This is a genomic window from Aliiruegeria lutimaris, from assembly GCF_900099935.1.
GTDB classification, from domain to species: domain Bacteria; phylum Pseudomonadota; class Alphaproteobacteria; order Rhodobacterales; family Rhodobacteraceae; genus Tropicimonas; species Tropicimonas lutimaris.
Genome location: NZ_FNEK01000008.1, coordinates 1 through 55035 on the forward strand (window position 1 = coordinate 1; position 55035 = coordinate 55035).

The window sequence follows — 55035 nt, forward strand, 5'->3', positions numbered from 1 at the left end:
ACCAACTGTAGCTGGCGCCGAGGACGAATTCGTTCTGGGACATCTGCAGTTCGATGTCCTGCTCGTTGAACGGGATGGTCTCGTTGCGGCCGGAGACGGAGTTGCTGAAGGCGTGGGTGTATGCGCCGTGGATCTTCCAGTTGTCGTTGACCGCGTAGGTGGCGCCCACGGAGGCGTGCCACTGGATCGTCGCCGGTGCGAGGGTGTTGAACAGGACTTCCTCGTCGTCGATGAACTGGGAGGCGTAGCTCACGCCACCGCGGAAGGTCCATTTCTCGTCGTGGCGATAGATGGCGCCGACGCGGAAGATATCCATGTCCTTCCAGCCGAATCCGGGGCCGTCATCCTCGCCGAGGCGCGCGTCGGTCGGGTCGATCACCGAGCCGCCATTGGCGATGGCCTTGATCTGGCTGTAGTAGATCCGCTGATATTCCGCGGTGAAAGTGAAGCGCGGGTCTGCGGCGGGTGTGTAGGCGGCGCCGATCAGGAGCGTCGCGGGGATGTCGAAATCGCCCTGTTCCGCGAAGAGCCCCGAATACCTGTCGAACTCACTCATCCAGATGCGTGAGCGATAGGAGATGCCGATATCCCATTCCTCGTTGGGCTCGTAGAGCAGGCCGACATTGAAGCCCCAACCGCGGGACCAGGAATCGTCGTTATTCGTCACGTTGGCGGGATCGCTGGACATGCTCTGGAAGAGTTCCAGCCCGGTGGCGGAGAAGCGCTGCACGGCATAGATCGGCGCGAAACCGAGCGAGAGTTGTTCATTCACCTGGTAGCTCACGTTCAGGCCGATGAAGACCTGTTCGAGGTTCACGCCAAGCGGCGAGGATGAGAACCCGGCGGGTGAACCATTGAATTGCAGCAGGCTGCTGTCGAAGATGTTGGTGTCGTACTCGGTGTTCATGCCGCCGTTTCCGTAAACGACGAACCCGAGCGACATGCGCTCGTTCAGGCGCCAGTTGGCGCCACCGCAGGGAATGAAGAAGTAGTCGTTTTCGCTGGTATGCTTGCCGGGGACCAACGCCTGCATGCCGCCGTAGCTGTCGGTCGAATCGATGTCGATGCTCCGGCTGGGGGCGAAGGTGGTGATGCAGAAGCCGGCAGAGTTGCCGATCTTGTTCCCGGCGGCCGGGTTCTGGGCGAGGCTGAGAACGCCGGACGGTACTGCAACCCCTGCACCTGCCATCCCCTTGGAGGCTGCGCCATAGCCGTTGGCGAAATAGCCGTTGGTTGCCTGCGCGGGGCCTGCGGCGGCTCCGAGAAGAACCAGCCCTGCCATGCCTGCGATGGCACGCTGATTCCGAACGGATTTTGTCATGGTGCGTTTCCTCCAGATCCGTGACACGGTGGAGATCGATCGCGAACTTGTTGGAAGCTGTCCGCACCGTTCTGCGCACCGTTTTCGTACATTTGAATGCCTGCATGTTTTATCTGATTCCGTCACAAAAACGTGACCCGAACGGAAATTTCTTCGCCGGGTGGGGCCAAACTGCGTCACTTATCTCGACCTGAGACAATCTGGACCGATCGGGTTGGCCGTGGGAGCGCTATGCCAGCGGGCCGATCCGCAGCGTCGTGAATGCCCCGGTATCCATACGAAGCGGTATCCCCTGCGGAGGGTCTCGACTTAGCACACCACCCCTGACTTGCCTCCATCTCGCCGCTGCACCATTCGTGTTTCGCGCTGTTTTCTTGGTTTCATTGGTAGGTAGGGCCCGGTGTTCTCTTCAACCGACAGCTCGGCCCTTGCAGCGCGTATGGCGTTGTTGGGGAGTGCCCAGACGGCAATCCGTAGCGTTCTTTCAGGCAGTGCCGTCCGGGTTTCCGGCACCCCTTTTGTCCTTCGCGAGACGGGTTGCCGCCGTTTGGACCTCCCCCTTGCGACGTTTTGCGCAGATACACATCCCGAAAAAAAACGATCCCAATTTGTCCGAGATCAAATCACAACATTCGAATGTGTGCTTGAAGGCGAGCACGGGACGCGCACTCCTTCCACGTTCGCCTAACGCACGAAGCTATCGCCTTCACGCGAGCGCCAAAGGTTACGGTACGCCCCGCTCTCAACTGTGCTGCGGAGGCCTTCATGAGCGATACGTTCGCATCTGCTAAACTCTTCGCCATCACGTTCCTGTTCTGGATGCTGCTCAATGGCGCGCTCGCGCTTGACGTGATCCTTGTCGGTGCGCTCGTTGCCGGCGCGATCACGTTCTTTCTGGGCGGCAGCCTGCATTTCCTGTCGGGATATCGGCTGACCGGCGCTTCCGCGCGCGCGACGGTCGGATATGTCGGCTACTTCTTCAAGGAACTGGTGAAGGCGAATATTTCTGTTGCCCGGGTCGTGCTCGATCCCGCCCTGCCGGTGGTGCCCGCAATCGTCAAGGTGCGCACGCGTCTGCGCAATCCTGTCGCGCGGCTGCTCCTGGCCAACTCCATCACCCTGACCCCCGGAACGCTGACCGTCGAGATGACCGACGAGTGGCTTTATGTCCACTGGGTGGTCGCCCGGACAACCGACCCGGAAGCCGCGACCGACGCCATCGTCGCCGGTTTCGAGAAGTATCTGGAGGTCATGTATGACTGATACACTCCTGTTCCCCGGCTGCATCGCCATGCTGGCCTTTGCCCTCGGGTTCTGGCGTTTCGTCGTCGGACCCCGCCCCGTGGACAGGATCGTCGCTTTCGACGGCCTGACCGTGATCGCCGTGACCGGGCTGGTGCTCGCCGCATTGGTGTCGGGCCGCGGCATCTACCTCGATGTTGCGCTGGTCTATGCACTTCTGTCTTTCCTGGGGGTCATCGTCGCGGCCCGTTACATTGAGGGAGGCGACCAATGATCGTCCTGACCGCTCTCGGTGTCGCCACAATGTCCATTGGCACGGTGTTCCTTGCGCTTGCCGGTCTCGGCCTGCGGCGGATGCCCGACACCTATACGCGTATTCAGGCCGGCACGAAGGCGACGACGCTCGGCACGATCCTGGCTCTCGTCGGGGCGGCGCTGATCATGCCTGAATGGACCGTGAAACTGGCGCTGATTGCACTGTTCTTGATGTTCACCAACCCGCTGTCTTCGCAAGTGCTGGCGCGAGCGGCGCATCGTGCAGGCGTTCCTGCAACCCGCGAGACCAGAACTGACGCTCTGGCCGAGGACAAGGAGGGATTGGCATGAGCACGTTGATGCTTGGTCTGGGGCTGGTGATCGCGTTGGCGATGGTCGGCGCGGCTGTGGTGGCGCTTGTCACCCGCTCGACGGTCACCGCCGTGTTGGCGGCGGGGCTGGTCAGCCTTTTCGCTTCGGTTTTCTTCGTCGTCCTGGCTGCACCGGATGTGGCGATGACCGAGGCCGCCATCGGCTCGGGCCTCACCACGTTCCTCTTCTTCTTTGTTATGGGCCGGATCCGGCGGGAGGGTGAGAAATGATCCGCAAAGTTGTGATCGGACTCATGGTCGCGTTGCTTGGCGTTGCCTTCTGGACGCTGACCTCTGGCTACGTCCCGGATGCGGAACTGAACCGCACCGCTGCCTACTACGCAGCCAATGCCGAGAGCGAGGTCGGGGCCCCGAATATCGTGACCGGCATCATCGTCACCTGGCGTGGTCTCGACACGCTGGGCGAGGTTACGGTTCTCTTCCTCACCTCCGCGATCATCGCGCTCGTGCTGTCGCAGTCGAAAACGCCCAAAGGGGCGTCCGGAGCGGGCCTTCTGCCTTCGGGCGAACTGCTTGTCACCGGGGCGCGAATGCTGGCGCCGCTGATCGCCCTCTTCGGTGCCTATGTCATCATGAATGGCCACCTGACGCCGGGTGGCGGCTTCCAGGGCGGTGCCATTCTCGCTTCCGGCGTGTTGCTGAGCTTGCTGGCAGAACCTTCCCGCCGTTTCGGTCACACGGTGATCGCGCGGATCGAGAGCTTCTCCGGAACCTTCTATGTTCTCGTCGGGCTTGCAGGCATGGCATACGCCGGAGGTTTTCTCGACAACGGGATCCTGCCGCTCGGCCGATTTGGCACCATGCTCTCGGCGGGAGCAATTCCGCTCATCTCGATCCTGATCGGGCTCAAGGTTGGTGCGGAATTCTCCTCGATCCTCGAATCCCTGCATGAAACGGAGGATGCATGATGGCCCAGATCGCCCTTGCAACAGGCTTTGTGCTGATCCTTGCCGGCCTCTACGGTGCGCTCACCAATCGTGACATCCTGCGCATGATCGTGGCCTTCACCATCGCCGATACCGGCGTGAATGTCGTGCTCGTCGCCGTGGGCTACATGCCGGGACGGACCGCGCCGATCCTCGACGCGGCGGTCCCCGTGGCCGTAGCGTCGCAGCGCATTATCGACCCGGTGCCGCAGGCGCTGGTCCTCACCGCCATCGTCATCGGCCTCGGCATCACAGCGCTGATGCTCGCCTATGCCTACCGGTTGTTCCGGCTGCGTCACAGCCTTGATATCTCGAACTTTACGGAGCTGAAATGGTAAGCCCGGTCCTTATAATTGCCATCGGCCTCGGCACGGCATTCGCCCTGGGGCTGCTGGGATCTACCCGCAAGACCCTCCTCTTCGGCGTAACGCTTGCTGCCCTGGCCGCCATGGCCACGATCAGCCTCATCTGGCTCGTGGCCCTCGCCACCGGCGCCACGGAGACGGCAGAGATTCATACAGCCGGTGTGGCCCCGCCCTTTGCGATCAACCTGCGCGTGGGTATCGCCGAAGCCGCGCTGCTTGCGACAGTCACCCTCACCGGGTTGCTCGCGGCGCTGTCGCTGCGTGCGCAGCTTCTCACCCTCGGACGCGGCGGCATGGCGGTACTGTTGGTGCTGGTCATGGCCATCTCGGGCCTCGTGATGACGCGCGACCTCTTCAACATCTTCGTCTTCATCGAACTGGTCGCCATTGCCACCGCCGGCCTCGTGCTGCTCTCCGAGGACACCCGCGCCGTTTGCGCCGGTTTCAAATTCCTCGTGGTCAGCCAGATCATCGCGATCCTGCTGCTGGTTGGTATCATCTTCACGTATCACGCGAACGGCTCGCTCAATATCGACGATATCGGCGCGACCCCTGTCGCCGCCCAGGGCGCGGCCCTGGCGATGTTCCTGCTGCTGATCGCGCTCGTGATCGAACTCAAGCCCTTCCCGGCGAATGGCTGGGCTCTCGACATATATACCAGCGCGCATCCCGGCTTCTCGGCGATCTTCTCGGCCGCCACCGGCAGCGCAGCGCTGTTCGTTGTCGACAAGGTCGTCGCACCAGCCGGTGCCGAGTGGCTGCCGCTTCTGACCGGTATCGGGTTGCTGAGCTTTGTCGGCTCCAATGTCGTGGCGCTTCGGCAAGACAATGACCGCCGCCTGCTCGGATATTCCTCGGTCGGTCAACTCGGTCTCGTGCTCGCCGTGATCGGCCAGCGCGATGTGCTGGGCGACGCCTATCTCTACGTCGCGGGCGGGCTTGTCCTGTCCCACGCCGTGGCCAAGGCAGGCCTGTTCTGGATGTCTGCCATCCTGCGCGGCCGCAAGCTTCAGGACTGGGCCGCCATCCGCGCCCGCGCGCCGATGGTGCTGGCCTTCGCCACGTTCATCGCCATGCTCGTCGGTCTTCCGCCCTTCCCGGGTTTCTACGCCAAGTGGGACCTTGCGCAGGCACTCGTGGCCGCGGGGCGGCTGCCGGTTCTCGGGCTGATCCTGCTCGGCGTGCTGATCGAAGCCGCCTATCTCTTCCGCTGGTTCGGCTTCGCCATCAAACGCGAAGCGCCGGAAAGCGGGCTCTCCGCCAACATGGTGGATTGTGGCATCACCTTCGCAGCCGTCGCCGGCGGATGGGCCCTTGGCTGGATCTGGGGCGCGATCCCGGGACAGCACAATGTTCTCGCAACACTTCCGGTGCTGGCTGTTGTGGCATTCATCGCCCTGGAGCCGCTCCCTGCGAAACTCAAGAACGTGCTCGCCATCGCGGCGCTGCTCGGCTGGTTCGCGCTGGTCTACGGTGACTATGACCCGATGCGCCTGATCTTCGCGGTCGTAATGATCCCCGGCGGGGCTGTCATTCTCCTCGCCTCCTTCTCGGAGACGGGACGGCGGATCGGTTTCTACCCGTCGGCCATGGCAATGTATGCCGGTCTCGCGCTGCTGCTCGAAGCGAACACTTTCTTCGAGTTCTTCGCAGCCTGGGAGGTAATGACCCTCGGCTCCTACTTCCTGATCCTGCGTGGTCGGATGTCGGAACCGCACGCGCTGAGCTACATGCTCTTCTCGCTCGGTGGCGCCTTTGCGTTGCTCGCGGGCTTCGCGCTTGCCTCCGGCGGGGTCCAGCCCTTCGCGCTTGACCAACTCGGTACGGTCACGGCGGAACTGGCGCCTTGGGTCTTCGTCCTTCTGGCGATCGGCTTCATGACCAAGACCGCGGCCATGGGCCTCCATATCTGGCTTCCCGGCGCACATGCCGAGGCCGAAACGGATGTTTCGCCCATGGTCTCCGGCATCCTGCTGAAGGCGGGGCTCTTCGGCCTCTTCGTGATGCTGATGCAACTTGGCCGGCAGAGCCTTTGGGGTGTCGACCTGACGGTCGTGCTCGCCTGGATCGGCGCAATCTCCGCCTTCCTGGGCGCGGTGCTTTCGATCTTCCAGGAAGACGCCAAGCGGCTGCTGGCCTACAGCTCGATCAGCCAGATGGGCTATGCGCTCTTCGGCGTCGCGCTGATGAACCACCTCGGCTGGCTGCTGGCGATGATGTTCGTCATCAACCACTACGTCTACAAGTCGATGCTCTTCCTTGCCGTGGGCGGCGTCTACAAGCGTACCCATACCAAGCTGATGTACCAGATGGGTGGGCTGATCACGCTGATGCCCTTCACCTTCGTCTCGGTACTGGTGGGGATCATCGCCATGTCCGGCGTTCCGCCGCTTTCGGGCTTCGGCGGCCGTTGGATCTTCTACAACGCGATCATGGATGCCGACCTGCGCCTGCCGCTGATCCTGATCTTCATGGCGGGTCCGATAGGCTTCCTCTACCTCTTCCGGCTGATCCACACGATCTTCCTGGGGCAACTGAAGGATCCGCACCGGCAGCTGAAGGAGGCACCGTTCTGGCTGGTGCTGCCGCAAATGATCTTCGCCGCGTTCCTCATCGCCTTTGCCGTTCTGCCCGGAATGGCGCTGCAACGGGTCGATGGCTATATCGGCTCGATCTTCGGCGACCAACCGCTTATCTGGCAGGGCCGCGCCATCACGTCCGAGTTCGGCTACTGGAACCCGGTCGCGATCATGGTGGTGATCGCGGTGGTCTTCGTCGCGGTCTTCCTGATCCTGATCGCCAAGAACCACGACGCCCAAAAGGTGAAGCAGTTCAACATCGTCTTCTCCGCCGAGCGGCCCTACCGCCCCGAGACGACGCATTTCGCGTGGAACTTCTTCGCCCCCTACCGCAAGGCAATGGGCATCCTTGAAACCCCGGTCGTCACCTCCTTCTGGGGCGGCGTGACGGACGGCGTCAACGGCGCGGCGGAGTTCACCCGCCGCTTCTACACCGGCAACGGACAGACCTACGCGGCGCATGTGCTGCTCTTCGTGGTTGCCGTTTACCTGATCGCCATGGGAGGCGTCGCATGACCTTCGAGTGGATCCAAGTTCCTTACGCGCTCGCCACGCTGTTCATCATCCTGAACTACGGGCTGCTGATGACGGCGGTGGTGCAAAAGCTTGCCGCCCGGGTCGGCGGACGGCCGGGCATCCCGGTCTGGCAGAACTATATCGACCTGGTGAAGAACTTCGCGCTCCGCTCGAAGATCAGCCATGGCGTGATGTACTATCTCGGCCCGGTCTTCCGGCTTTCGGGCGGGATCGGCCTCATCTTCTTCGTGCCGACAATCTACGGAAGCACCTGGGCGCAGAACTTCTCCTTCGCCGGAGACCTCATTCTGGCGCTTTACTTCATCTTCTTCGGCACCTTGGGGATGGCGCTTGGCGCTGGTGAAAGCGGACACCCGCACTCGGCCATCGGCGTCTCGCGCGGGCTCGCGCAGGTGACGGCGGCCGAACTGCCGATGGCGCTGGCGGTCTACGCAATCGCCATCCAGTACCAGACTCTCTCGATCACCGAGATCGTGGCGGCGCAGCAGGGTGGGCTGTTCAACTGGACGCTCTTCACCAACCCGATCGCCGTCGCGGCCGCGATGTTCGCCTATGTCGGCACGACGATGCGCTCGCCCTTCGACGTGGTGATCGCGCCGCAGGAGATCCCGATCGGCCCGCCGACGGAATACCACTCGGCCTACCTAGCGCTGATGCAGACCAACCGCGTGATCTTCCCCATCGCCAAGACGATCATCTACATGAACATCTTCTTCGGTGGGGCGACGAACTGGGCGGAATTCGCGATCAAGGTCTTCCTGCTCTACATGATCCCGGCCGTGATCGGCGTGGTTCACCCGCGCTTCCGGGTCGAGCAATCCATCCGCTTCTTCCTGAAATGGGGCCTGCCCGTGGGCGTGCTCGCAATCCTGATGGTGTGAGATATGAAAGACGTTGACGACAAGTTCCTGAAGAACATCGACAAGGAGTTCCCCCTGCGGGAGGAGCTGCGTCCCCGGACCGTGACGACACCCGATGGTCAGGAGATCGAGATCGAACCGCTCAAGGATTATTTCTGCGAGGCGGCGCCGAAGGTGCATCCCAAGGCCTATATCCCGATCGTCGAGAATTTCTACAACTGGGCGCGGGCCAACTCGCTCTGGATTCTCGGCTTCGGTACCGGATGCGGCGCCATCGAGATGCGCCCGCTGATGACCCCGCGCTTCGATGCGTACCGCTACGGCATCCAGTGGCGCCCGACGCCGCGGCAGGCGAACCTGCTGATGATCTCGGGCTATCTCTCGGTGAAAACGCTCAAGCGCGCGGTCCGCGCCTACGAGCAGATGCAGGGGCCGAAATACGTGGTCGGACTTGGGTCCTGCACCATCAATGGCGGCATGTACTGGGATAGCTACAATACGATCAAGAAGCTGGACCAGTACCTGCCCGTCGATCTTTACATTGCCGGTTGCATGCCGCGCCCCGAGGCGCTGCTCGCCGGCTTCATGGATCTCAAGAAACTGATCAAGGCCGGGAAATGCGAAGGGGCGAACAAGTACGCCGAGAACTTCGCGTTCTACAAAGAGAACCAGAAGTCCGTGATCAAGGACTGGGATATGCCGGATTACAACTGGTGACGGAAATGCGCGACATACATGCAAGACTGAAACAACGCCATCACCTGGGCCAGTTCGAAAGACAGCGCCCCGGCCTCGCCTTCTTCACGGTGCCGCGGGAATACCTGCGCGGCCTGCTGCTGGATTTGCGCGACAAGGAGGGGTTCAGCCACCTTGTCCTGCTGACGGCTGTGGACTGGATGGAAGAGGGGCTGTTCCAGCTCACCTACATGCTCAACAACCGTGCCGAGGACGTGACCTTCGGCATTCGCGTGATGCTCGACAGGGACGAGGCCGAGGGCGACAGCATCCACGATCTCTGGCCCACTGCGGAGACCTACCAGCGCGAGCTCAAGGAGATGTTCGGTATCAATTTCCCCGGTTCGCCGCGGATTGACGACGAGTTCATCCTCGAAGGCTGGACCGACCTGCCGCCCTACCGGCGCGACTTCGACAGCCTCGCCTACTCGCAGCAGACCTATGCCGAGCGTCCGGGCCGTGTGACCCACGATCCGCGAGAGCACATGAAACAGAAACTTTATCCGGACGGGGTGTGACATGTTCAGCTTCAAACCCGACCGCAGCCAGTATCCCGCCGCAGGCGAAGACGGAAAGCTCGAGATCGACCTAGAGACGGGCAAGTATCTCAAGCTCTGGCAAGGTCCGAACCACCCCGGCATCACGGGCAACATGTCGGTCGAACTGACCGTCTGCGGCGACGAGGTCGTGAAAGGTACGACCCATGTCGGCTACCTGCACCGCGGCTTCGAGAAGCTGATGGAACGGCGGACCTTCATCCAAGTCTTCCCCATCGTCTGCCGCGTCTGCGTGCCCGAGCCCGACTTCAACGAGTATTGCTACGCTGCGGCGGTCGAGGATCTCGCTGGCATCGAGGTGCCGGAATATGCCGACTGGATGCGGACGCTGATCCTCGAGATGGGCCGCTTCAACAGCTACATGATGTTCCTTGGCGGCATCGGCGGCGCGCTCGGTCTTGGCATCACCGGCCAGTGGATGACCTATCTGCGCGACATCATGCTCGACCGTTTCGAGGAACTGACCGGCGCCCGGATCTATCACATGTTCATCCTGCCGGGCGGCGTTCGCGGGCATCTGCCCGAGGGGTTCGAGGGGCGCATGGAGGAGGTGCTCGACACCGCCGAGCGTTACCTGGCCGATATCGACAGGGTCATGTTCTCCAACTCTGTCTTCAAGACCCGGACGCAAGGCGTGGGCTATATCGACCCTGCGCTCTTCGAACCTTATGGCGTCACCGGTCCCAATGCCCGCGCCGGCGGCGTGGCCAAGGACCTGCGCAAGGACAGCCCGTATCTCGTCTACGATCAGCTCGATTTCGACGTGGTAACGCATACTGACAGCGACATCTGGGCCCGTTCCAACGTGCGCCGGCAGGATGTGCAGGTCTCCATCGACCTGATCCGTCAGATCCTGCGCAAGATGCCGAAAACGGGCCCTGCCATGGCGAAGATCCCCAATGTCCTGCATTGGAAGATCCCGCGCGGCGAGACCTACATCAGGGGCGAATGCTCGCGCGGCGAGTACGGCTACTACCTCGTGTCGGACGGATCGGGCTACCCGCGCCGTATCAACGTGCGAGGGCCGAGCTACACCCACGCGATGGCGCTTCTGGAACATATGATTCCGGGAACGAACATCTCCGACGTCGCAGCGCTGATGGTGTCGCTGCACACCTATCCCCCCGAGATCGAGAGGTAAGCCATGGGCCTGCGCGAAGTCCTCACCCCGTTCACCGTCTGGAAACGCGTCTTCGACGAACCAGTCACGATCAAGGACCCTATCGGCCGTCCGGGCGCAGACCGCTATCGCGGTTTTCACCAGAACGACATGGACAAATGCATCGGCTGCGGCACCTGCGAGACGATCTGCCAGAATGCGGCAATCGACATGGTGCCGATTGAAGGAGTCGAGCCAGAAAAGGGCGATTCCGGTTTGCGCCCGCAGATCGACTATGGCCGCTGCTGCTGGTGCGCGCTCTGCGTCGATGTCTGCATGACCGGCTCGCTCACCATGTCGAACGAGTACACATGGGTGGATACCGACCCCGACAAGTTCCGCTTCATCCCCGGCATCGACGGCGACTGGAAGGACGACGTCGCGGGTTATGAACGCGAGGGCCAGCGGGTGCTCTCGGGTGTCGAGCGGATTCATATGGAGGAGATGGAGCCGGAGGCGCGGATCTGCAATTTCGACGAGATCGTCGCCGGGTACACGCGGGAAGAAGCGGTGCTCGAGGCAGACCGTTGCGTCGAGTGCGGTCTTTGCGTCGCGACCTGCCCGGCGCATATGTCCATCCCCGATTACATCGCCGCCGTGCGTGACCAGGATTACGACCGCGGGTTGCAGCTTCTCTACGAGACCAACCCGTTCTCCGAGGTCTGCGGTCGTGTCTGCACTCACAAATGCGAGTCCTCCTGTGCCGCGCTGCACGAGGGCGACCCGATCGCCATTCGTTGGCTCAAGCGCCACATCATCGACGAGGTGCCCTTTGATCGCCGCATCGAGCTGATCGGCCAGCCAGTCGAGCCCAACGGTCGCAAGGTGGCGATCATCGGCGCAGGTCCGGCCGGCCTGACGGCTGCCTTTGATCTGGCACGCGCCGGAACCAGCGTCGTGGTCTACGAGGCGCTGGAACATGCCGGCGGGATGATGCGCTATGGCATCCCCGAGTACCGGCTGCCCTACGACGCGCTCGACCGCGATATCGGCGTGATCCAGGCGATGGGCGTGGAGATAAAAACCAGCTGCCGCGTTGGCCGCGACGTCATGATGGAGGATCTCCAGCGCGAAAACGACGCCGTGGTCCTTGCAATCGGGCTGCACATGGGCCGCTCGACCCGCGTTCCCGGCACCGATGGCCCGGGGGTCGAGAAGGCGGTAGACCTGTTGCGCCGTATAACCGATGGCGAAGAGGTGCCGGTTCCGGAGCAACTGGTGGTGATCGGTGGCGGCAACGTCGCGATGGATATCGCCCGTTCCATGGCCCGGCTGCAGAAGGCCAAATACGGCGAGGTCGGGATCACCCTCACGGCACTCGAGGATATCGATCATTTCCTTGCCGATCCCGAGGAGGTCGTCGAGAGCCGGGAGGAAGGTGTCGAGATCTTCGATGCCCGCGGACCGCAAGAAGTGATGCGCGACGCGTCTGGCGCGGTGACGGGCCTGCGGACCTGGCGCGTCAAGTCGATCTTCGACGCCGAAGGCCGGTTTGCGCCCGCCTATGACGAGAGCGACGAGCGTGTTCATGCCGGCACCATGGTGATCGAGGCCATCGGCCAGGCGGCCGACACATCGCTGCTCGGCGAGGCCCTGACCGAGGCGCTGGAATGGAACCGTGGCCGCATCCGCATCGACGATGCTTTCCGGACATCGGAACCCTGGCTCTTCGCGGCCGGCGATGCGGTGAAAGGACCCGATGTGATCACTGCGGTGGCTGACGGCCATCGCGTTGCCCGCACGGTGATGGAAGAATTCTCAGCAAGGCAGGTGATGCAATGACCGAGGCGAGCAAGGAGCGACTGTCAGGAAAGGCAACGGTACGGGAGATTTTCGACGTTGCCACGGAGTTCGAAAGGGTCGCGCACCGTTTCTACTCCGAGCTGATTCCGAACGTGTCCAAGAACATTCGCTGGCTGGTGGAGGAACTGGCCGAGGAAGAACTGGAGCATGTGGAGCTGTTTTCCAACCTGGGGAAAAATCCCGAAGTCGAGTCGGTGATGGCAGCGGAAATTGCCCGCCCGGTGGCGGACAGCAAGTTTTCCGATTGCGTGCATACACCGGATCTCGGCGCCAACCCGGATGATCAGGCTGTGCTGCAATACGCGCTGATGCGGGAAAGCGCGGCCATGGATCAATATACCGAACTTGCCGAAAGCGCCCCGGAAGGTCCGCTGAAGGAAGCCTTTGTCTTCCTTGCCAACGAAGAAACCAAGCACAAGGCGGAACTGGAGAAGATCTACTACGAGATTGTCCATTCGGGCGGCGTTTGAATCGGCTGAACCGCACCTCCGCTTTGGCGGACGGTAAGGTTGCGATGGAGCGAGCGCGCGCCGTTTTCTGAAACGGCAGACCTGCGACAACTTTGAAGTTTCCGCAAGGTTCACGGCGGCGGCCCTTTTCGGTTGCCGCCGGTTTGCGTTGTCGTGTCGTCTTGCAACTTGCTACAAGGTCAAACCGATCCGGATCCTGCGTGGACACTGGCAGAGGTTGGCGAACGCGGACGCAACCGGAAGGCCGGCGCCACTGTTATTCCACGAGGCGACCGTAATCCGCCGGCTGGCGGTGCATTGCGAAGTCGAAGACATTCCTGCGGATCTCGCCACAGCGGTCGAGGTTGACCCGCGCCGTGATGACCTCGTCATCCGTGCCGGCAGCCCGTGCGAGGACCTCGCCCGTCGGCGCAACGATGACGCTGCCACCAATCAGATCGCAACCTTCCTCGCGCCCGGCCTTGGCCGTTGCAATCGCCCAGAGCCCGTTCTGATAGCACCCCGCCTGGATCGACAACTCGTTGTGGAAATATTGCAGGTGATCATGCTCTGGCGCGGGCGGGTAGTGCAGGGGCGTGTTGTAGCCCAGCACGACCAGTTCGGCGCCACCAAGCCCCAGCATCCGCCAGGTTTCCGGCCAGCGACGGTCATTGCAGATGCACATGCCCAGCTTGCCGCCCATGGCGTCGAAAACCGGGAAACCCAGATCGCCCTTTTCGAAATAACGTTTTTCGAGGTGCTGGAAGGGGCGCCAGTCTTCGTGCTCCCAATGCCCCGGCAGGTGGATCTTGTGATACTTGCCGACAATCTTGCCCGTCGCATCGACGAGGATCGCGGTGTTGAACCGCCGTCCCTCCGGGGTGAGTTCCGCGTAGCCGAGATGGAAGCCGATCCCCAGCTTCGCCGCGAGATCGAACAGCGGTTGCGTGCTCGCGGAGGGCATCTCCGTCTCGAACCAGGTGGCAATCTCTGCCTCGTCCTCGATATACCAACGCGGAAAAAACGTGGTCAGCGCCAGTTCGGGGAAGACCACCAGTTCGGCGCCGCGGGCATTGGCCTCGCGCATCATTTCCATCATCCGGGCGACCGCCGAGCTGCGCGGCTCGTCGCGGGCGATGGGGCCCAACTGGGCCGCGGCAGCGATGAAAGACCGGCTCATGCGGCACTTCCTTCCATGATCTCTCGGTACAGCACGGGGTCTGTCGCGCCCTCGGTGCCGAAGACCAGGACGCGGGTGTCCGGGCCGAGCCCGAACGCCTCGGCGGCTTCGGGTACCTTGAGCGCGTTGGCGAGGCCCGCGAGCCCGGCAACGGCGCTTTCACCGGCGACAATGGCCGGGTCGCCGTCCAAGGGAGCAGCCAGCATGCGCATCTCGCGGATGGCCGATGAATCGGGCAGCGCCATGACAGCATCCGAATGCGTCTTCAGGATCTCCCAGGCGAGCGACGAGACCTCGCCGCAGGCGAGACCGGCCATCATCGTGTCGAGATCGCCCTCGATGGCCGTCGGAGCGCCGGTCCGGATGCTCTCCAGCCAGCAGGCCGAGAGGTCCGGATCGGCCAGAACGACTGTCGGGCGCTCCGCGCCCCAGCGGCGTTTCGCCTGCGCCGCGACCGCCGCGGCCATGCCGCCGACGCCGGTTTGCAAAAATATATGGGTGGGCGGTTGCTCCAGCGCATCGAAAGCTTCTGCGGCCATCAGTTCATAGCCTTGCATCACGTCCTTGGGGACTTCCATGTAGCCCGGGTAGGAGGTGTCGGAGACAACGAACCAGCCCTCGCGGGTGGCGGTTTCCTGAGCTTCGCGCACGCTGTCGTCGTAATTTCCGGCGGTGCGGCGAACCTCGGCGCCATAGGCCTCGATCGCGGTCTTGCGGCCTTCGGAAACCGTGGCGTGGATGAAGATCACGCATTTGCAGCCGAAACTCTGCGCGCCCCAGGCGACGGAACGCCCGTGATTGCCGTCTGTTGCGCAGCAGACGGTGATGTCCTTGGTGATCTCTTCATGCGCGCCGCTGACGATCTCGGCCATCGGCACCGGGTGCCCGAGCGTGGTCTCGACCTGTTTCTGCAACAGGCGGATGACGGCATAGGCACCGCCGAGCGCCTTGAAGCTGCCGAGCCCGAAACGCCCGCCTTCGTCCTTGAAATGAAGCGCAGCGATACCGAGCGCGGCGGCGCGGGCGGGCAGGGCGCGGAGCGGCGTCTCGGCATAGCCGGGCCAGGAGGAAATGGTCTCGCGCGCGGTGGCAAACGCACCGTCGCTCAGGATCTCGTCCTGGCGCGCGGTCCAGGGCGCGGCGCGGTCCGCGGCGGCGTTGATCGTGAGGGTGAAATCGTCCGCCGAACCCTCGGCGCGGGTGAGTTCTCGGGTCATGTGATGTCCATGGAAATGCCCGGGCGACAGGGCGCCGCCCGGGGACGCCGCGCTCAGTAGGCGGCCTTTTCTTCCTCGATGCTGGCCAGCAGGGCGTCAAGCATCTCGATCCCTTCGGCGCCATATTGCTCCTCGATCAGGGTACGCACGGCGGGCTGGGCGGCTGCGGCGAACTTGGCCTGTTCTGCGGGCGGAACAACGTTCACTTCCATCTTTTCGGCCAGCAGTGGCAGGCCCTTCTCGGAGGCCTCGATCACCCGGCTCATGGCACGACCTGATTCCGTAGCGACCTCGGCGGCCCAGTTGACCAGCGTCTTGTGCTCGTCGGAGAGCCCTTCGTAGAAGTCCGGGTTCATGGTCCAGATATAGGGCGTGATGACGTGGTTGGTAATCGAGAGGTATTTCTGCACCTCGTCGAACTTGGCGAAGGCGATGATCGGCACCGGGTTCATCTGGCCATCCGCCACGCCGGTTTGCAGCGCGGTATAGACCTCGGCCCAGGGCAGCGGCGTCGGCTGGCCGCCGAGCGAGGAGATGATCGCCTCATGCGTTGGCAGGGTCATGGTGCGGATGCGCATGCCCTCCATGTCTTCGACGCTGGCGATGGGCTTTTTCGAGTTGGTGAAGGCAAAGAAGCCGCCGGAGTCGATCAGGCCCAGCACCTTGAGGCCGGTCTTGGCTTCCAGGTCACCCACGAATTTCTCGCCGAAGGAACTTTCCTTGGTCATCACCTGGGAGGCGACGCCGATATTCGGGAAGGCAAAGGGAATGTCGAACACGCCGACCAGCGGGTAATGTTGCGCCATGCCGCCGGAAGAGGAGATGGTGCTCTCGACGAGGCCGGAACGGACCTGGTCGATCACCTCGTTATCCTTGCCGAGCTGGCCATTGGGGAAGAGCTGCACCTCAATGGCGCCGTTGGAATTGCTCTCGACCAGCGACTTGAACACCGCGGCCATGGTGCCGGAATGGCTCTGGAACGGGTCCTCGGGGTTAAGATGCGCGAGCCGGATGGTGACATCGGCGGCGAAGGCCGACGTTGCCATCAGCGCCGATGCAAGCCCGATCGCGGCAACTTTCATGAAGGTCATTCTCGTTTCCTTTCCTGTTGGGGAGTTGACTGGGCCGCTCACAACCCGAGCAGCCGGGGGATAAAGAGGGTCAGGTCCGACCAGAAGGCGATGACGATCAGGATCGCGACCTCGGCCAGGATGAAAGGCCAGAGTTCCCTGGTGATCGCCTCGACCTTTTCGCCGGTGACGGAGGCCAGCACGAAGAGGCAGGCGCCCACCGGTGGTGTCATCAGCGAAATGTTGAGCGCGAGGATGATCATGATGCCGGCATGAACCGGGTCCATGCCGATCTTGACCGTCAGCGGCGCGAGCACGGGGGCGAGGATGATCAGCGTGGCGTTGATATCCATCACCAGCCCGATCACAAGCAGCAGGATCAGGATCAGCCCTATGATCACATTGGGGTTGTCGGACAGCGACAGGATCGTTTCGGCAACCGCCTGCGGTATGCGGTTGAAGGTCATCCACCAGCCGAGGATGGAGGCGGAAGCGATGATCAGGAAGATCACCCCGGTGATCCGGGTCGTGCGCACGGCGATCTGGTAGAGATCGGACCAGCTCAGCGCGCGGTAGATCACCCCGCCGACAAAGAGCGCGTAAGCCACGGCGATCGCGGCGGCCTCGGTCGGGGTAGCGAAACCGCCCAGGATAGAGCCGAGGATGAAGACGGGCAGGAGCGCGGCGAGGAACCCTTCGCGCAGGGCGAGCAATACACCCTTGAAACTCGGCCGCCCTTCGCCCTTGGGCAGGCCCTTGGCCTTGGCAGTGAGCGCGATCACGCCCATGCAGATGGCGCAGATCAGCAGGCCCGGCAGGATGCCGGCGGCAAAAAGCCCGGCGATGGAGACGCCCATGATCGAGCCATAGATGATGGCGAGCGTCGAGGGCGGGATGGTCGGACCGATGATGGAGCCCGCGGCTGTGACGGCGCAGGCATAGGGGCGGGAATAACCGGCCTTCTGCATCGCCGGCACCAGCGTATTGCCAAAGGCCGCGCTGTCGGCGGTGGCCGAGCCGGTCAGGCCCGCGAACATGACCGAGGCGACCATGTTCGAATGCGCCATGCCACCCCGCATCCAGCCCACCAACGCGTCGGCGAGCTTCACGAGGCCTTGGGTGATGCCGGAGCGGTTCATGATCTCGCCGGCGAGGATGAAGAAGGGCATGGCGAGGAAGGGAAACAGGTCCAGCCCGGCAAACAGCCGGTCCGGCGCCATGGTCATGAAGCGCGGCCCCATGTCGAAAATGCCGATCATCCCTGCCACGCCGATGGCAAAACCCACCGGCATGCCGAAGGCGAGGAAGCCGAAGAAAGCGAGCGGAACCAGCCAGAGACCCATCATTCCATTCCTCCGGCCAGGGTTTCGCCCGTGGATGTGGGCGGGGTGTCGTCAAACATGTCGTGGATGAAGACCAACGCCAGCTGAACACAGGCCAGCGCGGCCGCCAGTGGCACACCGATGAAGGGGTAGCCCTTGGGGATGGCGTAGATCATCGTCAGTCGCGAGAAGCCCCTCTCGACAAAGGCCAGCCCGTACCAGAAGAGCAGGAAGAAGAAGACGAAAGCGATAACGTCGAAAGTGATCGCGAGGATGCGGCGTGCGCGGGCGGGCATGCGGGAGAAGACGAACTCCACGCCGATATGCTCGCGATAGGCAATGCCGGAGGAGACCGCCAGCAGCGCCATCCAGATCATCAGGTAGCGCGCGAGTTCCTCGGTAAAGGTCAGCGGCAGCGGGATGACATAGCGGACCAGAACGCCGAGCCAGACATCGAGCACCAGCAACACCAGCAACACTACACAGGTGATTTCGACCACCTTGTTCAGTCGCAGGCTCCAAAAACGTGCCTGTGCTGCAATATCTGCCATATGCGACGCCCCCGGGTCCTGTCAGCCGCATCAGGGTGTCAGCACATAATGCGACGGCAAGAATCGCGGGGGCGCATCGTGGGCAAAAGCAGAGGTTCGCTGCAAATTTGAGCAGGTATTAAGGTCGCGGGGCGGATTTCGTGCGGAGCAGATTCTAAACGCTAAATCAAATGGTTAAGTGCTTCGTGTTCACGTGTTGAAACCGGCCGCGCGAACGGCCGGTTCGGGGGGGCTTGCCCCGGGTCGGAGACGATCGTCAGCCCAGTTCGAGCGTGGCGATCGTGTGAATATCTCCACCGGCTTCTGGCGGTGCGCCGCGATACATCCGGGCGGTGGAGAAGGAGCAGGTCATCCCCGCGTCACGGCAATGCGCCGCAAATGCGGGCATCTCGCGCGGGACATCGATGACGAAAGTTTCGCCGGGTGCCCTAGCGGCGATCCCGTGCAGGAGGGACGTCGCGCTCGCCAGCCTGTCCGCGACGAGCGGGCCGATCTTCACGCCCTGCCGGCAACGCCGCCAGGTGGCGAGTCCGGCAATCCCGTTGCCGGTGTCGAGCACCAGGCTCTCACGGTACTCGGTCGGTCGGAGCCAGGCGGACAGAAAGCGGTCCATGCTGTAGCCATTGGCGGCCGCGCAGCGCGCGATCATTCCGGGCATGTCCGCGGCGGTTGCGGGGCGCAGCGCGCCGTTCTGCCGGGCGATGAGCGGCCCTTCGAAACGCGCGGTCTCGGAGGACGCGACGAAGCCCGAACGCCGGTAGTTTTCTTGCTGATCGGGCACACCATCCAGCCCGACCGTCCGGCCACCGGCATGCTCCAGGGCGTGTTTCCATAGCGCGAGGCCGATGCCGCGACCGCGGAAATCCGGGTGGCAGATATAGAGGCCAAGAAAGGCGAAGCTGTCGGAGTGGTTGACCACCGAGATCGCCGCCGCCAATCGGCCGTCCACTTCCGCGACGAAGAACCCCTCCGGGTCGGCGGCAAGGAAGGCTTCGGGATCGTCCCGCCCCGGGTTCCAGCCTTCCGTGGCCGCCCATTCAAGGACGGTTTCGAGTTCCGACAAGGACAGGTTCCGCAAGATCATGGGAGTCTGAATGCCTCCTTGAGCGAGGCAGGTGCGTCCGTCGGCTCGGTAAGGTCGAGCAGCGAGAGCAGGTCCACCAGGTGACTCGTCATCAACTCCTTGGCGCGGTCGGCCTCATGCGCTTCCAGCGCCTTGAGCAAGGCATGATGCGCATGGCTTTCGCAGGTGGCCTGCCGGCGCCGCCAATAAAGCGCGATGATGAGCGAGGAGCGTGCCACGAGTTGGCGGACGAAGGCCGCGATGGTCGCCTGGTTGGCGATACGCGCGATCTCGATATGGAAATCGCCCGACAGGCGCAGCGCGCGGCCGGTTTCACCGGCATCGAACGCCCGATGCTCCTCGTCGATATGACGCTTCAGAAGCGCAATGTCCTCCGGCGTCGCGCGGGTCGCGGCGGAATGCGCGGTGCGTGTTTCGAGCAGGGCGCGGGCCTCGAAAACCTCGCGAGCCTCGCGGATGCTCGGGCGCGCGACGAAAGCGCCGCGATTTGGTTCGATCACCACGAGCTGCGCGTGGGACAGCGTCTGCAGGGCGCTGCGCACGATCGTGCGGCTGACCCCGAAAATCTCGCCGACCTCGTCCTCGTTGAGTTTCATGCCCGGCGACAGCCGGTGTTCGTGGATCGCCGTGGCGAGGCCTTCGGCAACATTCCGGCCACGTTGATTGCTGGTTATGCCGATGCCGGTCACGAGATACTCCCTTCGTCTCCGTTCTTGTTAGGGCGCCGATTCAGTTGAGTGCAAGATTCGCGATATGTGTGCGCAATCTATTCCCGGATTGTATACGATTTTCGCCTCAAAATTACACTTAGTGCCCGAAACCCCGCGCGGAACCCGGGCAGTTCCCGTTTGGCGCCGGCTCAGGGCCGAAACGCCTTTCCGCTTTTCGCGCGTGCCGGCGAAAGATCGGTTGACTGATAGCGGGAACAAACATGACCACCGGACAGGATCTCGAACTAGTTTCCCTGACCAAGCGTTACGGCGAAGCATTGGCGGTTGACAGCGTTGACCATCATTTCCGGAAGGGGCAGTACGCGTGTCTTCTCGGGCCCTCGGGGTGTGGGAAGTCGACGACGCTGCGGATGATCGCGGGGCACGAGGATCCGAGCGAGGGCTCGATCGTGTTGGGCGGGGCGGATGTCTCGTGGTTGCCGCCTGCCAGGCGGGGCACGGCGATGATGTTCCAGAGCTACGCGCTGTTTCCGCATCTGAGCGTGTCCGACAACGTGTCCTTCAGCCTGAAGATGAAGGGGGTGGACGCCCCGGAGCGGCGCAAGAAGGCCGGCGAGATGCTGGAGCTTGTGCACATGGACCAATATGCCGACCGGCTGCCGGACCAGCTCTCAGGCGGCCAGCAGCAGCGGGTGGCGCTCGCCCGCGCGCTGATCACCAATCCGCAGGTGCTGCTGCTGGACGAACCGCTCTCGGCGCTCGACCCGTTCCTGCGCATCCGCATGCGGACCGAGCTGAAGCGGCTGCAGCAGGAGCTGGGCATCACCTTCATCCACGTCACCCACAGTCAGGACGAGGCGCTCGCGCTGGCCGACGAGATCGTGGTGATGAACAACGCCGTGATCGAGCAGGCGGGCCCCGCGCGCGAGGTTTTCAACGCGCCGAAGACGGAATTCGTCGCCCGCTTCCTGGGTGGCCATAACGTGATCGCGCTGCCGCATGGCCATTTCGCGATCCGCAGCGACAAGGTTGCGCTGACCTCGACGGCCGAAGGGCGGCTGGGCGGGCAGGTGATCGGGATCGAGTACCAGGGCGCCTATGTGCTGCTGACGATCCGGGCGGCGGGCGATCAGGAGATCGCCGCCATCGTTCCCGAGGAGAAATATTTCGAGAATCCGATGCAGCAGGGCGTGGATGTGGGCCTGTCGTGGGACGACAGCGCATTGCACCCGGTCTCGGTCTGAAGTCGGGCACGCAAGCCAAACCGCAACAGGAGACGGACCATGAAAGATTTCACTACCCCCAAACTCAGCCGGCGCAGCGTTCTGAAAGGCGCCGCCGCCACCGTGACGGCCGCGGGCGCCTCGACGCTCGGCGCGCCAATGATCTGGGCGCAGAACATCAAGGACGTGACGCTGCGCCAGTTCGGCACCGGCGTGTCAAACCTCAATGAGGTGGCGCAGAAGGTGAAGGAAGATCTCGGCTTCACGCTGGAGATGACCGCGCTCGATTCCGACGCCGTGACGCAGCGCGCCGCCACCCAGCCCGACAGCTTCGACATTGCCGATATCGAGTACTGGATCTGCAAGAAGGTCTGGCCGACGGGCAACCTGCAGGCAATGGATGTCTCCAAGATCAAGAATTACGACAAGATCGTCGGCATCTTCCGCGATGGCAAGCTGACGCCCGAGAGCACCATCGCCCAGGGCACCGCGCCGCATAGCGTTGGCTTCACCACCGGGCCCGACGGCACCGAGTTCGTGGCCGAGGAATCCGGCTGGATGACGCTGATCCCGACCATCTACAACGCCGACACGCTGGGCATTCGCCCTGACCTGATCGGCCGCGAGATCTCGACCTGGGCCGAACTGTTGAACCCCGAGTTCAAGGGCAAGGCCTCGATCCTCGACATCTCCTCGATCGGCATCATGGACGCGGCGATGGTCTGCGAGGCAATGGGCGAGATCGCCTATGGCGACAAGGGCAACATGACCAAGGAGGAGATCGACAAGACGATGGCGATCTTCATCGAGGCCAAGAAGGCCGGCCAGTTCCGCGCCTTCTGGAAGACCTTCGACGAGTCGGTGAACCTGATGGCTTCCGGCGAGGTGGTGATCCAGTCCATGTGGTCGCCCGCCATCACCGCGGTGCGCAGCCAGGGCATTCCCTGCGTCTACCAGCCGCTGAAGGAAGGGTATCGTAGCTGGGGCGGCGGTATCGGCCTCTCGAAGTCGCTTTCCGGGCTCGAGCTGGACGCGGCCTATGAATACATCAACTGGTATCTCGACGGCTGGGTCGGCGGTTTCCTGATGCGCCAGGGCTATTACTCGGCCGTTCCGGAGACCTCCAAGAACTTCATGACCGAAGACGAGTGGGGTTTCTGGTTCGAAGGCAAGCCTGCCCAGAGCGACATCTCCAACCCCTTCGGCAAGGTCATGGAGAAGGCCGGCGCGGTGCGCGATGGCGGCTCCTTCTACGACCGCATGGGCGCGGTGGCCTGCTGGAACGCGGTGATGGACGAGAACCAGTACATGGTTCGCAAGTGGAACGAGTTCGTCGCGGCCTGACTCGGCCAAGCAAGACAACCGGGGCAGCGGGTGCTCTTCCCTTCCGCGCCGCCCCGCCTCGCCCCCTTCCCTCTCTCCGGGAAGGGGGTTCCCCCGCCCAAGCCGGAGCTGCAATGCGCAACTTGCTGAAAAACCCCCATCTGACGGGATGGCTGCTGGCCTCGCCGCTCGCGCTGGTGCTGCTGGCCTTCCTCGTGCTCCCGATCGCGATGATCGTGGTGGTGAGCTTCTGGGGGGCGACCGAGTTCTCCATCTACCCGGCCTTTCTGTTCGACAATTACGAGTTCCTCTTCGGCTCGCCGGTGACCTATTCGGTCTTCTTCAACACCTTCAAATACGCCGCGATCACCTGGGCCTTCACCCTGGTCATCGGCTTCACGGTGGCCTATTTCCTGGCGTTCCACGTCCGCACGCTCACATGGCAGGTCGCGCTCTTCCTGCTGTGCACCATTCCCTTCTGGACGTCGAACATCATCCGAATGATCAGCTGGATCCCGTTCCTGGGTCGCAACGGGCTGGCCAATTCGACGCTGATCTCCTGGGGGGTGATCGACGAGCCGCTGGAATGGCTGCTCTTCTCCGACTTCTCGGTGATCCTGGCCTTCGTGCATCTCTACACACTGTTCATGGTGGTGCCGATCTTCAACACGATGATGCGGATCGACCGCTCGCTGATCGAGGCGGCCTATGACAACGGCGCCTCCGGTTTCCAGACCCTGACCAACGTGATCATTCCGCTCACAAAGCCCGGCATCATGATCGGCTCGATCTTCGTCGTCACCCTGGTGATGGGTGATTTCATCACCGTGCGCTTCATGTCCGGCAGCCAGTCGGCCAATGTCGGCCGGCTGATCTCCAACGACATCGCGCTGCTGCAATACCCCTCCGCCGCCGCCACCGCGGTGGTGCTGCTGGCCACGGTGCTGTTGATCATCGCCGTGCTGCTGCGCTTCGTCGACATTCGCAAGGAGCTCTGAGATGTCCGGCAAACGCCCCCGCAGCTTCTACATCCTCGCCGGGTTCTTCACGCTCTTCCTGCTCTTCCTCTACGGGCCGACCATGACCATCGGCATCCTCTCCTTCCAGGGGCCGGAGGGTGGGTTGACCTTCCCGATGCGCGGCGTTTCCACCTACTGGTTCGCCGATCTCTTCCGCCAGCAGGCGGTGGGCGATATCTGGGGCAGCTTCTCGCGCTCGCTGGTGCTGGGGCTGATGGTCATGGTCACCTCCGTCGTCGTCTCGATCATGGGCGGGCTGGCCTTCCGCAAGCGCTTCGCCGGCTCCAGCGTGATTTTCTATCTCGTCATCACCTCGCTGGTGATCCCCTCGATCCTGATCTCGCTCGGCGTCGGCCTGATCTTCTCGCAATCGGGGCTGACTGTGCACTGGTCCACTTCCGGTTACGGCTCCCAGCTGACATGGACGCTGCCCTTCGGCCTGCTGATCATGTTCGCCGTCTTCAACCGCTTCGATCCCAGCTACGAGGAAGCCGCCCGCGATCAGGGCGCCAATGGGTGGCAGACCATCCGCCACGTCGTCCTGCCCATTATCGCCCCCTCCCTCATCGGCGTCGCCCTTTTCGGCTTCACCCTATCCTACGACGAGTTCGCCCGAACGCTGCTCACCTCCGGCAGCTACAACACCCTGCCGCTCGAGATCTACGGCATGACCACGAACGTCACCACGCCCGTCATCTTCGCCCTCGGAACCCTCACCACTGCCTTTTCCTTCGCAATCATCGCCATTTTTCTCGCCCTCGCATGGATCCAGGCAAAAAGACGCAAAAAGCAAGGATCAGACGCAGGCAAAGGGTTGGTCTGAGGCATGCGTGTCCTGATCATCAATCCCAACAGCACGGATTCCATGACGCAGTCCATGGTAGAAGCCGCGCGGGTTGCCGAACCGGATATCGATGTTCTCGGCTGGACATCCCATGATGGCCCGCCGGCGATCCAGGGGCCGGAAGATGGCGCGGCGGCCGTTCCGCCGCTTCTCGATCTGGTCGGGCGCGTCGGTGCTGAAATAGACTGTGTCATTATCGGATGTTTCGACGACACCGGTCTGGACGACGCGCGCCGAATTGCGCCCTGTCCTGTGATCGGCATCGGTCAGGCGGCTTTTCACATGTCGGCTCTCCGGGGCATGCGTTTCTCGGTCGTGACCACGCTTTCGGTGTCCGTTCCCGTGATCGAGGAAAATATCGAGCGCTACGGGATGGGTGGGTTCCTCGGCAGGGTTCATGCAAGCGAACTGCCCGTGCTCGAGACCGAGGATCAATCCGGCTCGGCGACGGGACGGATCGTCCAAACATCGCGGGACGCGATCGCCGAGGGCAATTGCGACTGCATCATCCTTGGATGTGGGGGGATGTCCCACCTCGCGCCCGGCATTCAGCGGGAGTTGGCGCAGCCGGTTATCGACGGAGTAACGGCGGCCGCCAGGCTGGCACGGGCGATCTCGCGCGACTGAGTTTCGACATTGCGGCCAGATTCTATTCCATTCCCCGTTCTCACGGGGGCTGTTCCGGCCAGCTAGGCCTCGCGGGAGTGTCGCGGCCAAAGGGTTTCGTTGCGTTCGCGGAATTTTCCCCGATATTACAATTATTACAGCAAACACCCCTCCTCACGAAATATACCGTTCATACGACAAAGCTGTTATACAGCATGTGCACTGGGAGGAAGAGGTGCACGGGGGGAAACACGACGATCCGAACGCTCTGGACATGTGTCTTGACGTGGCGGTAGCCTGATCTCTCCATCCAATGAAAATCACTCCTGGGAGGAGCCTGGGAGGGTCTGAAACCCAATCTGGAGGAAAGATTATGAAATCCATTTCCAAGTCGCTGCTCGGCGCAACCGCTCTCGGCCTGTTCGGTATGGTCGGTGCGGCGCAGGCCGCTGATTTCGGCGCCTGCCTGATTACCAAGACCGACACCAACCCGTTCTTCGTCAAGATGAAGGAAGGTGCCACCGCCAAGGCCGAGGAGCTTGGAATTACCCTGAAATCCTATGCCGGCAAGATCGACGGCGACCATGAAGCGCAAGTCACGGCCATCGAGACCTGCATCGCCGATGGCGCCAAGGGCATCCTGATCACCCCCGCCGATACGTCTTCCATCGTCTCGTCGGTACAGAAGGCCCGCGATGCTGGCCTCCTGGTGATTGCGCTCGACACCCCGCTCGAGCCGATCGACGCCGCCGACGCTACCTTCGCCACCGACAACTTCATTGCCGGCGAGCTGATCGGCAAATGGGCGGCTGCCTCGCTGGGCGATGAAGCGGCAAATGCCAAGATCGCTATGCTTGACCTCGCCGTCAGCCAGCCCACCGTCGGCGTGCTGCGCGACCAGGGCTTCATGCAGGGCTTCGGCATCGACCTCAAGGACCCGAAGAAATGGGGCGACGAGGACGATCCGCGGATTGTCGGCCATGACGTGACCGCCGGTAACGAGGAAGGCGGCCGCAAGGCGATGGAGAACCTGCTCGCCAAGGATCCGTTCATCAATGTCGTCTACACGATCAACGAGCCCGCCGCCGCTGGTGCCTACGAGGCGCTGAAGGCGCTTGGGCGTGAAAAAGAAGTGCTGATCGTTTCCGTCGACGGCGGCTGCCCCGGCGTGGCAAACGTGGCCGATGGCGTGATCGGCGCCACCTCGCAGCAATACCCGCTGCTGATGGCCTCCAAGGGCATCGAGGCGATCAAGGCCTGGGCCGACACCGGCGCCAAGCCGGAAGTGACCCCGGGCAAGGATTTCTTCGATACCGGTGTGAAACTGATCACCGATCAGCCGGTTGATGGCGTCGAGTCCATCGACTCCAAGGCTGGCGCGGAGCTCTGCTGGGGCTAACTCCCGGCCCGCAGGGATGATCAACCCGGCGAAGGGTGGCGCAATGCGCGCCACCCTTCGTCACACGACAGAACCGAATTGCGAAGCCGGGCACGGTTGTCCGCTCGCGTGAATTCAGGGAGGTTCGGATGTCCGACACTGGCACCGCAAACCAAAATTCATCGAATCAGAGCTATGAAGACGTCCTCAAGGACGCAGCGACGACCGTCGCGGAGTTCGAGGAAGACGAGTCCTTTTCCAGAAAGCTCCAGAACTGGTTGCACTCGACGCCCTCTGCCGTGCCGATGTTCGTGCTGCTGGCGGCAATCCTTGTCTTTGGCCTGATCCTGGGCAGCAAGTTCTTTTCGCCCTTCGCGATGACGCTGATCCTGCAACAGGTCATGATTGTCGGCATCACAGCTTCCGCCCAGACATTGGTCATCCTGACCGCGGGGATCGACCTCTCGGTCGGAGCGATCATGGTCTTCTCCTCCGTCATCATGGGGCAGTTCACCTTCCGCTACGGTATCCCGGCAGAGATCTCCGTCGCCATCGGGCTTGGGGCCGGCGCCCTCATGGGGTTCATCAACGGTGTGTTGGTGGCGTACGTCAAGCTGCCGCCTTTCATCGTCACGCTCGGCACCTGGCAGATCTTCCTGGCGGCAAACTTTCTGTATTCGGCCAACGAGACCATCCGGGCTCAGGAGATCGAGGAGCAGGCGCCCACGCTACAGCTCTTCGGCGAGAGTTTCCGAATCGGCGGCGCGGTGTTCACCTATGGCGCGGTGGCGATGATCGTTATCGTCGTATTGCTGGCCTATGTGCTGAGCAACACTGCCTGGGGGCGGCATGTCTATGCCGTGGGTGACGACCAGGAGGCTGCCGAGCTTTCCGGCGTCAAGGTCAAGAACACATTGATCCAGGTCTACACGCTCTCGGGCCTGATCTGCGCCTTTGCCGGCTGGGCCCTCATCGGTCGTATCGGATCGGTTTCGCCCACCTCCGGCCAGAACGCCAATATCGAGGCCATCACGGCGGTGGTGATCGGCGGCGTCTCGCTCTTTGGCGGGCGCGGATCGATCCTCGGCGCGCTGGCGGGCGGTCTTATCGTTGGCGTGTTCTCGCTCGGGCTGCGCATGATCGGGACGGATCCGCAATGGACCTACCTGCTGATCGGCGCGCTCATCATCTTCGCGGTTACCGTGGACCAGTGGATCAGAAAGGGAACGGCATGACACAGCAACCCGTCCTCCAAGGCCGTGGCCTGGTGAAGAAATTCGGCAAGGTCACCGCGCTGCAAGGCTGCGATTTCGAACTCTACCCCGGCGAAGTGCTTGCCGTGATCGGCGATAACGGGGCTGGCAAGTCGGTGATGATCAAGACGCTCTCGGGCGCGCTTCAACCCGACCACGGCGAAGTGTTGCTGGACGGCAAACCCGTCCACTTCAACACGCCGCTGGAAGCGCAATATGCCGGGATCGCGACCGTCTACCAGACGCTCGCCATGTCGCCCGCGCTCTCCATTGCCGACAACATGTTCATGGGGCGCGAGCTGCGCAAACCCGGCTGGCGCGGCAAGTACCTGCGCCAGCTCGACAAGCCGGCGATGGAGAAATTCTCCCGCGAGAAGCTGACCGAACTGGGCCTGATGACGATCCAGAACATCAAGCAGGCGGTCGAGACCCTCTCGGGCGGACAGCGCCAGGGCATCGCCGTGGCCCGGGCGGCGGCGTTCGGCTCCAAGGTCATCATCCTCGACGAGCCGACTGCCGCGCTCGGTGTGAAGGAGAGCCGCCGGGTTCTGGAGCTGATCAAGGATGTCCGCGCTCGCGGGATCCCGATCGTGCTGATCTCGCACAACATGCCCCATGTCTTCGAGGTCGCGGACCGTATCCACATCCATCGCCTCGGCCGGCGCCTCTGCGTGGTCAAGCCGGGCGAACACACGATGTCGGACGCCGTTGCGATGATGACCGGCGCGATGGAACCGCCGGGCGAAACGCAGGCTGCCTGAACGGTTCGCACCGCGGTTAGACACTCCTGTCAAACGCACAGGCCCGCTTTTCGCGGGCCTGTTGCCGTTCCTGCGCGGTCTTCCCGCGGTACGCGCGAAATGACGGAAAGGCGCTGGAGCCGCCGTGTCCAGGGCGCGTTCGTCGTCAACAGCGGACCTTGGGCGGCAAGACCGAATGCTGGCCGCAATACGAAGAGCACGTCCGCGTCATCGCTGCGCGTATCGACGTCGAAGCTCCAAGGCCCGTTCGCCTGGCCCTTTGTCGTGCATCATGCGGGCGCCCGTTGATCACCGCGCAACATCGCCGGTCCGCGCCCTGACATGCGGGCGTCGGTCTTGGTCGGATTTCCGCTGTCATAGGGCCAGGGGGCGCGACGATCGGGACCATCGCGTTCGGCTCCATCCAGCTTGGATCAAGGGAGGCGATGGTGTAACCGGAAGCGGAAAGAACATCCCCAGGAAGTCTCATGCCGTTCCCTCCCGAACAGGCTGCTTCTCATGTTGCTGCCCGGCTGCGTCCGCTGCTCGCCTTGCACGCCCCCGACGACGTCAAGGCGCCGGAATCGGGCGGTGCTTTGCTTTGCAAAAGTCGCGCGGGCGTGATCGGCTCGGCACTCAACCCATTGCGGAGGTTTTCGAACGCTCCGATATCTCGGTCCTCTGGGCAAGCTTGGACGACCTCCAGAAACCGCATCGCCGCCTGCAGAGATGACAGGCGGCACAGGCATTCCAAATCGGAGCAAGGAACATGAAGATTGTCTTCCACGGAAGCAACGCGCTGACTTTTCGGGAGGGGCTGGAAGCCCTGCTTGAGAGCGAGCATGAGATAGTCGAATTGCCCAACATGTTGTTATCGGACGAGGAATTCGCGGCCTTCACGAATGCCGATATCATGGTCGGCGTTGCGCTCAATACGGCTTTGCCCTCGCCGCGGAAACTCAAGCTCTACCAGGTGCCGGGCGCTGGCGTTGACGGAATCGACCGCCCCTGTCTGCCGTCCTCCGCCCTTCTGTGCAACTGCTTCGGCCACGAGACCGCAATCGCGGAATACGTGATGTCCGCGCTGCTCTCCTTCCACGTCCCGCTGGCCGACGCCGACCGTCGCCTGAGAACGGGGGACTGGAAGTACTGGGCCGGCCGCCCGAAAGGGATGCGCACGGAGCTGGGCGATCGGAGCATCGGCATCGTCGGTTTCGGCCATATCGGCAAGGCCGTGGCCGCGCGGGCCAAGGCCTTTTCCATGCCGGTCTCGGTCATCAACCGCAGCCCGGTCGAAGAGCACGAGCATGTCGATGTGGCCTATACGCTGGATGAGTTGGCCGCCTTCGTCGGTTCGGTGGACATCATCGTGAACACGCTGCCGCTCACCTCCGAAACCGAGGGGTTGATCGGGGCGGAGGCGTTCGCACGGATGCGGCCCGATGCCATCGTCGTAAATGTCGGGCGCGGAAAGGTGATCGACGAGGCGGCGCTCTTTGCCGCGCTCCGGGAAAAACGTATTGGCGGGGCGGTGATCGACACCTGGTATGTCTATCCCGACGGGGGCAACTCGACGCCCATGCCATCCCAGTTCGCGTTCCACGAGCTCGATAACGTGGTGATGACACCGCATATGTCGGGCTGGACCCATGGAACGATCTCCCGCCGGCAAAAGGTGATCGCGGAGAATATCAACCGCATTGCTTCGGATCAGGCGCCGATCAACGTGGTTTCCTGAAGCCGGGATGCAGGGGTGTTTCAGAATAAGGGAGCCGGTGTGAACCGGCTTTCTGGCCTTCTGGCGTTCAGCCCGCGATCAGCACTTCGTAGAGCAGTTTGACCGACACGACGGCGAGCGCGATCTCGATCAGCATGAAGAAGACCTTCTCCGGCAGGATGCGTGAAATCGAGGCCCCGGTCCAGGCGCCGGCCAGCGCCAGCGGTGCGAGCCAGGCGGCTTGCTGAAAGCTCTCCCAGGTGATCTGCCCGGCGAGGATGAAAGGGGGCACCTTCAACAGGTTGACGATGGAGAAGAAAATCGTCGTCGTTCCCAGATAGACCATCTTGTCCAGCTTCTGCGGCAGGACATAGGCCTGAAAGGGAGGGCCGCCGGCATGGGAGACGTAGCTGGTCAAACCGGCCAGCGCGCCCCAGAACAGGCCACGCGGCACGTCGGCCGGCCTGGGCGGCACCTCGCGCCGGGAGATGCGCTGGCGCATGGCGTTGAAGAGATAGGACAGGCCGATCCCGGCCACGAGCAGTTTCACCATGTCGCCGGGGACATGCGCCACGGCGATATAACCGGTGAGGATGCCGCAAATGGCGCCGGGAAGGAGGATCTGCAGGTTGCGAACCGAAAAAGCGCGTCTGAACAGGTATATGGCATACATGTCGGCCACGATGTAGATCGGCAGAAGCAGCCCGGCAGCATGTGCCGGATCCATGAACAGAGACATGAGCGGAACGGAAAGCAGCGCGATCATCGGAACGCCGCCCTTGGACAGCCCCATCAGAAATGCCGCAAATCCGGCAACGATCCAGTATTCCATATCTGCTCCCTAGACCCATTCCCGAGGGAATGCCACCACCCGGATGCAGCTTTTCTGCGACATTCTGGAGGGCGGTGTCAGCGCAGTTTGAAGTAATAGGGAGCCAAGTTTTCAGTAACTTGCGGAAACAATCTGGCCAAGGGACGTAGCATTACGGGGGCCGCTAATTTAAGACTCAGGTTCGCGCCTTTCCAAGGCAAGCGCGGCGGTTTCTTGTTGGGGCCTGTCAGCACACGGGGCTATGGTGCGCCACGAAACAGTCGGCCGCTCATCCATATAGCTAGTGCCATCCGTAGTTCCAGTAGGAGTACCAGCCGTAGTTCCAACTGAGATCCCAGCCGTAGTCCCAAACGGAATACCAGCCATATGTCCAACCACTGGCATACCAACCATAGTTCCAATAGCCATCCCAGCCATAATCCCAAGCCCGGTACCAGCCGTAACCAATCGACCAGTATGAACCGAAATCCCACGCTGAGTACCAACCATAATTCCAGTAGTCATACCAACCATAGTCCGGCACAGCGTACCAGCCAGTGTTCCAGCCGAAGTACCAGTCGTTATGGGTGCCATAAGCCCATTGAAGGGACCAACCAAAATACCAGTCCTCGTGCCAGCCGTAAGCGGGCGTTCCGTACCAGCCATAGGCCCAATCGGTATGCCAGCCGTAATTCCACGCGATGTGCCAGCCATAATCATAGGCGTAGTGCCAGCCAACATACCAGTCCTGATGCCAGCCATATGTCCATCCATCGGCCCACCACCCATAGGCCCAAGCCTTGTACCAGCCGTATGACCAACTGAAACTCGTTTCGGGGCCATACATCTGCTGTGCGCCATAGATGTCCCAATAGGTCAGGTCCGTTGCTGAGCCGTTAGCAAGGTAATACATGAGCGTATCTGGATTGCTTGAATGATCTAGGCCGATGGCATGTCCGATCTCGTGCGCGATCACTTCGTAGAATGTTGTCGTGCTGCCGTTAAGGGTGTGCCCACTGCCATTCCAGTTCCAGATTTCGGCGCTGTCCATGGCGATCGAGGAATCGACGATTGCTCCCGGGTAGTAGCTCGTCGTAGCCGCACCGAGTGTGTTATACGAGCCGTCGATATAGCTGAAATAGATGTAGATATCGGCGCTGGAGGGATCGGCCACCTGGACAAAGTCGAGTTCAATCACATCATCCCAGGCTTGGAATGCTGCCACGATTTCATCGTAATACGCCATGTCTCCGACATAGGCCCAGGTCACTGTGTAGTCTGTCCACTGATAGCCAGCTAGTACGTAGTTGGACATCTCTGCTCCACTCTTGCAGCTTGCCTATATAAAGCCCATGAACTTCTCAGAAGGTTTTGCGGGCCTTGCCTCAGACGTTTCTTTGTTTTCCCCGCTTATACATGAAATCCGGATCATAACTAAGTCCGCGATTCATGAAGGCCGCTGCGTCGGCGAGATTTCGCATGATGCTTCCCAGCGTGCTCATCGAATTACCCCCCCAAAAAAAACCCCCGAGCAACTGCCGGGGGTCTTATGACTGGCGTCCGCCAAGTCGATCTCTCAAGCGCCTCAAGACGGCGCCGTGGGTCTCGCCAACTTAGAGGAGCCCTTCGCGCTGCGCCTTCTTCCGCGCCAGCTTGCGTGCACGGCGAATCGCCTCGGCTTTCTCGCGTGCCTTCTTCTCGGAAGGCTTCTCGAAGTGCTGCTTGAGCTTCATCTCACGGAAAACGCCTTCCCGTTGCAGCTTTTTCTTCAGAGCGCGGAGCGCCTGGTCGACATTGTTGTCGCGAACACTGACCTGCATGTGGTTGTCACCACCTTTCTTGTAAGAGTTGCAATGATTGCAGGAGCGGCCTCTATAGCAAAGCATTGGTGGTCTGTCTACCTTGTCGGTAACGATTCGTCAGAGCGAGGGGCGTCCATGACCGAAACCGACACGCAGGCCGAGCTGAAATCGAAACTGCTTGATGCTGCACTGCCCCATGTCACCTTTGATGGCTGGAGTCAGGAGACGTTTCGCGCCGCCTGCCGCGACGCCGGGATCGAGCCCTCCGTTGCCAGGGTCCTCTGCCCCCGCGGACCGATTGATCTGGCGCTTGCCTATCACGAGCGTGGCGACGCGGAGATGGAGCGACGCCTTGCGCTCGAAGACCTGCCGACCCTGCGTCTGCGCGACCGGATCGCCACCGCGATCCTCTATCGCATCGAGGCCATCGACGACAAGGAAGCGGTGCGCCGCGGCTCGGCGCTCTTCGCGCTGCCCGGTAACGCCGGCGATGGTGCCCGCGCGATCTGGGGAACGGCGGACAAGATCTGGAACGCGCTCGGCGACAATACCGACGACGTGAACTGGTACACCAAGCGGGCCTCGCTCGCCGGTGTCTACTCGGCGACAGTCCTCTATTGGCTGGGCGACGAGAGCGAGAATTGCGAGCGCACCTGGGAGTTCCTTCATTCGCGCGTCGACGACGTGATGAACCTTGAGCGCGTGCGTGCGCAGGTCACCGGAAACCCGTTGATGAAGCTGATCTTTGCCGGTCCCAACTGGCTTGCCAGCCAGATACGCCCCCCGCGCAAGCAAGACGATGGTTTCCCCGGCAGCTGGACGGACGAGACCGGGAAGCCGGAGTGATTGCACCCCGCTCGGCAAGGGTGCATTACCGGGGCGAGCAATAAAGGAGTCCCCGTAATGAGCCTGCCTGAGTCCATGCGTGCCGTCGAGATAACCAAACCCGGCGGGCCGGAAGTGCTCCAGCTTGTGACGCGGCCCGTTCCCACGCCCGGCCTCGGTCAAATTCTCATTCGTACCGAATGGGTTGGCGTCAACCGTCCGGACGCTCTGCAACGTGCCGGTCTCTACAATGCACCGCCCACCGCGAGCGACCTGCCCGGGCTGGAAGCCTCGGGCGAAGTCGTGGCGGTTGGCCCCGAAGTCAGCGAATGGTCCGTGGGCGACAAGGTCTGCGCGCTGCTGCCCGGGGGCGGCTACGCCGAATATGTCGCCACCCCCGCCGCCCACGCGCTGCCCGTGCCGGCGGGCATGGGAATGCGCGAGGCAGCCTGCCTGCCGGAGACGATGTTCACCGTCTGGTCGAATGTCTTCGAGCGTGGCGGGTTGAAAGCGGGCGAACGGTTCCTGGTGCATGGCGGCAGCTCCGGTATCGGCACGACGGCGATCCAGCTTGCCACGGCCTACGGTGCCCGCGTCTTCGCCACGGCAGGGTCCGCCGAAAAATGCGCCGCCTGCGAAAAGCTCGGCGCGGAGCGTGCCATCAATTATCGTGACGAAGATTTCGTCGAGATTCTGCGCGCCGAAGGTGGCGCGAACCTCGTGCTCGACATGGTCGGCGGCTCCTATATTCCGCGCAACATCAAGGCAATGGCCGATGACGCCCGGCTGGTCTTCATCGCCTTCCTGCAAGGCTCCAAGGTCGAGCTCAACTTCGCCCAGATCATGATGCGCCGCCTGACGGTCACAGGCTCCACCCTGCGCCCGCAATCGGATCTCGCCAAAGCCCGCATTGCCCGGGCGCTGCGCGAAAAGGTCTGGCCGCTGCTGGAGGCGGGCACTGTCGCGCCGATCATGGACTCTACCTACCCTCTCGAAGAGGCCGGCGCGGCCCATGCGCGCATGGAATCCTCCGGCCATATTGGCAAGATCGTCCTCCAAATCGCCGGTTAAGCGCCACAGGGGCAATAAAGAGTTTTGGAAACACTCGATTCTGGTTCAGCTTCGCAATCGGAGGCTGCGCCGTTTGTGGCCGTGACCAACATTTTCGGGAATTGTTCCATGTTAAAAAAACTCTATGCCGAATTCATCGGCACTTTCTGGCTCGTTCTTGGCGGCTGTGGTTCTGCCGTGCTGGCGACAGGTAACCTGGACGTCGGCATTGGCTGGTTGGGCGTGTCGCTCGCCTTCGGCCTGACTGTCCTGACCATGGCCTATGCCGTGGGCGGTATCTCCGGGGGGCATTTCAACCCCGCCGTCTCGCTCGGCCTGATGGTGGCCGGCAAGTTCGACCGCGCCGAGCTGATCCCCTACTGGATCGCCCAGGTGCTGGGCGCCATCGCCGCGGGCTTCATCCTCTGGATTATCGCCAATGGCGCGGAGGGCTTCTCCTCGGCGGGCAATTTCGCCCTGAACGGCTATGGATTGGCCTCGCCCGGCGGCTACGGCCTTTTCGCGGCGCTGGTCTGCGAGATCGTGATGACGGCGATGTTCCTGCTGATCATCCTCGGCGCGACCTCCAAGGGTGTGCCGGCCGGCTTCGCGCCCATCGCCATCGGCCTCGGCCTGACGCTGATCCACCTGATCTCGATCCCGGTCACCAACACCTCCGTCAACCCCGCGCGTTCCACCGGCGTGGCGCTTTTCGGCGGCGGCACGGCCATGCTTCAGCTCTGGCTTTTCTGGGTTGCCCCGCTTGCCGGCGGCGCGCTCGGCGCCATCATCTGGAAGATGATCGAACCCGATCAATCCGAGGACGCGAACTGATATCCGTGGGCAGGCCCGGAGGATCCGGACCTGCCAACCGCCGGCATTCAGGCGAAGTCCTGAAAATGGGATGTCAGCTTCTGAGCCGGACACGATGTCCGCACTCGGCTCCTGTTAATCGCCGGAGGCCAGATAGGCGTGCTCGAGGTCGATCTCGTAGCTCCACTCCAGGCCGGCATTCTTCCAGCCATTGACCACGCGGTGGCCTTTGTCCGGCCCGTTCTTGGCAACGTCGCCCTCGAAGCCGTCCACCACCGAATAGACGTTGGTATAACCAAGGTCGTAGAGCAGGTCGGCCGCCTTCGCGCTGCGCGATCCCGACCGGCACATGATCACGATCGGTGCGTCGTCGGCCAGCTCATGCGCCTCGGCGAAATCGAGGAAATCGAACTCGAAACCCGCATTCGGCTCCAACTTGTAGGTCTTCTTGTCCGGATCGTATTGCACGCCCTCCGACATGACCATCAGGGGAATATGCACATCCACCCGTTGCGGCATCCCGACAAAAGCAGCCTCCGGTCGGCTCCGGACATCCAGCAGCAGGACACTCTCGTCCTGAAGCATTTCACTTGCAGTGAGCGAGGTCAGGTACAACCCCGCCTTCGTCTGCTTTTTTTCCGGGATCTCGCTCGCGTCTCCCGCGAAAACGGGAAAGGCGACTGCAGTGGCCAGCAAAAGACTCGTTGTTTTCAAAAAGGACATCAATGTCAGCCTCTTATAGGGCCCGGAACCGCCCTGAAAAACCGAGGGACGCGGATTCCGGCCGGGTTGGCGCGATTAAATAATCATCGCGGGACTGGGAAACGGGCACTCGAGACATAAGAACTTGTACAATGCGAAGGATGGTACCAGAATAGTTGACGTTAGGGAAGTTCTGAGTGTGGCTTGTGTCCGCGCGGGACCAACAGCCTGATGGCTCGGCAGTGAGTGGCGCGGCCGCCTTCGTGTCAGCGCACAGGTTCGAGCAGGGCGTCGCTTAACGTGCAATCGCGCACCGCGCGCCCGCCGCAATAGCGCGGCACAAGCCCCTTGGTGAAACAGATCCGCGTCTCGGCAATCCGGCCGTCCTTGCAGGTGACCGTGACCATGTCCGGCTTGAGTTTCGGGTTGGCTTGCAGCCACGCCTCCTCGATCACCGAGGCTGGCACCGCGACCGTCTGGTCGAGCTTGCGCAGGACTTCCGGTCGCTCGACGCTCCGATAAGCTTCCCGCGAAAGCGCGAAATACTCCTGCGAGGACAGGCCGGAACAGCGCCCGTGCTTCTTCCACTGGTACCAGGCGAGCCCCGAAGAACCCATGATATCGGCCATCGCCGCGGTTTCCTGTTTGGAGGGGTTATGTTCCGCGCTGGGGCAATGAGCGGGCCAGCCATCCTCGTATTGAGGCCAGAGCCCGTGCAGCACCCAGCCATTGCCGGTGCCGCGATCGCATTGCTCGTAACCCTTTGCATCCCCCTCAAGCGCGCAGAAATTCGGAGTCCAGCTCAACGACATCACGTAGTAGTCGAAATCTCCGGCCTTCTCGCCATCCGCGAAGGCTGCTCCGGAAAGCACGCACAACAAAATCAACCAACGCATTTGGACTTCCCTTTCTGCCTCTCCGGGCTTATATCCCCAGCAATTCCCGAAAACGAGGAAAAGCGGCCCGGAAGGTCGCGGCCCTTTCCAGGCCACGGGGGAATTGTGCTAAGGAGGCAGACATGAACAAGCCGATCATGGCAAAAGCGACCGCCGTTTGGCTGGTCGATAACACGACGATCAGCTTCAAGCAGATCGCCGATTTCTGCGGCCTGCACGAACTCGAAGTGCAGGGTATCGCCGATGGCGACGTAGCCGCCGGCGTCAAGGGCTTCGATCCGGTTGCCAACAACCAGCTGGATCAGATCGAGATCGAGCGGGCCGAGAAGGACCCGCTCCACAAGCTCAAGCTGAAATTCAACGCAGCCGCCGTGGGCGAGGAAAAACGCCGTGGTCCGCGCTACACGCCCTTGTCGAAGCGCCAGGATCGCCCGAACTCGATCCTTTGGCTGGTCAAGTTCCACCCCGAGCTGACAGATGGCCAGATTTCCAAGCTGGTGGGCACCACCAAGCCGACGATCCAGTCCATCCGCGAGCGCACGCACTGGAACATCGCCAACATGCAGCCGATCGACCCGGTGGCGCTTGGGCTGTGCAAGCAGTCGGAACTTGACGCCGTGGTTCAGAAAGCCGCCGCCAAGCGGGCCGCCGATGGCGAAGTCATGACCGATGACGAGCGCCGCAAGCTCGTCTCCACCGAGCAGTCGCTGGCCGCCGATCCGGAACCGAAGATCCCGACCGCGATCTCCGGGCTGGAGACCTTCACCCTCGGGGGCGATCCGCGCAGCGACGACGAGGACGATGACGATGACCAGGGTCCGATCCTGGATGCGGACAGCTTCTTCAACCTGCCCGACGCCAAGGACGACGAGGACGAGGACGAAGACGACCGCTGAGACGTCGTGGCCGGGGCGCGGGCCCCGGCGCAGCGCTGCCGTTTCGCGACCCGCCCATCTGCGGACGAACACAGAACCCAAGGGTACAGGCCATGACATCTTCGGATCGCAACGCTGGCCTTGCCACTGCCATTCAGGCTGCGATGTGCGTTTTGTTCATCGCCGCGACATGGATGGCCCCGCTCTATTACCAGAACCAGAACACGAAATTCCTGCACGGGCTGGCGACAGCCTTTCCCGACCGGCTGGGCGCTGACTGGACGGCCGGCACGGTCGATGGCTTGCCCGTCTTCACCGGCCTTGTACATGCGGTGGCCGCGTGGTCCTCGCCGCTGGTCTTCTACGGCCTCGAAATTGCACTTCTGGCGATCATGTTCCTGTCGCTGCTGGCCCTTGCCCGGGTGATGGCGCCGAAACATGGCGCATCGCCGCTGTTCCTGACCGTCGCGGCTGCGGTGCTGGTGCTGCTGGTGCATCCTCCGCAGGAGGACAGCCTGCGGGGTGTTGCCGGGCAGAACATGATGCGCGGATACCTGCAGCCCTCGGAATTTGGCATCCTCTACCTGCCTGCCCTGCTGCTGGCGCTCCGCCGCCGCCCGACCGCGCTCTTGCTGGCGGCGGTTCCGGCCGCGATCCACCCGGCATATATCGCCTTCTCGGCCATCGCGGTGGCAATCCTTGCCTGGGAGCGCTGGCGTGCCGGCCTCGGCCTGCCGCTGCTGCCGCTTTCCGGCGCGCTGGCGCTACTTGTGCTTCCGCCGCTCGATCTCGCCATCCGCTTTGCGCCGACCGATCCCGATGTCATGGCCAAGGCCAATGCCATTCTCGCCTTTGAGCGCATCCCCTTCCATTCCGACCCGCGCGAATGGGCCGATTTCGTCGCCTTCCGAAAACTGGCGCTGGCGTTGCTGGGGCTGGCGGTGGCGCCGGCCGGGATTCTGCGCAACCTTCTGGTGGCCCTTCTTGTGCTCGCGGTCGGCGGCGCGGGCTTCGTGGCGCTCACCGGTAATGCCGAGATCGCGCTGATGGCGCCGTGGCGCGCCTCCATCCTCATCGTGCCGCTGAGCACGGTGCTGCTGTTGGGCTGGCTTCTGGAAAAACTGTTCGAGCGTTTCCCGACGGGCAAGCTGCCTGCCGTTCTTGCGGCGGTCGCACTGGCCGGTGCCGGCTGGGCGGCGCTGGACGGGGCGGCGATCAAGTGGCGGCAGATTTCGGGCACCACTCCGCCGGATCACGTTGCTTTCGCGCGCGACACCTACGCGCCGGGAACGCTCTACTTGACCGATCCGGCGCTGGAGGATTTCCGGCTGGAGGCGATGGTGCCGCAATTCGTGTCGCGCAAGACCCATCCCTATCTCGACACCGAGGTACTCGAATGGGACCACCGGCTGCGGCTGGCCGAGGATGTTTTCTCCAAGGATGAGGCTTTGGATTGCGCGGCGCTGGAGCGCGTGCTTGCGCTCTATCCGGTCACCTATGTGCTGGTGGAAAACAGCCGGCTGCCAACCCCGCCCTGCTCCGCGCTGACTCCCGTTTTCGAAGGCGAGACCCACGCCGTCCTGGCTGTGGACGCGGGGCGTTGATCCGCTCTCAGAGCGCCTTGCGCGCCCGCAAGGCCGCCGTGATCGTGCCGTCGTCGAGATAGTCCAGCTCACCGCCCACCGGCACGCCTTGCGCCAGCGAGGTCACTGCGATGCCGAGCGGTTCGAGCTGTTCGGCGATGTAATGCGCGGTGGTCTGGCCGTCGATCGTGGCGTTGAGCGCAAGGATCACTTCGGAGATGTTTTCTTCCGAGATCCGTTCGACAAGCCGCGGGATGCGCAGCTCTTCCGGCCCGATGGAATCCAGCGCCGAGAGCGTGCCGCCAAGCACGTGGTAGCGGCCGCGAAAGACGCTGGCGCGCTCCATCGCCCAGAGATCCGCGACGTCCTCGACCACGCAGATCTCGCCGTTGGCGCGCTTGGCCGAGGCGCAGATCTCGCAGATCTCGCTGGTGCCGACATTGCCGCAATTAACGCATTCGCGCGCCGTGACGGCCACGTTCTGCATCGTGTCGGCCAGCGGCATCAGCAACTGGCCGCGCTTCTTGATCAGGTGCAGCACCGCGCGCCGCGCCGAGCGCGGCCCCAACCCCGGAAGGCGGGCCATCAACTCGATCAGGTCTTCGATATCGCGCGGCGCTTGCGTCATCAGAGCCCCGGAATATCCATGCCCGCCGGCAGGCCAAGTTCGGAGGTGAGCTTTTCCATCTCTTCCTTGGATTTCTGGGCGGCCTTGCTCTGCGCGTCCTTGATCGCGGCAAGGATCAGGTCCTCGACGACTTCCTTCTCGTCGGGGTTGAAGATCGAGGGATCGATATCGAGGCCTGTCAGGTCGCCCTTGGCGGTCGCCCGTGCCTTAACCAGGCCCGCGCCGCTTTCGCCGATCACGACGGTGTTTTCCAACTCGCTCTGCAGGGCGGCCATCTTGCCCTGCATCTCCTGCGCCTTCTTCATCATCTTGGCCATGTCGCCAAGGTTGCCGAGCCCTTTGAGCATTGGCTTCTCCTGTTTGGGTAGCTTTCTCGCTTGGCCCATTGAATGCCCGCGAACGCGCGCGGAGGCAAGCAGGGGAATGCGAAACGCCCCCGGATCGCGCGGATTACGGGGCACGAAAAAGGCGCCGGGAAGCATTTTTCCTCGGCGCCTTCAAAGATGTCGCTGGGGGGGGGCGGGTCAGCTCCGAAGAACGCCGCCCGTCGCCTTGGCGACCTTCTCGATGATCTTCTTGCTGACAGCCTCGATATCGGCCTCTTTCAGCGTGCGATCCTTCGGCTGCAGCCGGACGGTGATGGCCAGCGACTTCTTGCCCGCGCCCATCTGCGCCTCGGCCTTTTCCCCGTGGAACTCGTCGAAGACGCGAACCTCCTCGATCAGTGTCTTGTCGGCACCGGCGGCGGCGTTGACGACCGTCAGCGCCTCGGTTCCGACATCCAGGACGAAGGCGAAGTCTCGCTCCACGGCCTGCAGGTCCGCCAGCTCCAGCGCGCCGCGATTGGTGCCCTTCGCCTTCGGGAAGGGCGTTGCGGCCAGATCGACCGAGAAGACAACTGCCGGACCCTTCACGTCCAGCGCGTCGAGTACCTTGGGGTGCAGCTCGCCGAAATAGCCCAGAACGTTCTTCGGCCCGAGGCAGATCGCCCCTGAGCGGCCCGGGTGCAGCCATTCCGGCACGTCGCGGCGGATCTGCACCTTGGCGGGCGCGCCGATGGCCGCCAGCACCGCCTCGATATCGGCCTTGGCGTCGAAGACGTCGACAGCGCGGCGGGAGCCATGCACGTCCTTCGGTCCCGAATGGCCGACGAGCACGCCGCAGGCCAGTTGCTGCTGTTCGTCCGGTTCGCCGCCGTGGAAAGCCGGGCCGACCTCGAACAGCGCCAGGTCGGCATAGCCGCGTGCCTGGTTGCGGGAGGCGGCCTGAAGCAGGCCGGGCAGCGGCGTCGGCCGCATGTGGCTCATCTCCGAGGAGATCGGGTTGTCCAGCTTGGTCGCGTCCGTGCCGCCACCGAACAGCCCGGCAGAGGCCTCGTCCACGAAGGAATAGGTCACGCATTCATTGTAGCCGAGCGTGGCGATGGTGCGCCGCGCGGTTGCTTCCCGGCGCTGCATCGGCGTCAGAACGGCCTCGGGCACACCGGCAGAAGCGCGGCGCATCGGTTTGCCCACCAGCTTGGTCAGCGACGCCACGCGGGCGACTTCCTCCACCAGATCCGCCTCACCCATCACGTCGGGGCGCCAGCTTGGCACATGGGCCATGTCGCCTTCGAGCCGGAAACCGAGCGCCTCCAGTGTCGCGCGCTGCTCTGCGGCCGGGATCTCCATGCCGACAAGGCTCTCAACGCGAGCCGTGTCCAGCTTGTAGGCGCGGTCCACATCCGGAATCTCGCCGGCGATGACCACGTCCGAGGCCTCGCCGCCGCAGAGATCAAGGATCATCCGCGTGGCATGCTCGATGCCGACCGGCGTCCAGCAGGGGTCAATCCCGCGTTCGAAACGGTAGCGCGCGTCGGAATTGATCTTCAGCGCGCGGCCCGTATAGGCGGTGCGGATCGGGTCGAAATAGGCGGCTTCGAGGAAGACATTCGTGGTCTCTTCGGTGCAGCCCGTCGGCAGGCCGCCCATGACGCCGGCGATGCTCTCCACGCCTTCGTCATCCGAGATCAGCGTCATGTCCGCCTCGAAGGTGTATTCCTTCTCGTCGAGGCCGACGAGCGTCTCGCCGCCCTTGGCGCGGTGCAGGCGCAGGTTGCCCTTCACCTTGTCGGCGTCGAAGACGTGCAGCGGGCGGTTGCGGTCATAGGTGAAGAAATTGGTGATATCGACCAGCGTCGAGATCGGCCGCAGACCGATGGCGCGCAGGTAATCCTGCAGCCATTTCGGCGAGGGGCCGTTCTTCACGCCCTTGATCACGCGGCCATAGAAGACCGGGGCCTGATCGAGCGTATCCGCGTCGATGCTGACGCCGATCGGGCAGGGGAAGCTGCCGGGCACGGGATCGGTCTCGCGCGGAATGAGCGTGCCCAGGCCACGCGCGGCCAGGTCGCGGGCCACACCCTCGACACCGAGCGCGTCGGGGCGGTTCGGCGTGATGGCGATCTCGATCACGGGATCGACCCGTTCCGGCTGGTTCTCGGATAGCCAGTCGGTGAAGCGCTGGCCGACCTCGCCCGAGGGCAGCTCGATGATGCCGTCATGGGCGTCCGACATCTCCATCTCGCGCTCCGAGCACATCATGCCGTGGCTCTCGATGCCGCGGATCTTTCCGACGCCGATGGTGGTGTCGATGCCGGGCACGTAGACGCCCGGCTTGGCGACGACAACGGTGATGCCCTCCCGCGCGTTGGGCGCGCCGCAGATGATCTGCAACTCGCCCTCGTCGGTCTCGACCTTGCACACTTTCAACTTGTCGGCATCGGGGTGTTTCTCGGCGTGGGTCACCTTGCCGATGGTAAACTCGGACAGCCGGTCCACCGGGTTTTCAACGCCTTCGACCTCCAGCCCGAGATCGGTCAGGGCATAGAGGATCTCGTCCAGCGTGGCCTCGGTCTCAAGGTGGTGTTTGAGCCAGGAAAGGGTGAATTTCATCGGGTCGGCCCCTGCATCTCTAAGAAGTCGCGTGTCCTTAGCCCATTGCAGCGCAGGGGTGAAGGGCCGGCGTGGTCATTCCTGTGCATGGGGCCGCGAGGCAAGGGTCTTTCCCGCAATACAGCGCGACAATCGGGCCCCTGATCCAGAATTGTCCCTGAATTCTGCCATCTATTGCCCAGAATAGGCCACAATTTTGCCCTATCCTGACCATGTTGTTGGTGGGGGCCGCAACATTTTGGAGTTTGAGCATGGGGGCACTTGCGCAAACACTGGGAGGGCTGGGGCGACCCCTGGTCCTCGGCCTTGTTATCCTGTTGGGACTCGGGCTTGTGAGTGACAATTCCGGCAAGGGAACGACCGCTGCGGGCGGGCTTTCCTGTGGTGGCTGGACGAGCGATCCCGAGTTGAATCGGCTGATCTGCCGTTTTCATCCGTCACGGATATGGAACATGCCCGTCAGTGAGCTGTTGCCAGTCCTGTCGCCAAAGACCGAAGAAATGGCCGCCGTCGAGAAGTGACGGCGTTCCGTCCCGCATCGCGAAATCCTGCCGCGCAAGGCGGGCTTCTGCGCGATCTGCTTTGAATTGGCATATGTAAAATACACAAAATCGAGACACCCCGCGCATCTGCGGGGTGTCCCTTAAGAAAAATTATTCCCTTCAAGAAAATCATCTAATTTCGTCAAAGTTTATTCCAAATTTATTTCCATATCAAAGATATTGGAATTGTGGTGTTCTTCATGTCGACGTTACAGGGTGACCAGTCCGGCTATATCGTTCTCGCGCTCGCGATCATTCTGGGCGCCGCCGCGGTCGCGGGGTCATGGAAGAGCTATGAGCATGCAGAAGAAGAGGAAAGGCTTCCCCAGCGGGTCGTGACCCTATCCAAGGCTTTGGGCGAATGCAGCACGCACGAATTTCGCACCGGTCTCAAAGTGATCGGCTGCGACGAGGATGTCAGGGGCGAGAAGCGGGGCGACGCCATCTTCATGAAGCCGCCCGCAAGGTACTGATCAGCGGCTGATGCCTGCGTGGATCGACGGCACGTCGAGTGCGGCAAAGCCATAGTGGCGCAGCCAGCGCAGGTCGCTGTCGAAGAAAGCGCGCAGGTCCGGGATGCCGTATTTCAGCATCGCGATTCGGTCGATGCCGAGGCCGAAGGCGAAGCCCTGCCATTCGTTCGGGTCGATCCCGCCGGATTCAAGCACTTTCGGGTGCACCATGCCGGAACCGAGGATTTCGAGCCAGTCGTCGCCTTCGCCCAGCTTGAGCGTGCCGCCCTCCCAGGAGCAGCGGATATCGACCTCGGCCGAGGGCTCGGTGAAGGGGAAATGGCTGGCGCGGAAGCGCAGCTCGACCCCGTCCACCTCGAAGAAGGCGCGGCAGAACTCTTCCAGCACCCATTTCAGGTTCGCCATCGAGATGTCCTTGTCGATGGCGAGGCCCTCGACCTGGTGGAACATCGGCGTGTGGGTCTGGTCGTAATCGGCACGATAGACACGGCCGGGCGCGATGATGCGGATCGGGGCGCCCTGCTGAAGCATGGAGCGGATCTGAACTGGCGAGGTGTGGGTGCGCAGCACATGCGGCGGGCGATCGTCGCCTTCGGCGCGGGACATGTAGAACGTGTCCATCTCGGCGCGGGCCGGGTGGTGACCCGGAATGTTGAGCGCGTCGAAATTGTGCCAGTCATCCTCGACCTGCGGACCCTCGGCCACGGCAAAGCCCATATCGGCGAAGATCGCGGTGACCTCCTCGGTCACCTGGCTGATCGGGTGGATCGAGCCGCGGCGCTCAGAGCGTGCGGGCAGGGTCACGTCCAGCCATTCGGCTTTGAGGCGTTCTTCCAGCCCGGAATCGGCCAGTGCAGCCTTCTTGGCGGCGAGCGCCGAGTTGATCTCGTCCTTGAGCGCGTTGAGCGCGGGGCCGGCGACTTGCCGCTCCTCGGGCGACATCTTGCCCAGCTCGCGCATCTTCAGGCTCACTTCGCCCTTCTTGCCCACGGCCTGGACGCGCAGCGCCTCGAGCGCGCCTTCGTCGGCGGCCTCCGCGATAGCGGCGATGTATTTCTGCCTCAGCTCTTCCATGGCTGGCTCCCGTTCGTCTCGGCACACCGCCGGCCCTTGCAGGACTGGCGCGGAATTCTGGCGAGGGCCTATCACATGGGTGGATGAAGGCAAGCCCGCTGACGGACCGGGGGGACCGTTGGCGCGGGCGTTTTGGCGCGTGCCCGTATTGTGTTACCCTGCGTCAATTGAAGGAGTCTCATTAAGTTAAGGCGGAGGTTGCCATGCCGAAAAAGATCGGATTGCCCACAGACAGGTCAACTCATTGGCATATCGCCTGCGCAGGGGCCGTTGGAGGCGGCGCCGTTTTGACGGGTGGAGGCTGGGTTTTCGAAATCCAGAGCTGGGAGATCAACGTGCGTTCGCATGTTGTCTTCGCGGGGGCTGGTATTGGCTTCGGTGCCAAGGCGGGCGGAACCGGGCCGACCGATCTCACCGTCGATTACGATGATTTCACCCCGATCACCACCGTGGTGAACATGAGCCTTGCGGATCTGAACGCCTCCTGGGGATGGATCAATTCGGCCGGCGTGGCCATCGGTTACGGAGCGGGGGTCATGTTGCTGACGGCCTGCTCCATGCGCGGCACGCTCTTTGGCATGCAACCGGTTGCCGGTTTCAGCGCCGGTTTGGAAGGCAGCCTGAATCTCTGTACCGCGGGAACATGGCGCACGCTGGGCGAGCCGAAGGAATGCCTGGCCAAGCCCCGGCGCAGCGGTCTTCCGCCCTGGAGCCAGATTCAGTGCCAGGTCGCGCGCGAACGCATCTCCGTGGGCCCGCGCGCTGTCGTGAACCGGCGATATGACCTGCCCCGCATGGCGCCCGGGGCGAACGTTATGACGCCGGGCGGCCAATAGGCACCCACCCGCGCAAAGAAAAACCCCACCGACCCGGATGGGACGGTGGGGTTCGATTCCGTGACGCAGCGATGCGTCGGATCAGGCCAGCGCGGCTTTCGCCTTGTCGACGATCGCGGTGAAGGCATCCGGCTCGTTCACGGCCAGGTCGGCCAGAACCTTGCGGTCCACCTCGATACCGGCCTTCGCCAGGCCATTGATGAAGCGCGAATAGGTCAGCGCCTCGTCATGCGCACGCACGGCGGCGTTGATTCGCTGGATCCACAGCGCGCGGAACTGCCGCTTGCGGGCCTTGCGATCACGCGTTGCGTACTGGTTCGCCTTGTCGACAGCCTGCGTGGCCGTCTTGAAGTTGCGCGAACGCGATCCGTAATAGCCTTTCGCAGCCTTCAGGACCTTCTTGTGACGAGCGTGGGTGACGGTACCGCCTTTGACTCGGGACATCTCTCAAACTCCTCAGCGCGCGTATGGCATATATTTCTTCACGATCTTGGTATCCGCCTCAGAAAGAGTCGTGGTACCGCGAGCGTTCCGAATGAACTTTGTGGTGCGCTTGATCATTCCGTGCCGTTTGCCGGCCTGAGCGGATTTGATCTTGCCGGTGGCGGTCACCTTGAACCGTTTCTTGGCCCCGGACTTGGTCTTCATCTTGGGCATTTGCCAGCTCCTTATTGGATTTGGTCGTTTCGCCCGGCAGGCATGCCACTTTTGGCCCGTCGAGCGAGTGAAGTCGCGCGTATAGGCGCGTTGTACCGCTCTGGCAAGGGATAATCGTCCATTCCAGCCATTCGCGGCGGCAACGACGGCGGTATGGCCCTCAGGGCGCATTGACCGGCTTGCGCCGCATTCCTACGTTTTCATTATACCGGCGCCAAGGGCGCAACCGATACGAATCGGAGATTGAATGCTGGAGACCGTAGCAAGCCACTGAAGGGTTCCCATTGGGGAAGCCTTCCGCAATTCGTGCCGAGACACGCTTCCGGGCCTGTCCGGACGCCTTGCCTACATTCTTCGGGCCGAACCTCATGAACATTTTCAAGACGGAGTCGCGCGCGCTGCGCGTCCTCGACCGGGGAGGGGGCAACGACCGCAACCGTTGACCGGTGCGGACGCGTACGCGCGACCCGCCAATTATTGGCCGCAGACACATCAAAAGGAATGGAATGATGACCGATATCCTCCTTTGCCCCGCCGCGCCCGTGGATATCCCTGCGATTCTCGAACTCAACCGGCTGGCCTTCGGTGGAAACGCAGAAGCAGAGCTGGTCGAAGCCCTGCTTGCGGATCCGGCGGCGGCGCCCCTGGTCAATCTCGTCCTGTTCCAGGGCGATGTCCTGCGCGGGCACGTACTGCTCAGCCGCGGTTGGCTCGATGGGGTGGCGGACGGGCCGGCCTTGTCCTGGCTTGCGCCGCTCGCGGTGCATCCCGAACGGCAGGGGCGCGGGCTTGGGCAGGCGCTGACGCATGCCGCGTCAGCGATGGCCGCGGAGATGGACCAGTCGCTGATCTTCCTTATGGGGCATCCGGGATTCTATCCCAAATGTGGATATGTGCCCGCCGCGCCGCATGGGTTCACCACGCCACACCCACTGCCGATAGAGGCGCAACCGGCATGGATGGTGCGGGAATTGCAGAAAGGTGCCTTGTCTCATTGGTCCGGCCGCGTGCGCGCAGCGGCAGCGTTGGAATGGCCGGAATTGTGGGGAGGCTGAACCTTCCTGCGTCATGAACCGCGTCAGTGCAGGATGCTGCCCGCAACCTTGGTGAAGATTTCGGGAATCTTCGTCGCAGAGTAGGTTCCCAGGGGGGTCTGCACGACAGCAAATGCAATCAGCCCGGCACCGACAATGACCAGAATCATGCCAGCGCGTAGCGAGCGACCTTCGGAATATGCGCCTAGAAACGCCGGCACCGAGAGGATGCAGACGATCAGGCCGATGACAAAGACAAGATCCAGATCAAGGGTCACCCTGGTTCTCCAGAATACGCGTTTCTGGAGAACCATACACTGAAACGGGCGATTATTCAGGATCAGTGTTGAAAATCAGTCTTTCGTCGCAAGGCGCCACCCGCAGGATGTTGGTGGAGCCGGGGATGTTGAAGGGCACGCCGGCGACGACGACGATGTTGTCCTCGGCATTGGCGAACTGGCCAGCGCGTGCAGCGCGGGCGGCCGAAACGACCGCCATCTTGAAACGGCTCACATCGCCATTGGTCATGAAGCAGTTCACGCCCCAACTCAGGCACATCCGCCGCGCCGTCCCGGTGAAGGGTGTCAGCGCGAGGATCGGCACGCGGGGCCGCTCGCGGGCGGTCTTGAGCGCGGTGGTGCCGGAATGGGTGAAGCAGCAGATCGCCTTCACGCCGGTATTCTCGGCAATCTCGCGCGCAGCGGAGACGATGCTGTCGGCGGTGGTGTTGCGTTCGACATGACGCGCCGATTCGATGATCTCGCGATAGACCTGGCCGCTTTCGACCTCGACCGCGACCGCGTCCATCGTGCGCACCGCTTCGAAAGGATAGGCGCCGGCAGCCGATTCGGCCGAGAGCATCACCGCGTCGGCACCCTCGTAGATGGCGTTGGCGACATCCGAGACCTCGGCGCGGGTCGGCACCGGGCTCTCGATCATCGATTCGAGCATCTGGGTGGCCACGATCACCGGCTTGGCCGCCGAGCGCGCGCCGCGGATCAGGCGTTTCTGGATCGGCGGAACCGCCTGCACAGGCAGTTCGACCCCGAGGTCGCCCCGCGCCACCATGATTCCGTCGGAAACGGCGAGGATTTCGTCATAGGCATCGACCGCGGCGGGTTTCTCGATCTTGGCGAGCACGGCGGCGCGGCCCGCGACCAGTTCCTTGGTCTGGAGCACGTCCTCCGGGCGCTGCACGAAGGAGAGCGCCACCCAGTCCACGCCCAGCTCGCAGACGAATTCCAGGTCCTTCTTGTCCTTGTCCGACAGCGCGGCCACCGGCAGGACGACGTCGGGCACGTTCACGCCCTTGCGGTTGGAGATGGTGCCGCCCGTCACGACGACGCAATCGGCATAGTCGTCACCGCATTGCTCGACCCGCAGGCGAATCTTGCCGTCATTCACCAGCAGGGTCGCGCCCGGCATGAGTGCCTGGAAGATCTCCGGATGCGGAAGGCGCACGCGGCTCGACGTGCCCTCGGCCTCGTCGAGATCCATGCGGAACTTTTCGCCCTCGACCAGCACTTCCGAGTCTCCGGCAAACACGCCGACGCGGAGTTTCGGGCCCTGAAGGTCGGCCAGGATGGCGATGGGGCGGCCTATTTCCTGTTCGATCTGGCGGATGATCTTGTGGCGCTCGCGGATTTCTTCGTGGCTGCCATGGCTCATGTTGAGCCGGAAAACATCGGCGCCAAGCTCGAAGAGCCTCCTTATCGTGTCATAGTCGTCGGAGGCGGGACCAAGCGTGGCCACGATCTTCACATTGCGCATTCGCCGCATAATAGGGCAACCTTTCCGTTCATTCGGCTTCCGGGGGACAGTTAGCGATAAAGCCGTCGATTTGCCACCCCCGGATGGCTCTGGCACTTCGCTCCCCGACGCAATACACCCATGCGCGTAAAAGATCACGTGCCCATGACATATCACGCTTTCCATACACACGGCGAAAGCCGGAGCAGTCGCTGGCTCATCACCTGCGATCACGCAACGAACACCGTCCCGCCGATGGTCAATGGCGGCACGCTGGGCCTGCCCCAATCGGAGATGTCCCGGCATATCGCCTACGATCCGGGCGCCGCAGGGGTCGCCCATGCGATGGCGGACGCATTGGACGCCCCGCTGATCACGTCGAATTTCTCGCGGCTGGTTATCGACCCCAATCGCGGTGAGGACGACCCTACGCTGTTGATGAAGCTCTATGACGGGACGATCATTCCGGGCAACCGCCTCGCGGATGCCGCGGAACTGGAGCGCCGCAAGGAGCTCTGCTACCGGCCTTACCATGCGGAACTTGGGCGGCTGGCGGCCTCGCGCCGGTCACCGGTGATCGTCGCCATTCACAGCTTTACGCCGCAATTGCGGGGGCGTCCGCCGCGGCCATGGCATGTCGCGCTGCTCCACACGCCGCCGCAAAATGTGCTGTCGCAGGCTATGATCGCGCGGCTGCAGGCCGAGGAAGACCTGTGCGTCGGCGACAACGAACCCTATGCCGGGCACCAGCCGGGCGACTCGATCCATCGCCATGCCTTGAGCCACGACCGGCCGCATGTTCTGATCGAGGTTCGGCAGGATCTGATCGGGACCGTCGAGCAGCAGCGTGCCTGGGGGCGTCGGCTCGCGCCGCTCCTGGTTGCGGCGCTGGCCGATTGTGGAGAATGACTCGAAAGACAGGGAGAGAGACATGGACGACCAGACGCGGATCGAAATCGAGGCCGCCGCCTTTCGCCGCCTGCGCAAGCACCTGATGGAAGATCGTGCGGACGTGCAGAATATCGACATGATGAACCTTGCCGGTTTCTGCCGGAACTGCCTGTCCCGCTGGTATCAGGAAGCCGCCAATGAGCGCGGTATCGAGATGGACAAGGCCGCAGGGCGCGAGGCTTTTTACGGAATGCCCTACGATCAGTGGAAGGCGCGGAACCAGTCCGAGGCAAGCCCGGAGAAGCAGGCCGCTTTTGAAACCGCCTTTCGCGAGAATGTCGGTGAGCCCGATCGAAACTGAGCCGGAAACCCGGCGGCACGACAAATGTGCCGCCCCATTTTCGCCCTGAGTCTTTCCGAAACCTTAAGCCGGATGGCCTCGTGCCGGAAACAAATGCGCCCTGCGTGGACCTATTGTTTCTTCAAAGCATTGAATATAATACTTAAATCTGATAAATTCGTCGCTGTTTTTCTGTTAGAACTAGTTTTGGGGCGAAGAGGTGTATTATGTTGAATGTTATCACACTGGCGATCATCGCCATTTCCATTTCCCTGGCCGCGATCGCGCTTATCCGTGAACAGCGTGGCAATAGTTCTCATGGGCGCGCCAAGTCACAGTCCGGACGTTCTGTAACTTTTGATCCCAATGCAGCCCAACCCGCCATCCTTTCTGGATTCGATCTCTGCAGCAACGCTTTGCTGTTGCAACTTCCCGCCGAACAGGTGGCGGCACTCGTTCCGACGGACTTCGCAACGCGCCCGATCACAGATGGCACCGGGCAGGATATTCTGTACCGCAACAGGGTTCTGTTGCGCTTGCCGCATGTTTCGGCCAACCGCCACGTCGAACTTCACATCGAGGCTCTCGCGGTCTGATCGCGATCCTGCGCAAACACGCAAAAGCCCGGCGAGATCCAGATCGACGCCGGGCTTTCTCGTTTTCCGGATCGGTGGTTGGCTCAGATCGCCGCCTTGCGCATCTCGTCGAGATAAATCTCGCGCAGCCGTGCCGCGATCGGGCCCGGCGTGCCGTCGCCAATCGCCACGCCATCCACGTTCACAACAGGCATGACAAAGGCCGATGCCGAGGTGATGAAAGCTTCGTCGGCATTCTTCGCCTCGTCGATGGAGAAACCGCGTTCCTCGACCTCCATCTGCGCCTCGCGGGCAAAACGCAGCACCGCGGCGCGGGTAATGCCGTGCAGGATCTCGGTGCCCAGGTGCCGGGTGATGATCTTGTTGCCCTTGACGATATAGGCGTTGTTCGAGCTGCCCTCGGTGACCAGCCCGTCCTCGACCATCCAGGCATCCTCCGCACCGGCCTTTTTGGCCATCATCTTGCCCATGGACGGGTAGAGAAGCTGCACCGTCTTGATGTCTCGGCGGCCCCAGCGGATATCCTCGATGGAGATCACCTTGATGCCAGTCTTCGCCTGCGGGCTTTCGGCCAGTCCGGGCTTGGACTGAGTGAAGAGCACCAGCGTCGGCTTCACATCCGCGCTCGGAAAGGCGAAATCCCGGTCCGCGGGCGCGCCGCGGGTGATCTGGAGGTAAATCAGCCCGTCGGTGATCTCGTTCTTTTCCACCAGTGCGCGGTGAATTTCCAGGAGATCGTCCATCGCCTCGGGCACCGGCATGTCCAGTTCGTTCAGCGAGCGTTGCAGGCGCGTCTTGTGGCCGTCGAAATCGATCAGCTTGCCGCCGAGCACCGATGTCACCTCGTAGACGCCATCGGCGAACAGGAAGCCCCGGTCGAAAATCGAGACCTTGGCCTCTTCCTCGGGGAGATAGTCCCCGTTCACGTAAACAATGCGGCTCACTGTCTTCTCCTTCGTGTTCCTGGACTGCCTCTTGGGCGCTTGAGCGGTTACGGTCAAGCGTCGTGGCACCCCGAGAGGCGGTTCAGCCCCAAAGTTCGCGGCTCGGCGGGTGGACCCCCGCCGCGTCATAGCTCAGCGGGGTTGCACGGTCCTCGGCCAGCAGGAGCGGTCCATCGAGATCCACCACCGCCGCGCCCTGGGCCAACAGCACAGCCGGGGCCATTGCCAGCGACGAGCCGACCATGCAGCCCACCATGATCCCGAACCCGGCTTCCTCTGCCGCCTTGCGCAATGCAAGCGCCTCGGTCAGCCCGCCTGTCTTGTCGAGCTTGATATTGATCAGGTCGTACTTGCCCTGCAGCTTCTCCAGCGTCGCCCGGTCATGCACGGATTCATCGGCGCAAAGCGGCACCGGCCGCTCCAGCCCCAGAAGCCCGTCGTCCGCGCCCGCGGGCAGCGGTTGCTCCACCATCGCCACGCCCAGCCGCAGCAGATGCGGCGCAAGCTCGGCATAGATCTCTGCGGTCCAACCCTCGTTGGCATCGAGAATGATCTTCGAAGCCGGCGCTCCGGCGCGCACCGCTTCCAGCCGCGGCATGTCATCCGGCGTGCCCAGCTTGATCTTCAGCAAGGGACGATGGGCATTCTCCGCCGCGCTGGCCTGCATCGCCTCCGGCGTGTCGAGCGACAGCGTATAGGCCGTGATCAACGGCCCCGGCGCCGAAAGCCCGGCCAGTTCCCAGGCGGGCTTGCCGGACGTTTTGGCCTCCAAGTCCCAAAGCGCGCAATCCACGGCATTGCGCGCCGCGCCGGGTTTCAGAAGCTCCTGCAACGAAGCACGGTCGAACGCGGTCGGCAATCCTTCGATCTGCGCCGTTACGCTTGCCAGCGTTTCACCATATCGCGCGTAGGGCACGCATTCGCCTTGCCCTGTGAAGCCGTCCTTCTCGATCCGAACCGTTAGAACCTTCGCTTCCGTCCGCGACCCGCGCGAAATCGTGAAAACCTGCGCAAGGCGGAACACATCCGCCGTGACCTCAACCCGCATCCCCGGCCTCTCCCGTATTCTTCATTCCCAGGGCTCCGCCCGTTCGGGGCTGAAATGGTCCCCCGGACCATTTCCGACACGCCCCTCACGCCCCGCCGGAGGCAGAAAGACTCAATCCTTCCGTCTCCGCAAGGACTTCGCTCAGTCGAACGCGGCCAGCGCATCCACGAGCTTGCCGGCGCCATGGCGGAACGGATCCACCGCCGGCAGGCAAAACTCGGCTTCAAGGTCGGCGAGATAGCTGTTTGCCTCGTCTTCGGACAAATGCTGCGTGTTCACCGAAATGCCAACCGCCTTCACATCCGGATTGACCCGGCTTGCCAGCGTCAGCGCCAGATCGCGTAGCTCTTCCAGCGAGGGCAGCGCGTAGTCTGGCAGGCCGCGCATATGCTCCCGGGTCGGCTCGTGGCACAGGATCAGCGCATCCGGCTGCCCGCCATGCACCAGCGCCATCGTGACGCCGGAATAGGAGGCATGGAAGAGCGAGCCCTGGCCCTCGATCAGGTCCCAGTGGTCCTCGTCATTGTCTGGTGTCAGCCATTCCACGGCGCCGGCCATGAAATCGGCGATCACGGCGTCGAGCGGAATCCCGTCGCCCGTGATCAGGATGCCCGTCTGGCCCGTCGCGCGGAAGGTCGACTTCATGCCGCGCTTCTGCATCTCCGCGTCCATCGCAAGCGCGGTGTACATCTTGCCGACCGAACAATCGGTGCCGACCGCAAGGCAACGCTTGCCGGTCCGCTTCTTGCCGTTGGCGATCGGGTAATCGACCTCCGGCACGCGGACATCGTGCATCTCGCGCCCCTCGGCCTTGGCAATCTCGACCAGTTCCGGCTCATCCGACAGCAGGTTATGCAGGCCGGAGGCAAGATCGAACCCCTTCAACAGCGCTTCGGCCAGAACGTGCCGCCATTCGTGCGAGATCATGCCGCCACGGTTGGCCACGCCGATCACCAGCGTCTTGGCGCCGGCTTCCAGCGCCTCGTCGAGCGTCATGTCGGTCAATTTCATGTCAGCCTTGCAGCCGTCCATGCGGAACTGACCCACGGCGAATTCCGGACGCCAGTCCTTGATACCCTGCGCGACCTTGGCGGCGAGCTGGTCCGGGGCTTCTCCGAGAAACAGAAGGTAGGGCGTTTCGATCATCTTGAATCTCCTTGTTCCCACGGACGCTAGCATGGGACGCGCAAGGAATTTTTGTCAGACTTGCTGACCCAATAAAGTTGAATTGGAAAGGCATTCTGGAAATCGCGCGAGAGTTCGAATACTGTTCGATTGCCTGCAAATTATGCAGTTTGAAAACTCACCTTTTTGGTTTGATTCGTTGACAATCTCCAATCGGCCCGTGCCTTGGGCCTTCCGTCAGGCAAGGAGTGTCGGCCGGACCCACCAGCCGGGGCGAAGGCCGGAAATCTCCGCTGCCGCGCGTTTCGCGGCTGCCGCGCTCGGGTAAAGACCGAAACAGGTTGCTCCCGAGCCGGACATGCGCGCCAGAAGGCAATCGGGACGCGCGCCAAGCAAGTCGAGCACCTCCCCGATTTCGGGTGCAATCTCG

The 55035-nt window shown here is 62.7% G+C and carries 59 protein-coding genes (1 of these 59 only partly in view); 34 read left to right on the top strand and 25 right to left on the bottom strand.

Annotation, left to right across the window (positions count from 1 at the left end; translation table 11 throughout):
- Positions 1-1321: OmpP1/FadL family transporter (locus BLR85_RS05455; RefSeq protein WP_093151191.1), on the bottom strand; the 1321-nt coding region annotated here is incomplete at its 3' end.
- A gap of 765 nt (positions 1322-2086) precedes the next feature.
- Here BLR85_RS05455 and BLR85_RS05460 point away from each other — a divergent pair.
- The 13 genes from BLR85_RS05460 to BLR85_RS05520 are packed head-to-tail and all read left to right on the top strand — an operon-like array spanning position 2087 to position 13201.
- The gene (locus BLR85_RS05460) at positions 2087-2584 is read left to right on the top strand and encodes a Na+/H+ antiporter subunit E (RefSeq protein WP_093151194.1); all 498 of its coding nucleotides are present in this window, start codon (positions 2087-2089) and stop codon (positions 2582-2584) included.
- Positions 2577-2837: an MrpF/PhaF family protein gene (locus tag BLR85_RS05465; RefSeq protein ID WP_093151198.1), complete on the top strand. Its 261-nt coding sequence runs from the start codon at positions 2577-2579 to the stop codon at positions 2835-2837. The genes BLR85_RS05460 and BLR85_RS05465 overlap by 8 nt, the downstream gene beginning before the upstream one ends.
- Positions 2834-3169 carry a monovalent cation/H(+) antiporter subunit G gene (gene mnhG / locus BLR85_RS05470; protein WP_093151201.1) on the top strand — a complete coding sequence of 112 codons (336 nt, stop codon included), beginning with the start codon at positions 2834-2836 and terminating at the stop codon, positions 3167-3169. Before BLR85_RS05465 ends, mnhG begins: the two co-directional genes overlap by 4 nt.
- Positions 3166-3420 carry a hydrogenase subunit MbhD domain-containing protein gene (locus BLR85_RS05475; RefSeq protein ID WP_068307510.1) on the top strand — a complete coding sequence of 85 codons (255 nt, stop codon included), beginning with the start codon at positions 3166-3168 and terminating at the stop codon, positions 3418-3420. The genes mnhG and BLR85_RS05475 overlap by 4 nt, the downstream gene beginning before the upstream one ends.
- Positions 3417-4118, top strand: coding sequence for a hydrogen gas-evolving membrane-bound hydrogenase subunit E (mbhE, locus tag BLR85_RS05480; protein WP_093151204.1), 702 nt, complete (start codon positions 3417-3419; stop codon positions 4116-4118). The genes BLR85_RS05475 and mbhE overlap by 4 nt, the downstream gene beginning before the upstream one ends.
- Complete coding sequence (locus BLR85_RS05485) at positions 4115-4474, top strand: sodium:proton antiporter (RefSeq protein WP_212635018.1); 360 nt, start codon at positions 4115-4117, stop codon at positions 4472-4474. Before mbhE ends, BLR85_RS05485 begins: the two co-directional genes overlap by 4 nt.
- Positions 4468-7596 carry a proton-conducting transporter transmembrane domain-containing protein gene (locus tag BLR85_RS05490; RefSeq protein WP_093151208.1) on the top strand — a complete coding sequence of 1043 codons (3129 nt, stop codon included), beginning with the start codon at positions 4468-4470 and terminating at the stop codon, positions 7594-7596. The genes BLR85_RS05485 and BLR85_RS05490 overlap by 7 nt, the downstream gene beginning before the upstream one ends.
- Positions 7593-8498: a respiratory chain complex I subunit 1 family protein gene (locus BLR85_RS05495; protein ID WP_093151212.1), complete on the top strand. Its 906-nt coding sequence runs from the start codon at positions 7593-7595 to the stop codon at positions 8496-8498. The genes BLR85_RS05490 and BLR85_RS05495 overlap by 4 nt, the downstream gene beginning before the upstream one ends.
- A 3-nt stretch (positions 8499-8501) precedes the next feature.
- Positions 8502-9194, top strand: coding sequence for an NADH-quinone oxidoreductase subunit B (locus tag BLR85_RS05500; protein ID WP_212635019.1), 693 nt, complete (start codon positions 8502-8504; stop codon positions 9192-9194).
- Positions 9195-9199: 5 nt separating this feature from the next.
- The gene (locus BLR85_RS05505; RefSeq protein WP_093151217.1) at positions 9200-9730 is read left to right on the top strand and encodes an NADH-quinone oxidoreductase subunit C; all 531 of its coding nucleotides are present in this window, start codon (positions 9200-9202) and stop codon (positions 9728-9730) included.
- 1 nt (position 9731) lies between these two features.
- A complete protein-coding gene (locus tag BLR85_RS05510; RefSeq protein ID WP_093151220.1) occupies positions 9732-10910 on the top strand; it encodes an NADH-quinone oxidoreductase subunit D in 1179 nt (392 codons plus the stop codon).
- Between the two features lie 3 nt (positions 10911-10913).
- Positions 10914-12710, top strand: a complete 1797-nt coding sequence (locus BLR85_RS05515; protein WP_093151223.1) for an FAD-dependent oxidoreductase — start codon at positions 10914-10916, stop codon at positions 12708-12710.
- Positions 12707-13201, top strand: coding sequence for a ferritin family protein (locus BLR85_RS05520; RefSeq protein WP_093151227.1), 495 nt, complete (start codon positions 12707-12709; stop codon positions 13199-13201). Before BLR85_RS05515 ends, BLR85_RS05520 begins: the two co-directional genes overlap by 4 nt.
- Positions 13202-13457: 256 nt before the next feature.
- Here the strand turns inward: BLR85_RS05520 and BLR85_RS05525 are convergent, their stop codons facing one another.
- From BLR85_RS05525 to BLR85_RS05555, 7 genes are all read right to left on the bottom strand, one after another.
- Positions 13458-14360 carry an N-carbamoyl-D-amino-acid hydrolase gene (locus tag BLR85_RS05525; RefSeq protein WP_093151231.1) on the bottom strand — a complete coding sequence of 301 codons (903 nt, stop codon included), beginning with the start codon at positions 14358-14360 and terminating at the stop codon, positions 13458-13460.
- Positions 14357-15577: a diaminopropionate ammonia-lyase gene (locus BLR85_RS05530; RefSeq protein WP_093151236.1), complete on the bottom strand. Its 1221-nt coding sequence runs from the start codon at positions 15575-15577 to the stop codon at positions 14357-14359. Before BLR85_RS05530 ends, BLR85_RS05525 begins: the two co-directional genes overlap by 4 nt.
- A gap of 53 nt (positions 15578-15630) precedes the next feature.
- Positions 15631-16668 (bottom strand): TRAP transporter substrate-binding protein, encoded by a 1038-nt coding sequence (locus BLR85_RS05535; protein WP_244520611.1) that lies wholly within the window; start codon positions 16666-16668, stop codon positions 15631-15633.
- Positions 16669-16706: 38 nt separating this feature from the next.
- Complete coding sequence (locus tag BLR85_RS05540) at positions 16707-17993, bottom strand: TRAP transporter large permease (protein WP_244520612.1); 1287 nt, start codon at positions 17991-17993, stop codon at positions 16707-16709.
- Positions 17990-18520 carry a TRAP transporter small permease gene (locus BLR85_RS05545; protein WP_093151240.1) on the bottom strand — a complete coding sequence of 177 codons (531 nt, stop codon included), beginning with the start codon at positions 18518-18520 and terminating at the stop codon, positions 17990-17992. The genes BLR85_RS05540 and BLR85_RS05545 overlap by 4 nt, the downstream gene beginning before the upstream one ends.
- Before the next feature lie 256 nt (positions 18521-18776).
- Complete coding sequence (locus tag BLR85_RS05550; RefSeq protein ID WP_093151244.1) at positions 18777-19604, bottom strand: GNAT family N-acetyltransferase; 828 nt, start codon at positions 19602-19604, stop codon at positions 18777-18779.
- Positions 19601-20293 carry a GntR family transcriptional regulator gene (locus tag BLR85_RS05555; protein ID WP_425284465.1) on the bottom strand — a complete coding sequence of 231 codons (693 nt, stop codon included), beginning with the start codon at positions 20291-20293 and terminating at the stop codon, positions 19601-19603. The genes BLR85_RS05550 and BLR85_RS05555 overlap by 4 nt, the downstream gene beginning before the upstream one ends.
- Positions 20294-20535: 242 nt before the next feature.
- Between BLR85_RS05555 and BLR85_RS05560 the strand changes: the two genes are divergently transcribed.
- From BLR85_RS05560 to BLR85_RS05600, 9 genes are all read left to right on the top strand, one after another.
- Entirely contained in the window at positions 20536-21519 is a 984-nt protein-coding gene (locus BLR85_RS05560) for an ABC transporter ATP-binding protein (protein ID WP_093151248.1), read from the top strand.
- 39 nt (positions 21520-21558) lie between these two features.
- A complete protein-coding gene (locus tag BLR85_RS05565) occupies positions 21559-22842 on the top strand; it encodes an ABC transporter substrate-binding protein (RefSeq protein ID WP_093151251.1) in 1284 nt (427 codons plus the stop codon).
- 113 nt (positions 22843-22955) lie between these two features.
- Positions 22956-23819: an ABC transporter permease gene (locus BLR85_RS05570; RefSeq protein WP_093151254.1), complete on the top strand. Its 864-nt coding sequence runs from the start codon at positions 22956-22958 to the stop codon at positions 23817-23819.
- A gap of 1 nt (position 23820) precedes the next feature.
- Entirely contained in the window at positions 23821-24663 is an 843-nt protein-coding gene (locus tag BLR85_RS05575) for an ABC transporter permease (RefSeq protein ID WP_093151258.1), read from the top strand.
- Positions 24664-24666: 3 nt separating this feature from the next.
- Positions 24667-25311: an aspartate/glutamate racemase family protein gene (locus tag BLR85_RS05580; RefSeq protein ID WP_093151262.1), complete on the top strand. Its 645-nt coding sequence runs from the start codon at positions 24667-24669 to the stop codon at positions 25309-25311.
- A gap of 352 nt (positions 25312-25663) precedes the next feature.
- Positions 25664-26689, top strand: a complete 1026-nt coding sequence (locus BLR85_RS05585; protein WP_093151266.1) for a sugar ABC transporter substrate-binding protein — start codon at positions 25664-25666, stop codon at positions 26687-26689.
- Between the two features lie 128 nt (positions 26690-26817).
- Positions 26818-27903 (top strand): ABC transporter permease, encoded by a 1086-nt coding sequence (locus tag BLR85_RS05590; RefSeq protein WP_093151269.1) that lies wholly within the window; start codon positions 26818-26820, stop codon positions 27901-27903.
- Positions 27900-28682, top strand: a complete 783-nt coding sequence (locus BLR85_RS05595; protein ID WP_093151274.1) for an ATP-binding cassette domain-containing protein — start codon at positions 27900-27902, stop codon at positions 28680-28682. Before BLR85_RS05590 ends, BLR85_RS05595 begins: the two co-directional genes overlap by 4 nt.
- A 748-nt stretch (positions 28683-29430) precedes the next feature.
- The gene (locus BLR85_RS05600; protein WP_093151278.1) at positions 29431-30399 is read left to right on the top strand and encodes a 2-hydroxyacid dehydrogenase; all 969 of its coding nucleotides are present in this window, start codon (positions 29431-29433) and stop codon (positions 30397-30399) included.
- Between the two features lie 67 nt (positions 30400-30466).
- Here the strand turns inward: BLR85_RS05600 and BLR85_RS05605 are convergent, their stop codons facing one another.
- The 3 genes from BLR85_RS05605 to rpsU form a co-directional block, all read right to left on the bottom strand.
- Positions 30467-31210, bottom strand: coding sequence for a sulfite exporter TauE/SafE family protein (locus BLR85_RS05605; RefSeq protein ID WP_093151283.1), 744 nt, complete (start codon positions 31208-31210; stop codon positions 30467-30469).
- A 280-nt stretch (positions 31211-31490) separates the two neighbouring features.
- Positions 31491-32504: a matrixin family metalloprotease gene (locus BLR85_RS05610; protein WP_093151288.1), complete on the bottom strand. Its 1014-nt coding sequence runs from the start codon at positions 32502-32504 to the stop codon at positions 31491-31493.
- Positions 32505-32802: 298 nt separating this feature from the next.
- Positions 32803-33009, bottom strand: a complete 207-nt coding sequence (rpsU, locus tag BLR85_RS05615) for a 30S ribosomal protein S21 (RefSeq protein WP_005614280.1) — start codon at positions 33007-33009, stop codon at positions 32803-32805.
- 117 nt (positions 33010-33126) lie between these two features.
- Between rpsU and BLR85_RS05620 the strand changes: the two genes are divergently transcribed.
- From BLR85_RS05620 to aqpZ, 3 genes are all read left to right on the top strand, one after another.
- The gene (locus BLR85_RS05620; RefSeq protein ID WP_093151292.1) at positions 33127-33837 is read left to right on the top strand and encodes a COQ9 family protein; all 711 of its coding nucleotides are present in this window, start codon (positions 33127-33129) and stop codon (positions 33835-33837) included.
- Positions 33838-33900: 63 nt separating this feature from the next.
- Positions 33901-34887, top strand: coding sequence for an NAD(P)H-quinone oxidoreductase (locus BLR85_RS05625; RefSeq protein ID WP_093151578.1), 987 nt, complete (start codon positions 33901-33903; stop codon positions 34885-34887).
- A gap of 108 nt (positions 34888-34995) precedes the next feature.
- Entirely contained in the window at positions 34996-35700 is a 705-nt protein-coding gene (gene aqpZ / locus BLR85_RS05630) for an aquaporin Z (protein WP_093151582.1), read from the top strand.
- Positions 35701-35814: 114 nt separating this feature from the next.
- On the opposite strand, the gene BLR85_RS05635 is transcribed toward aqpZ, so the two are convergent.
- Entirely contained in the window at positions 35815-36402 is a 588-nt protein-coding gene (locus BLR85_RS05635; RefSeq protein WP_093151296.1) for a rhodanese-like domain-containing protein, read from the bottom strand.
- Between the two features lie 245 nt (positions 36403-36647).
- A complete protein-coding gene (locus tag BLR85_RS05640) occupies positions 36648-37277 on the bottom strand; it encodes a ribonuclease T2 family protein (RefSeq protein WP_093151299.1) in 630 nt (209 codons plus the stop codon).
- 122 nt (positions 37278-37399) lie between these two features.
- On the opposite strand from BLR85_RS05640, the gene BLR85_RS05645 reads away from it, so the two are divergent.
- Complete coding sequence (locus BLR85_RS05645; protein WP_093151303.1) at positions 37400-38173, top strand: DUF1013 domain-containing protein; 774 nt, start codon at positions 37400-37402, stop codon at positions 38171-38173.
- Positions 38174-38265: 92 nt separating this feature from the next.
- The gene (locus BLR85_RS05650) at positions 38266-39756 is read left to right on the top strand and encodes a DUF6798 domain-containing protein (protein WP_093151308.1); all 1491 of its coding nucleotides are present in this window, start codon (positions 38266-38268) and stop codon (positions 39754-39756) included.
- 7 nt (positions 39757-39763) lie between these two features.
- Here the strand turns inward: BLR85_RS05650 and recR are convergent, their stop codons facing one another.
- The 3 genes from recR to pheT all read right to left on the bottom strand — a co-directional run bounded on the left by recR (position 39764) and on the right by pheT (position 43296).
- The gene (gene recR, locus BLR85_RS05655) at positions 39764-40363 is read right to left on the bottom strand and encodes a recombination mediator RecR (protein WP_093151316.1); all 600 of its coding nucleotides are present in this window, start codon (positions 40361-40363) and stop codon (positions 39764-39766) included.
- Positions 40363-40710, bottom strand: coding sequence for a YbaB/EbfC family nucleoid-associated protein (locus BLR85_RS05660; protein WP_068307441.1), 348 nt, complete (start codon positions 40708-40710; stop codon positions 40363-40365). The genes recR and BLR85_RS05660 overlap by 1 nt, the downstream gene beginning before the upstream one ends.
- A gap of 177 nt (positions 40711-40887) precedes the next feature.
- Positions 40888-43296, bottom strand: coding sequence for a phenylalanine--tRNA ligase subunit beta (gene pheT, locus BLR85_RS05665; protein WP_093151321.1), 2409 nt, complete (start codon positions 43294-43296; stop codon positions 40888-40890).
- Between the two features lie 251 nt (positions 43297-43547).
- Here pheT and BLR85_RS05670 point away from each other — a divergent pair, with 251 nt between their 5' ends.
- Both BLR85_RS05670 and BLR85_RS05675 read left to right on the top strand, forming a co-directional pair.
- Positions 43548-43817 (top strand): hypothetical protein, encoded by a 270-nt coding sequence (locus BLR85_RS05670; RefSeq protein WP_139188311.1) that lies wholly within the window; start codon positions 43548-43550, stop codon positions 43815-43817.
- Positions 43818-44038: 221 nt separating this feature from the next.
- Positions 44039-44311, top strand: a complete 273-nt coding sequence (locus tag BLR85_RS05675; protein ID WP_139188312.1) for a hypothetical protein — start codon at positions 44039-44041, stop codon at positions 44309-44311.
- Here the strand turns inward: BLR85_RS05675 and pheS are convergent, their stop codons facing one another.
- Positions 44312-45385 (bottom strand): phenylalanine--tRNA ligase subunit alpha, encoded by a 1074-nt coding sequence (gene pheS, locus BLR85_RS05680; RefSeq protein ID WP_093151336.1) that lies wholly within the window; start codon positions 45383-45385, stop codon positions 44312-44314.
- Between the two features lie 203 nt (positions 45386-45588).
- Between pheS and BLR85_RS05685 the strand changes: the two genes are divergently transcribed.
- Positions 45589-46221 carry a hypothetical protein gene (locus BLR85_RS05685; RefSeq protein ID WP_093151341.1) on the top strand — a complete coding sequence of 211 codons (633 nt, stop codon included), beginning with the start codon at positions 45589-45591 and terminating at the stop codon, positions 46219-46221.
- An 81-nt stretch (positions 46222-46302) separates the two neighbouring features.
- Here BLR85_RS05685 and rplT read toward each other — a convergent pair whose 3' ends face one another.
- Both rplT and rpmI read right to left on the bottom strand, forming a co-directional pair.
- On the bottom strand, positions 46303-46665 hold the full coding sequence (gene rplT, locus BLR85_RS05690; protein ID WP_093151345.1) for a 50S ribosomal protein L20: 363 nt from the start codon (positions 46663-46665) through the stop codon (positions 46303-46305).
- Between the two features lie 12 nt (positions 46666-46677).
- A complete protein-coding gene (gene rpmI, locus BLR85_RS05695) occupies positions 46678-46878 on the bottom strand; it encodes a 50S ribosomal protein L35 (RefSeq protein ID WP_068307425.1) in 201 nt (66 codons plus the stop codon).
- 509 nt (positions 46879-47387) lie between these two features.
- Here rpmI and BLR85_RS05700 point away from each other — a divergent pair.
- Entirely contained in the window at positions 47388-47933 is a 546-nt protein-coding gene (locus BLR85_RS05700; protein ID WP_170844458.1) for a GNAT family N-acetyltransferase, read from the top strand.
- Between the two features lie 23 nt (positions 47934-47956).
- Here the strand turns inward: BLR85_RS05700 and BLR85_RS05705 are convergent, their stop codons facing one another.
- Together BLR85_RS05705 and pyk are read right to left on the bottom strand one after the other, a co-directional pair.
- The gene (locus BLR85_RS05705) at positions 47957-48190 is read right to left on the bottom strand and encodes a hypothetical protein (protein WP_093151353.1); all 234 of its coding nucleotides are present in this window, start codon (positions 48188-48190) and stop codon (positions 47957-47959) included.
- 52 nt (positions 48191-48242) lie between these two features.
- Complete coding sequence (gene pyk / locus BLR85_RS05710) at positions 48243-49691, bottom strand: pyruvate kinase (RefSeq protein ID WP_068307421.1); 1449 nt, start codon at positions 49689-49691, stop codon at positions 48243-48245.
- A gap of 135 nt (positions 49692-49826) precedes the next feature.
- On the opposite strand from pyk, the gene BLR85_RS05715 reads away from it, so the two are divergent.
- From BLR85_RS05715 to BLR85_RS05725, 3 genes are all read left to right on the top strand, one after another.
- On the top strand, positions 49827-50570 hold the full coding sequence (locus BLR85_RS05715; protein ID WP_093151585.1) for an N-formylglutamate amidohydrolase: 744 nt from the start codon (positions 49827-49829) through the stop codon (positions 50568-50570).
- Between the two features lie 22 nt (positions 50571-50592).
- Positions 50593-50913, top strand: a complete 321-nt coding sequence (locus BLR85_RS05720; protein ID WP_093151356.1) for a DUF1244 domain-containing protein — start codon at positions 50593-50595, stop codon at positions 50911-50913.
- Between the two features lie 206 nt (positions 50914-51119).
- The gene (locus tag BLR85_RS05725) at positions 51120-51488 is read left to right on the top strand and encodes a hypothetical protein (protein ID WP_093151360.1); all 369 of its coding nucleotides are present in this window, start codon (positions 51120-51122) and stop codon (positions 51486-51488) included.
- 83 nt (positions 51489-51571) lie between these two features.
- Here BLR85_RS05725 and BLR85_RS05730 read toward each other — a convergent pair whose 3' ends face one another.
- The 4 genes from BLR85_RS05730 to BLR85_RS05745 all read right to left on the bottom strand — a co-directional run.
- Positions 51572-52432: a D-amino-acid transaminase gene (locus tag BLR85_RS05730; RefSeq protein WP_170844459.1), complete on the bottom strand. Its 861-nt coding sequence runs from the start codon at positions 52430-52432 to the stop codon at positions 51572-51574.
- Positions 52433-52514: 82 nt separating this feature from the next.
- Positions 52515-53480, bottom strand: a complete 966-nt coding sequence (gene dgcA, locus BLR85_RS05735) for an N-acetyl-D-Glu racemase DgcA (protein WP_093151367.1) — start codon at positions 53478-53480, stop codon at positions 52515-52517.
- A gap of 141 nt (positions 53481-53621) precedes the next feature.
- Complete coding sequence (gene dgcN / locus BLR85_RS05740) at positions 53622-54626, bottom strand: N-acetyltransferase DgcN (RefSeq protein ID WP_093151371.1); 1005 nt, start codon at positions 54624-54626, stop codon at positions 53622-53624.
- A gap of 216 nt (positions 54627-54842) precedes the next feature.
- On the bottom strand, positions 54843-55035 hold the final stretch of the coding sequence (locus BLR85_RS05745) for a 4-(cytidine 5'-diphospho)-2-C-methyl-D-erythritol kinase (protein ID WP_093151376.1). The gene runs 644 nt beyond the window's last position; the window shows 193 of its 837 coding nt (coding positions 645-837); its start codon lies beyond the right edge, outside the window; it ends in the stop codon at positions 54843-54845.

Bases quoted from the DNA above. Each gene is read 5' to 3' on its own strand.
- BLR85_RS05660 (WP_068307441.1), bottom strand. From the start codon at position 40,710: ATGCTCAAAGGGCTCGGCAACCTTGGCGACATGGCCAAGATGATGAAG.
- BLR85_RS05460 (WP_093151194.1), top strand. From the start codon at position 2,087: ATGAGCGATACGTTCGCATCTGCTAAACTCTTCGCCATCACGTTCCTG.
- BLR85_RS05685 (WP_093151341.1), top strand. From the start codon at position 45,589: ATGCCGAAAAAGATCGGATTGCCCACAGACAGGTCAACTCATTGGCAT.
- BLR85_RS05475 (WP_068307510.1), top strand. From the start codon at position 3,166: ATGAGCACGTTGATGCTTGGTCTGGGGCTGGTGATCGCGTTGGCGATG.
- recR (WP_093151316.1), bottom strand. From the start codon at position 40,363: ATGACGCAAGCGCCGCGCGATATCGAAGACCTGATCGAGTTGATGGCC.
- BLR85_RS05580 (WP_093151262.1), top strand. From the start codon at position 24,667: ATGCGTGTCCTGATCATCAATCCCAACAGCACGGATTCCATGACGCAG.
- BLR85_RS05465 (WP_093151198.1), top strand. From the start codon at position 2,577: ATGACTGATACACTCCTGTTCCCCGGCTGCATCGCCATGCTGGCCTTT.
- BLR85_RS05550 (WP_093151244.1), bottom strand. From the start codon at position 19,604: ATGATCTTGCGGAACCTGTCCTTGTCGGAACTCGAAACCGTCCTTGAA.
- BLR85_RS05535 (WP_244520611.1), bottom strand. From the start codon at position 16,668: ATGACCTTCATGAAAGTTGCCGCGATCGGGCTTGCATCGGCGCTGATG.
- BLR85_RS05700 (WP_170844458.1), top strand. From the start codon at position 47,388: ATGACCGATATCCTCCTTTGCCCCGCCGCGCCCGTGGATATCCCTGCG.
- rpsU (WP_005614280.1), bottom strand. From the start codon at position 33,009: ATGCAGGTCAGTGTTCGCGACAACAATGTCGACCAGGCGCTCCGCGCT.
- BLR85_RS05675 (WP_139188312.1), top strand. From the start codon at position 44,039: ATGTCGACGTTACAGGGTGACCAGTCCGGCTATATCGTTCTCGCGCTC.
- BLR85_RS05495 (WP_093151212.1), top strand. From the start codon at position 7,593: ATGACCTTCGAGTGGATCCAAGTTCCTTACGCGCTCGCCACGCTGTTC.
- rplT (WP_093151345.1), bottom strand. From the start codon at position 46,665: ATGTCCCGAGTCAAAGGCGGTACCGTCACCCACGCTCGTCACAAGAAG.
- BLR85_RS05620 (WP_093151292.1), top strand. From the start codon at position 33,127: ATGACCGAAACCGACACGCAGGCCGAGCTGAAATCGAAACTGCTTGAT.
- BLR85_RS05515 (WP_093151223.1), top strand. From the start codon at position 10,914: ATGGGCCTGCGCGAAGTCCTCACCCCGTTCACCGTCTGGAAACGCGTC.
- BLR85_RS05650 (WP_093151308.1), top strand. From the start codon at position 38,266: ATGACATCTTCGGATCGCAACGCTGGCCTTGCCACTGCCATTCAGGCT.
- BLR85_RS05570 (WP_093151254.1), top strand. From the start codon at position 22,956: ATGCGCAACTTGCTGAAAAACCCCCATCTGACGGGATGGCTGCTGGCC.
- pheT (WP_093151321.1), bottom strand. From the start codon at position 43,296: ATGAAATTCACCCTTTCCTGGCTCAAACACCACCTTGAGACCGAGGCC.
- BLR85_RS05590 (WP_093151269.1), top strand. From the start codon at position 26,818: ATGTCCGACACTGGCACCGCAAACCAAAATTCATCGAATCAGAGCTAT.
- BLR85_RS05600 (WP_093151278.1), top strand. From the start codon at position 29,431: ATGAAGATTGTCTTCCACGGAAGCAACGCGCTGACTTTTCGGGAGGGG.
- BLR85_RS05510 (WP_093151220.1), top strand. From the start codon at position 9,732: ATGTTCAGCTTCAAACCCGACCGCAGCCAGTATCCCGCCGCAGGCGAA.
- BLR85_RS05500 (WP_212635019.1), top strand. From the start codon at position 8,502: ATGAAAGACGTTGACGACAAGTTCCTGAAGAACATCGACAAGGAGTTC.
- aqpZ (WP_093151582.1), top strand. From the start codon at position 34,996: ATGTTAAAAAAACTCTATGCCGAATTCATCGGCACTTTCTGGCTCGTT.
- BLR85_RS05560 (WP_093151248.1), top strand. From the start codon at position 20,536: ATGACCACCGGACAGGATCTCGAACTAGTTTCCCTGACCAAGCGTTAC.
- pyk (WP_068307421.1), bottom strand. From the start codon at position 49,691: ATGCGGCGAATGCGCAATGTGAAGATCGTGGCCACGCTTGGTCCCGCC.
- BLR85_RS05725 (WP_093151360.1), top strand. From the start codon at position 51,120: ATGTTGAATGTTATCACACTGGCGATCATCGCCATTTCCATTTCCCTG.
- BLR85_RS05635 (WP_093151296.1), bottom strand. From the start codon at position 36,402: ATGTCCTTTTTGAAAACAACGAGTCTTTTGCTGGCCACTGCAGTCGCC.
- BLR85_RS05605 (WP_093151283.1), bottom strand. From the start codon at position 31,210: ATGGAATACTGGATCGTTGCCGGATTTGCGGCATTTCTGATGGGGCTG.
- rpmI (WP_068307425.1), bottom strand. From the start codon at position 46,878: ATGCCCAAGATGAAGACCAAGTCCGGGGCCAAGAAACGGTTCAAGGTG.
- BLR85_RS05485 (WP_212635018.1), top strand. From the start codon at position 4,115: ATGATGGCCCAGATCGCCCTTGCAACAGGCTTTGTGCTGATCCTTGCC.
- mbhE (WP_093151204.1), top strand. From the start codon at position 3,417: ATGATCCGCAAAGTTGTGATCGGACTCATGGTCGCGTTGCTTGGCGTT.
- BLR85_RS05670 (WP_139188311.1), top strand. From the start codon at position 43,548: ATGGGGGCACTTGCGCAAACACTGGGAGGGCTGGGGCGACCCCTGGTC.
- BLR85_RS05595 (WP_093151274.1), top strand. From the start codon at position 27,900: ATGACACAGCAACCCGTCCTCCAAGGCCGTGGCCTGGTGAAGAAATTC.
- BLR85_RS05525 (WP_093151231.1), bottom strand. From the start codon at position 14,360: ATGAGCCGGTCTTTCATCGCTGCCGCGGCCCAGTTGGGCCCCATCGCC.
- BLR85_RS05505 (WP_093151217.1), top strand. From the start codon at position 9,200: ATGCGCGACATACATGCAAGACTGAAACAACGCCATCACCTGGGCCAG.
- BLR85_RS05520 (WP_093151227.1), top strand. From the start codon at position 12,707: ATGACCGAGGCGAGCAAGGAGCGACTGTCAGGAAAGGCAACGGTACGG.
- dgcN (WP_093151371.1), bottom strand. From the start codon at position 54,626: ATGATCGAAACGCCCTACCTTCTGTTTCTCGGAGAAGCCCCGGACCAG.
- BLR85_RS05720 (WP_093151356.1), top strand. From the start codon at position 50,593: ATGGACGACCAGACGCGGATCGAAATCGAGGCCGCCGCCTTTCGCCGC.
- mnhG (WP_093151201.1), top strand. From the start codon at position 2,834: ATGATCGTCCTGACCGCTCTCGGTGTCGCCACAATGTCCATTGGCACG.
- BLR85_RS05490 (WP_093151208.1), top strand. From the start codon at position 4,468: ATGGTAAGCCCGGTCCTTATAATTGCCATCGGCCTCGGCACGGCATTC.
- BLR85_RS05545 (WP_093151240.1), bottom strand. From the start codon at position 18,520: ATGGCAGATATTGCAGCACAGGCACGTTTTTGGAGCCTGCGACTGAAC.
- BLR85_RS05565 (WP_093151251.1), top strand. From the start codon at position 21,559: ATGAAAGATTTCACTACCCCCAAACTCAGCCGGCGCAGCGTTCTGAAA.
- BLR85_RS05575 (WP_093151258.1), top strand. From the start codon at position 23,821: ATGTCCGGCAAACGCCCCCGCAGCTTCTACATCCTCGCCGGGTTCTTC.
- BLR85_RS05540 (WP_244520612.1), bottom strand. From the start codon at position 17,993: ATGATGGGTCTCTGGCTGGTTCCGCTCGCTTTCTTCGGCTTCCTCGCC.
- BLR85_RS05530 (WP_093151236.1), bottom strand. From the start codon at position 15,577: ATGACCCGAGAACTCACCCGCGCCGAGGGTTCGGCGGACGATTTCACC.
- dgcA (WP_093151367.1), bottom strand. From the start codon at position 53,480: ATGCGGGTTGAGGTCACGGCGGATGTGTTCCGCCTTGCGCAGGTTTTC.
- BLR85_RS05640 (WP_093151299.1), bottom strand. From the start codon at position 37,277: ATGCGTTGGTTGATTTTGTTGTGCGTGCTTTCCGGAGCAGCCTTCGCG.
- pheS (WP_093151336.1), bottom strand. From the start codon at position 45,385: ATGGAAGAGCTGAGGCAGAAATACATCGCCGCTATCGCGGAGGCCGCC.
- BLR85_RS05585 (WP_093151266.1), top strand. From the start codon at position 25,664: ATGAAATCCATTTCCAAGTCGCTGCTCGGCGCAACCGCTCTCGGCCTG.
- BLR85_RS05645 (WP_093151303.1), top strand. From the start codon at position 37,400: ATGAACAAGCCGATCATGGCAAAAGCGACCGCCGTTTGGCTGGTCGAT.
- BLR85_RS05610 (WP_093151288.1), bottom strand. From the start codon at position 32,504: ATGTCCAACTACGTACTAGCTGGCTATCAGTGGACAGACTACACAGTG.
- BLR85_RS05715 (WP_093151585.1), top strand. From the start codon at position 49,827: ATGACATATCACGCTTTCCATACACACGGCGAAAGCCGGAGCAGTCGC.